The organism is Halomonas sp. ALS9 (assembly GCF_001651035.1).
GTDB lineage: Bacteria > Pseudomonadota > Gammaproteobacteria > Pseudomonadales > Halomonadaceae > Vreelandella.
The window spans coordinates 114382-171259 of the sequence record NZ_LXRG01000054.1 but is presented as its reverse complement, the minus strand read 5'-3'; the positions used below and the strand labels follow the sequence as shown (position 1 = coordinate 171259).

The following is a 56878-nucleotide window of genomic DNA, read 5'->3' as shown; positions in this document are numbered from 1 at the left end:
GCCGGTTATACCAACGTTCACGAGCTGATTCCCTGGCGCACCGTGAGTGGGCGTCAGCAGTTCTATCAGGATCACGCCTGGATGCGCGCGTTTGGTGAAAGCCTGCTGGTCTATCGCCCACCCATCGATACCAAGGCGGCCAAGGGCTTTACGCTGCCCGCCGACAACGGTTTCAAGAGCAAGGCGCTGAACTTCCTCACACCGCACCAGAAGTGGGGTATCCACTCCACCTACTCGGACAACCTGCTGATGTTGACGCTTAACCGCGGCGGCCCGGTGGTGTGGCTCTCCGAGGCGGATGCAGCGGAGATCGATATCGAGGACAACGACTGGATCGAGGTCTACAACGCCAACGGCTCGATTGCCGCGCGGGCTGTGGTCAGCCAGCGAGTCAAGGCGGGCATGGTGATGATGTACCACGCTCAGGAGCGCAACGTGAACGTGCCTGGCTCTGAGGTCACCGGCACCCGAGGCGGGATTCACAACTCGGTCACCCGTGTCTGCCCCAAGCCCACCCATATGATCGGCGGCTACGCGCAGCTCTCTTACAGTTTTAATTACTACGGCACTGTCGGCTCAAACCGCGATGAGTTCGTGTTGGTGCGCAAGATGAAACACGTTGACTGGCTGGATGGTGAAGGCAATGACAGTGTTCAGAAGAACAGTGCTCAGGAGGCCGTGAAATGAAGATTCGTTCCCAGGTAGGCATGGTTCTCAACCTTGACAAGTGTATCGGTTGCCACACCTGTTCGGTGACCTGCAAAAATGTCTGGACTAGTCGGGAAGGCATGGAGTACGCCTGGTTCAACAACGTCGAGACCAAGCCCGGCATCGGCTATCCCAAAGAGTGGGAGAACCAAGCCAAGTGGAAGGGCGGCTGGATGCGCCGTAACGACGGCCGGATTGAACCGCGCATTGGTGGCAAATGGCGGGTGTTGGCGAATATCTTCGCCAACCCCGACCTGCCCGAAATGGACGACTACTACGAGCCGTTCACGTTCGACTACCAGCACCTGCATACCGCCAAGATTGGTGAGCACCAGCCGGTGGCGCGTCCCCGCTCGCTGATCTCCGGCCAGCGCATGAAAAAGATCGAATGGGGCCCCAACTGGGAAGAGATCCTCGGTACTGAATTCGCCAAGCGGCGCAAAGATGCCAACTTCGACAAGGTGCAGGCGGATATTTACGGCCAGTTCGAAAACACCTTCATGATGTATCTGCCGCGCCTCTGCGAGCATTGCTTGAACCCCACCTGCGTGGCGTCCTGCCCCAGCGGTGCGATCTACAAGCGGGAAGAGGATGGCATCGTTCTCATCGACCAGGACAAGTGCCGCGGCTGGCGGATGTGCATCTCCGGCTGCCCCTACAAGAAGATTTACTACAACTGGAAAAGCGGTAAATCCGAGAAGTGCATTTTCTGCTACCCACGTATCGAGGCCGGTCAGCCGACCATCTGCTCCGAGACTTGCGTGGGCCGTATTCGTTATCTCGGTGTCCTGCTTTATGACGCTGACCGCATCGAGGAAGTGGCAAGTTCGCCGGACGAGCGCGACCTCTACCATCGCCAGCGCGAGATCTTCCTTGATCCCAATGATCCGGAAGTGATTGCCCAGGCTAAACGGGATGGTGTCCAGGATAACGTCATCAAAGCTGCCCAGGCCTCTCCGGTCTACAAGATGGCGATCGACTGGGGGCTGGCGCTGCCGCTGCACCCGGAATACCGCACGCTGCCAATGGTGTGGTATGTGCCGCCACTGTCGCCGATTCAGTCCGCCGCCGAGGCCGGGCATGTGGAGTTCGACGGCATCCTGCCCAAGATTGAGTCGCTGCGTATCCCGGTGAAGTACTTGGCCAACCTGCTGACTGCTGGCGAGGAAGAGCCGGTGGTGTTGGCACTCAAGCGCTTAATGGCAATGCGGGTCTACATGCGCGGTAAGCACGTGGAGGGCGCCGCCAACGCCGAAGTGCTCGATACCGTGGGGTTGAGTGTCGCTCAGGTGGAAGAGATGTACCGCTACCTGGCGATTGCCAACTATGAGGATCGCTTCGTGATCCCTACCAGCCACCGTGAAATGGCCACCGAAGCCTTCCCCGAACGGGGTGGATGCGGTTTTACCTTTGGTGATGGGTGCCACGGTGAGAGCCAGCCCAACCTGTTTAATGGCCGTAAGCAGACCAGCGTTTTGGTAAAACCGGTAGAGGTCTACGACCCGCAGCCACAACTTGAGGAGTCGCGTCATGACTGAAGCCGCTATCCAATCGCCGGCCCCGGTAGAGCCGTTGTTCGAGCCGCTGCAGGGCATGCGAAGCCTACGCGTACTGGCCCGTTTGCTCGATTACCCGACCCAGGAACTGCAGGACGCCTGCGGCGAACTCATCGAAATTCTCAATGCCGAGCGCCGCCTGGGGGCGGCTCTCAAATCGTCGCTAATGGCGTGGTGTCAGCGTCTTCAAGAGGGCGACCTGCTTGAGCTGCAGGCCGAGTATGTGGCTCTGTTCGATAAGGGACGAGCTACCTCGCTGCTACTGTTCGAGCACGTTCACGGTGAATCCCGTGACCGTGGCCAGGCCATGGTGGATTTAATGGCCGAGTACAGCGCGGCCGGTTTCGAGCTGGATGCCCGGGAACTGCCCGATCATCTACCGGTGTTTCTTGAGTACCTTTCGCTGTGCGATGAAGCCGAGATCGGCCGTTGGCTGGGCGAAATACGCCATATTCTGGCGTTGCTGACGGCACGACTGGAGGAGCGGGGAGCGGATCACGCGCTGGTACCGCTGTCACTATTGGCGTTAATCGGCGCCGAGGGCGATGTCGAGGAGCATCGGCCCCAGGTCAAGAAAGAAGTGCCTGATAACACCCCCGAAGCCTTGGACGCTGTATGGGAAGAAGAAGCGGTGCGCTTCTCGGCAACCTCTGATGAGGATTGCGCGCTGCAGTCTGCTGAAGGCCGTCGTCTTGCTGAGCGTAAAAATTCCGTTAAGAGCGAGGCTGTTCGCATTATGACGGCCACCTCGCCGTCCCCTTCTGCCAATCGTCAATAGGAGAACCGCTATGAATGACGCGATTGCGCATTACTTAACCCATCTGATCTACGGTTACTACCCCTATCTCGCTGGCACGGTGTTTCTGCTGGGTAGTCTGCTGCGTTTTGATCATGGTCAGTACACCTGGAAGACCGGTTCCAGCCAGATGCTGTCCTCCAAGCACATGCGCCTGGGCAGCAACCTGTTCCATATCGGTATCATTGTGATTTTCTTTGGCCACCTTGTGGGCATGCTCACACCGCACTGGGTTTATGAACCGTTCCTGCACGCCGGTACTAAACAGCTAGTGGCCATCGTGGTGGGCGGTATTGCTGGCGCCATGTGCGTAGTGGGCGGTGCCATGTTGCTCTATCGGCGTCTGGCCAACCCACGTATAAAGGCGTCGTCGAGCATGATGGATACCTTGATCCTGGGCTTAATTGTCCTGCAGGCGTGCCTTGGCATGGTGACCATCATCTTCTCGTTGGGCCATATGGACGGTGAGATGATGTTGACCCTCTCCAGCTGGGCGCAGTCCATCGTCTTCTTCAGCGGCGGCGCGGCGGACTATATGCAGGAAGTTTCGTGGATCTACAAACTGCATATCTTTATCGGCCTGACCATCATCCTGCTGTTTCCATTTTCGCGGCTGGTGCATGTGTGGAGCGCGCCGTTTGGTTATGTTACCCGGCGTTATCAGCTTGTCCGCCGTCGTGGCTAAAAACTGGCTTATGCTCGGCCATACGTTGTTGGAGATCGGCTCAAAATGCTCATTTACAAACTCGTAAACTCCGCTTTTTCTCCGATCTCCGCCTAGTCTGGCCTTCGCACGCTCAGTTTTATATAGAGGAGAAATAACATGCAGATGATTGATATCGAACAGCTACCTGGGGGAGTTGCTCCGCCCCCAGTACGTGTCGGCGACGCCAGTATCGATGAGGAAACGATTGCATTAGAGATGCAGTATCACCCCGCCGAAACGGCGGGGGAGGCTCAGCTTCAGGCGGCTCGTGCGTTGGTGGTCAGAGAGCTGCTGCGCCAGCGGGCTAACGCTCTGGGCCTACTGTCGATGCAGGAAGCTACCGAAGCGCAAGAGGATGCGGCGATTGCTGCTTTGCTCGAACAGGAGCTTGAGGTGCCTGAGCCGGGAGAGGCAGACTGCCGCCGCTTTTTTGACACCCACCGTGAGCGTTTCAGCGAACCGACCCAGTTACGCGTTCGGCATATTCTGCTCGCCGCAGCGCCGGATGACTCCTTGGGTCGCGACGAAGCGTACCAGCTTGGCGAAAAGCTACTCGAACAGCTTAATCAAATACCCGAACGGTTTGCCGAATTTGCTCAACACCACTCCGCGTGTCCTTCCAAAGAGCTGGATGGTGATTTGGGCTGGCTGGTGTCGGGGCAGACCGTTGCGGAGCTTGACCGCGCTTTGCAGCACTTGCCGGAAGGTCTATACGAGCGCCCTTTGGCGTCTCGCTATGGCTGGCACGTGGTGAGTATTGACGAGCGCCGTGAAGGCCGGGCGTTACCTTTCGATCAGGTCATCGACCGAGTGCGTCATAGCCTACGGGAACAGGCAACTCGACGGGCGTTGCGCCACTATTTACTGGCGTTAGAGAGCGACATAGGCGTCGAGGGCATTGTGCTGGACGACGATGCTGGCGGCAGTTTGATGCAATAGCTTGAGGCAATAGCTTGATGCAATAGTAAGGCTAAGAGGAGAGGCTTGATGTCCCATGTTCCTGTAGATGCATTTTTCGCTCCGCTTGGCATCGCGGTGCTAACGGTTTCCGATACGCGTGGATTCGATGAAGATGGCAGCGGTGACCTGCTGGTTAATCATCTAAATGAAAGCGGCCATGTTCTGGTGGAGAGGCGCATCGTTGTCGATGATATCTACCAGATTCGCGCCGTGGTCTCGGAATGGATTGCGCGAGCAGATATCCACGCGATTCTGGTTAATGGCGGCACTGGTTTTACTACCCGAGATACCACTCCTGAAGCTTTGATACCTCTTTTCGATAAAGCAATTGAGGGATATGGGGAGCTATTTCGGCACTACTCCCTGAAGGCGATCGGCACTGCGACAATTCAGTCCCGCGCCGTAGCGGGGGTGGCCAATCAAACGATGGTGTTTGCGATGCCTGGCTCGCCTAAGGCGTGTGCCTTAGCGTGGGACAGAATTATCTCTTTGCAATTGGACGCCCGCACTCGTCCCTGCAACTTTGCCGCCATGGTGCTCCCTTCAGTGACCCCGTGCAGAGGACGTCACGAAGCGAGCCTTCCCAGTGATGTGGAACACTTATGAACTGTCAATGCGCTGACTTAGTAACCCCCGGCTTATTAGATCTGTTTGAGGCACGCCAACGGCTTATTGACGCAGCCACGCCAACCAATGCAGTAGAAAATGTCACCCTTGAACAGGCGGCGGGGCGGGTATTGGCAGAAACGGTTGTCGCGCCTCTCGATATGCCGGGGGTGGACAACAGCGCTATGGATGGCTATGCGCTGCGTCTAGCTGACTACCAGGCCGTACCTGATAGGGCTGGTTTGCCGGTTCTTCAGCGCGTACCTGCGGGGGCAGGGGTATTGCTGCTTCCTGAAGGGGGCTGCGCGCGTATTTTTACCGGCGCGCCGGTGCCGGTGGGGGCTGATATCGTGGTACCGCAAGAGCGGGCCATCCTTGATCAGCGCGGGCATATCCATCTTGAAGGTAAGCTGTCCGCAGGCGCTAATATTCGCCGTCAAGGCGAGGAGACCCGCATGGGCACCCCGCTACTTGCTAAAGGTGAGTCTCTTGATGCTGCATCCATTGCACTGCTGGCAAGTCATGGAATTAACACGGTGTCCGTCAAACGGCGCCTGCGGGTGGCGCTGCTCTCAACCGGCGATGAGCTGATTGCCCCAGGAACTGCGCGATCACCAGGGCAGGTGTACGACAGCAATCGCGCCATGCTTAACGTGCTGCTCGCGCAAGCGCAGTGCGATGTGCTGGATCTGGGCGTCATCGCGGATTCACCGCATTCACTGCATCAGGCCTTTGAACACGCACAAGCCGTTGCGGATGTGGTGGTGTGCAGCGGAGGCGTTTCGGTAGGTGAGGAGGATCACGTGCGTCCGGTAATAGAGCAGCGCGGCGGGCTACATTTACATGGGGTCGCCATGAAACCAGGAAAACCCTTTGCGTTCGGCTATCTAGGTGCGGCGCCTTACTCTTCCACTCCGTTAATCGCGCTGCCGGGCAACCCAGTGGCGTCCCTGGTGGGCTGGCAACTGCTGGCGCTGCCGTTTATCCATGCCATGCAAGGTAGAAGTGTCGCTGCGTTGCAGAGTTATCCTGTTAAGGCAGGCTTTTCTCAGTGCGGCCCCAGGGGGCGTTGTGAGCTGTTAAGGGTGGTGCTGGACTGGGCAAGAGAGCTGCCGGTGGCGCAGTTAGCGGGTGGGCAGGGCTCGCATATGCTCAGTGCGGCGAGCCAGGCCCACGGCTATTTAATGGTACATCCTGATACCGACGTGGCGGAAGGGAGTGCCTACCACTACTACCCCATCAATCAGTTCGCCGTTTGAAGCGTTTTTTTAGTTAGTGGCCGCTGATGACGTCTGTTTCTATAGGAGAGGGTATGTCTTCACATCACAAACCTCGCACACTGATTTATGCCTGCTCCGGCTGCTCTGATGTAGCGCAACTTGCCAATAGTGTAGCCCTTCGCCTGGATCATGCAGGAGCAGCAGAAATGTCCTGTATTGCCGGTGTCGGGGGCGGCGTGCCGGGCCTGGTGCGCATTGCCCGTTCCGGGCGTCCTATCGTGGCTATTGATGGCTGTCAGATGCACTGTGCTAGTTTCTGTCTCTCCCAGGCGGGGGTGATTCCCACTGAGCATGTAAAATTGTATGAGAATGGACTCCGCAAGCGGCGAGGCCAATTTTATGATGAGCAAACCATCTCCGACGTCACCGCAGAGGTGAAAGGGCTCATTGCCAGGCTGCCTGTTAATGCCAGTTCCCAGGTAGAGGAGCCCGCAGAATGAGTAAGTTAGTCGATGGCTATGGCCGGACGGTACGTTACCTGCGCATCTCGGTGACTGACCGCTGTGATTTCCGCTGTGTTTATTGCATGGCGGAGGAAATGACCTTTCTGCCGCGTGCCCAACTGCTTACCCTCGAGGAGATAGCTGAGCTGTCGCAAGCATTCGTCGAGCTGGGCGTAGAGAAAATCCGCCTGACCGGTGGTGAGCCGTTAGTACGCCAAGGGGTGCTAACGTTAGTGGAAAAACTCGGCAAATTGGCAGGCTTGGGCGAACTGGCCATGACCACCAACGGCTCTGGGCTGGTCAAACATGCCAGCGTTTTGCGACAGGGCGGGCTTAATCGGCTCAATATCAGCCTCGATTCGCTCAAGCCAGAGCGCTTTAAAGTCTTGACCCGTACGGGCGACCTTAGTCAAGTGATCGCGGGTATTCGCGCAGCTCGCCAAGCGGGTTTTGATTCCATCAAACTCAACGCCGTATTACTCAAGGGGCGTAATGATGACGAAATCCTCGACCTGGTAAACTTTGCCCGGAATGAGGAAGTGGATATCAGTTTTATCGAAGAAATGCCGCTAGGTGCTATCAGCGAGCATAACCGTGGTGAAACCTTTCTTTCCACCGATACGGTGCATGAGACTATAGCGCAGCATTATCAACTCTTACCCACCACCAAGACCACCCTGGGGCCATCCCGTTATTATCGTATGGCAGACAGCCAATCGCGGATTGGCTTCATCTCTCCCCATAGCCACAATTTCTGTGGCGCCTGTAACCGTGTTCGGGTTACGGCGGAAGGGCGGCTACTCCTTTGCCTGGGTAATGAGCACTCGGTAGATTTACGCGCCGTCATGCGCCGTTATCCGGGGGATATCCAGCGGCTTAAGACCCGCATTGTGGCGGCAATGAAGAAAAAGCCAGAGCGGCACCACTTCACCACGGATGGGGATGTTCAAATAGTGAGGTTTATGAATGCAACAGGTGGGTAATACGATTAGGTCAATGCTCTTAACTACCTAGTTCTAAACTACCAGGGGTAGTGGTTAATTGCGCTTTCCGTTAAGCTCCTCAGCAATTTTTATCTGCCTGCTTTGAGGTGATTGTATGTGGAGCCTAAGGCTGTCTGCAATATCACTATCAGTACTGATGATAGCTGGTTGTTCAGATCCCAAAATTGACACTAGCTCCATGCCTGCGTCGGTGGTCTCCGTTGAGGAAGTACGTAACGCGTTGCCCTCTTATAAGCGCGATGAGTTTGATCAAGGGTTGATCATCATCGCCACATCGACGTCGTTTAACGGTATCGATATTCTCAACCCTCACCGCATGAATGCCGCTGAGATCGCCGAAACAGCGAATACGCAGATGCATGGGTTAACGGGGGATCAGGTGATCCAGCGTGCCGATCAGATTCTGCGCGAGCGCCGGTCACGCGAACGCGAGCATGCAATTCGTACCTTAAAACGGCTGGAAGAGAGGCGCGCAAAAGCCGCCAGCGACCAGCAGCAGTTAGCGCGGTTTACCATTGATAGCGCTCGCTATTACATTGGCGCAAGCCCTTATGGCGCCCCGGAGCCTGTGATTGATCTTGAAGTGACCAATAGCACGGATCAGGCCATTTCTGAGCTTTTGTTGAGGGGCGTTGTGACTAGCCCAGATCGCTCAGCGCCGTGGGTGGATGAGTCTTTCTACTACGTCGTGCCTGGTGGCATTGAGCCGGGACAAACGCTGGCGTGGAGCCTAGCGCCTAATCGCTTTGGCCCATGGGGAAATGCTCAAATACCCAGCGATGCAGAATTGACAATCACCTTGAAAGGGCTGAAGGGGCTTGACGAGCAGCCATTGTGGGACTCCCCTGAGCTCACGGAGCACGAGCTGGCCAGGCTTGAGCGTCTGCGGGAGGAGTATGGTGGCGTTGCCCTTTCAGGTGTGAAATAAGTCTAGTGTGGTGTGAGTGCTGCACAAGCTAAAACGCCCTATCGGTTATCCGATAGGGCGTACGCATCGTTAAGATAGCTTCATTTATTAGGTTGCGTTAAATCAGCGAGGCTACTTACTCTTTGGCTTCATGGTCGGCGAGGGCGGCAACAATTGCCTCTTCCCACTGTCCTTCGGTTATACCCCAATGCTCCATTTCTGCCTGGTCAGCGCCGCCTTCCGACGCCTCGCGCAGCTTATCGACGCTGCTGCTTTCATAACAGTGCTTGGCGAAATCTTTGGTTTTTACATCTCTTAGCTGGTTAATCATCGACATGTTGAGTTCCTTTCAAGGTCAATTGTGAGGTAATGCCCACTCAGTGTAGCTATTCTGGCCACTTTTACCTGACTTGGTTCCCAACATTGTTTAGCTGAAGTGATAGAAAGACGTGAGAAAAAGAGTAGAGAAGGCTTTCCGTGGGGCTAGCTGGCTATCAGTGTATCGATAAAAATCTTACCGGCGATGCTCGCTAGCAGCAGCATAACCAAATTATCGAACCAGCGATGGGGCAGCCGATTGCCCAGGCGAGCGCCTAGTGGCATGGCGGCGAGTATCACCACAAGGGCAAGGATACTAAACAGAAAGCGTTCTAGGGTTAAAATACCTGTGTTTAAAAGCGCCGGTATTTGAACGATGGTAATGGCGACGAAGAAAACCGAGATTGAACCAATAAATACGTCACGCTTTAACTGCATCGCATTGAGAAACGTAACTGAAGCGGGCGCTGACATGCCTGCCGCACCTTGAAGCACGCCAGCGAGTAGCCCAATGGGAATCACTAGTCGCGCAGCGATAGTAAAAGGCAGGGCGATGCGACGTTTCATTACTTTGATGATCAGGTAAACCACTATCACTCCTGCAACACCCAGTGACAGTACATCGGGAGATAAAACCACTAATCCCCAAGTGCCCAGCACAATGCCTAGCCCACCAGCAATGGAGAACGCTGCCAAGAAGCGTAAGGGTAATAAGTGGCGTCGATATTGCCATACCTGTAAGGCATTGCTAAATAGGTTAGGCGCGACTAGTAAGGCGATAGCGAGTTGAACGTCGTACAGCATGGTGAGAATGGGCACGACAATAACCGGTACGCCTGAGCCGATGGCCCCTTTGACGATACCTGCGACTAGCAGTGCTATAAACGCAATTAATAGCATAAGGCTACTCGATCCCTTTAACGCACAGCCGTCACTCAATCGGCAACTGTGCGTATTGTTCGTTCAGGATTTAGCGCTGTTATTTCAGTACAGTTATTTCAGTACAGTTATTTCAGTACATAGCAGGGCACATAATGTTGGCCATCGAGCTTCATGCGACCTTGGGCCACGAAAGAAGTGAGGAGCTCATCTAGACGCTGCATCAGTTCGGGCTCTGCAGTCAGCACAAACGGGCCATGAGCTTCAATGGCACGGATACCGGGTTCTTTGACATTGCCTGCTACGATCCCTGAGAAAGCGCGGCGTAGGTTAGCGGCGAGCTCATGGGTGGGTTGCTGGCGGTGTAGTGCTAAGGCACGCATGGCGTCATGAGTTGGCTCAAAGGTAGCCTGAAAATCACGCGCAATGGTCAATCGCCAGTTGTAGTAGAAAGCATCCTGATGGGTGCGGCGGAACTCAGCGATTTCATCGATACCGTGACGCATGGTGCGTGCCACCGCGACGGGATCGCCAGTAATAATGGTGTAGTAGCGGCGAATTTCTTCACCCAGGGTATACACCAGGAACTCGTCAATCTTTTGAAAGTAGGCGGCAGAGTTGGCGGGGCCGGTGAAAATTAACGGGAAGGGAATATCCTTGTTGCTGGGGTGCAGCAGAATACCCAGTAAATAGAGAATTTCTTCCGCAGTGCCGACTCCTCCGGGGAACACGATAATGCCATGGCCTAGGCGCACAAAGGCTTCTAAGCGTTTTTCAATGTCTGGCATGACCACCAGCTCATTGACGATGGGATTAGGCGCTTCGGCAGCGATAATGCCGGGCTCTGAAATACCTAAGTAGCGACCTTCCTTGCGGCGCTGCTTAGCATGGGCTACGTTTGCGCCCTTCATGGGGCCTTTCATTGCGCCAGGGCCACAGCCCGTACAAATATCTAAATCGCGCAGACCCAAGTGGTAACCCACATCTTTGGTATATTCGTACTCTTCCCGGGAGATAGAGTGACCGCCCCAGCACACCACCATGCTAGGGTCGCGGCCGGGTTTTAGCGTGCCCGCTTTGCGCAGAATATGGAAAACTGCGTTGGTGGTGCCTTCTCCGGTGCTAAGGTCGAAACGATTGTGGTGTTGAATCTCGTTGTAGACGTAAACAATATCGCGAATGACCGAGGATAAATGTTCGCGGATACCGCGGATCATTCGGCCATCAACAAAGGCTTCGGCGGGCGCGTTAGTTAGCTTTAAGCGAATGCCACGGTCTTGCTGCAACACTTCAATATCAAAATCTTTATAGGCTTCTAAAATAGCCAAGCTATCGTCGCTGGGATTGCCGCAATTGAGTACTGCCAACGCACAGCGCCGAAGCAGGTCATGTAGACCGCTTTGAGACGTTTTGTGCAGCCGATTAACTTCATGCTGAGAGAGTACTTCGAGGCTTCCCTCGGGGGAAATGATACTGGAAAGGGTGGCGCGAGGTTGAAAGTTTTCGGTCATTAGCGGGGCTGTCCCTAATCGTTTGATGTCTTTTGGCATACTACCACGCCCAAGCGGTCGGTACAGCGCAGCGGCTGGCTCGCCTGGCTGTGCTATTATTAGGCATATTTTATAGAACGGCGGCAATAGCGCTTTTTGTAATTTTTGTTAGTTACTAAATTTTAGTTACTAAACTGTTGCCTAAAGCGTGTTCTCACAGAGGGCTGCTAAAGACCGTTATCAAAGACCATGGCGCTTCACTATGTTCAATGCCCACTATTTTCGTACTTTTATTACGCTTGTTGAAACAGGCAGCTTTACCCGTACGGCGCAACGCTTAGAAATGACCCAGCCGGGCGTAAGCCAGCATGTACGCAAGTTAGAAGACTATTTAAATAAAGAGCTGCTAGAGCGCAAAGGGCGCAGCTTTACACTAACTGAGTCGGGGCGGCGTGCTTACGATTACGCTTTAAAGCTATTTGCTGAGCATGAGCAGTTCCGTCACGGGTTAGACGATGACTCCTTGGATAGCGGCGACTGTCGCATTGCTTCGCCGGGCAGCGTTGGCCTGATGTTTTATCCGTACATATTGGGGCAGCAGCAAATGCACCCTAATTTAACGGTCAACTATAGCTTTGCGTTTAACCACGAGATCGTTAATGACCTGCTCGAAGGGCGTTATGACATCGGAATAGTCACCGAGGCAATGCGCCACCCTGAACTTAATTGCTCTATTTGGCATGAAGAGCCGCTCTGCTTGGTGGTACCTGCAGATTTTGCAGGCAGCACGCTGTCAGATTTAATGGGCATCGGCTTTCTCAATTATTACGACGGGATTAACCACGCCAATGCGTTGCTGCGCGCGAATTACCCCGACGAGTTTCGCTCCATGACCCATTTTCGTCATCAAGGCTTTACCAACGAAGTCAGCATGGTGCTGGATGCCGTGGCCAGGGGGTTAGGCTTTACCGTGGTGTCGCGACTGGTGTTGGAAACCTCACCCTGGCAGCGCCAGGTAAAAGCGCTGAACTTGCCCAATGCGGTCAATGAGGTGCTCTATTTGCTGCGTCGCCGTGACTCGGTGCTGCCCAAGCGCTACGAGAAGCTGTTAGACGGTTTTCACGCTCAGCGTCTACAAGAAAAAACGCCCCTGGTGCCGTCTAATTGAGAAGGCACCAAGGGTGTTCTTGTTACTTCCAGCGCTATTTAAAGCGCTATCGCTTCATATCTTGCCAGCTATGCCGTTAGTCACGATATTCATCGATGCTGGGGCAGGAGCAGATTAACTGACGGTCGCCAAACACGTTATCAACACGGTTAACGGCTGGCCAGTATTTAGACGCTTGGACAGCTGCGGTCGGGAAAGCGGCCAACTGGCGGTCATAAGGCCGCTGCCAGTCGCTATCCATTAGATCCGCTTGGGTATGCGGCGCATTGACCAGCGGATTGTTATCCAACGGCCATTTGCCGCTCTCTACCCGGCCAATCTCTTCTCGTATGGCAATCATCGCATCGCAGAAGCGGTCAATTTCATACAGTGACTCAGATTCGGTCGGTTCGATCATCAGAGTGCCCGGCACCGGGAACGACATGGTCGGAGCGTGGAAACCGTAATCCATTAAGCGTTTGGCGATATCCTCCTCGCTAATCCCTGAGGCCGCTTTGAGCGGACGAATATCGATAATGCATTCATGGGCAACCGTGCCGTTCTGACCGCGGTAGAGAATCGGGAATGACGCTTCCAAACGCTTGGCAATATAGTTGGCGTTTAGGATGGCAAGCTCGGTGGCTTCACGCAGACCGCGGGCGCCCATCATCTTAATGTAGGCCCAGGAGATCGGCAGAATAGAGGCGCTGCCGAAAGCCGCTGCCGAGACCGCACCGCTATCAGTGTTGACGCCATTGATCGGTGTTACCACATGGTTGGAAACGTAGGGCGCAAGGTGGGCTTTAACGCCGATAGGCCCCATGCCCGGGCCGCCGCCACCGTGGGGAATACAGAACGTTTTATGCAGGTTAAGGTGAGACACATCGCCGCCAAAATCGCCGGGGCGGGTTAAGCCGACCTGGGCGTTCATATTGGCGCCATCGATATACACCTGACCACCGTTGTCGTGAACAACCTTGCACGCTTCGCGCACGCTGGTTTCAAACACACCATGGGTGGAAGGATACGTCAGCATGATGGCTGAGAGCTGATCGCGATGGTGCTCGGCTTTAGCGCGTAAATCAGCCATGTCGATATTGCCGTTTTGATCACACTCGACCACCACTACTTTCATCTGCACCATGGCTGCCGAGGCTGGGTTGGTGCCGTGGGCGGAGCTGGGAATCAAGCAGACATCACGATGACCCTCACCCTGGGCCGCCTGGTAGCGGCGAATTGCCACTAAGCCTGCGTATTCACCCTGAGCGCCGGAGTTGGGCTGCATCGAGAGATGATCGTAACCGGTGACTTCGACCAGGAAGGCCGAGAGCTCGTCGATCATTTGGTGATAGCCAGCTACCTGATCGCGGGGTGCGAAGGGGTGCAGATGCGCAAACGATGGCCAGGAAACGGGGATCATCTCGCTGGTGGCGTTGAGCTTCATGGTACAGGAGCCGAGCGGAATCATTGCATGGGCAAGCGACAGATCCTTATTCTCCAGACGCTTCAAGTAGCGCAGCATTTCGGTCTCGCTGCGGTAGCGGCTAAAGGTGGGATGACTCAAGAAGCCGCTTTCGCGCTTACAGGCAGCGGGAATGCCTGTAGCGCCGTTAGCCACTACCTGCTCGTCCAGAACAGCAACGGCCAGACCGTGCTCGTCACCCAGCAGTACGTCAAACAGCGTTGCTACGTCGCGGGCGGTGGTGGTTTCATCCAGACTGATGCCCACATCGCCATTGTCGAAGTAGTGCAAATTAATATCATGGGTCATGGCGCGGCCATGGATCTTGCCAGCGTCAATGCCGGTCAAGCGCAGTGTATCAAACCAGCTATCATGGGCGAGCGTTATACCTGCCTGCTTGAGGCCTTCGGCAAGCAGGGTCGCCAAGCGGTGAACGCGGCCAGCAATTTTGCGCAGGCCTTCAGCGCCATGATAAGTGGCGTAAAAGCCGGCAATGTTGGCCAGGAGCGCCTGGGCAGTGCAGATGTTAGAGGTCGCTTTCTCGCGGCGGATATGCTGCTCGCGGGTCTGCATCGCCATGCGCAGCGCCGTGTTGCCACGGCTATCTTTGGAGACGCCGATGATACGCCCAGGGATCGAGCGCTTGAGCTTGTCGGATGTAGCAAAGAACGCCGCATGGGGGCCGCCAAAGCCCATGGGTACGCCAAAGCGCTGGGAGTTACCCACCACAATATCCGCACCGAGCTGACCGGGTTCTTTAAGCAGCACCAGACTCAAAAGATCGCTGGCGACACAGGTCATGATATTGCGCTTAGCCGCGGCGCTTAATAGCGGTGCCAGATCGCGCACTTCACCACTGGCGGAGGGGTACTGTACAAGCGCCCCAAAGACATCGTGGTTGGCCAGCTCTTCCGCAGGCCCGGTGATTAACTCAAAGCCAAAGAACTCAGCGCGGGTTTTGACCACGTCCAGCGTTTGCGGGAAAACGTCGTCGGCGACGAAAAAAGCGTTGGATTTGCTTTTCTTATTGCCACGCTTACACAGCGCCATGGCTTCGGCGGCGGCGGTGGCTTCGTCGAGCAGCGATGCATTCGCCAGCTCCATGCCGGTTAAATCCATGACCACTTGCTGGAAGTTAAGCAAGCCTTCCAGGCGGCCTTGAGAAATCTCAGGTTGGTAGGGGGTGTAGGCCGTGTACCAGCCTGGGTTTTCCAATACGTTGCGCTGAATCACCGCGGGCATATGGGTGCCGTAATAGCCCTGGCCAATATAGCTCTTAGCCACGCGGTTCTGCCGCGCTAGCTGGGCTAGGTACTCTAGTGCTTCTGCTTCGCTGCGCGGTTCATCAAGCGCTAGCTCGCGGCCAAGACGAATATCGCTCGGCACGGTCTGTTCAATCAGATCTTCCATGTGCTGCATGTTGAGCGCTTTTAACATGGTGGCCACGTCATCTTGACTGGGACCATTATGGCGTTTGATAAAAGCATCGTGATCGGCCAGCTCGGCCAGACGGCGTGTTTCAAGAGACATGAAGAAGATTCCGGACGTTAAGAGAGAACCGTGCAGGGCGTTAGGCTAAGAGCCCACCATAAAGGGCAGGCTCTTAAATATGATTTAGTTACCGCCTTTAGTCGTCAGCGCTTAGCGTTGCTTGATAGGCATCTGCATCTAGCAGGCCATCAAGGGAGTCACTGTCTAAGCGCACTTTCATAATCCAGCCACCTTCATAAGGCGCTTCGTTGACCGTTTCGGGGGCGTCTTCAAGGGCGTCATTGACTTCGATGACTTCGCCAACAACCGGCGAGTAAAGATCAGAAGCGGCTTTGACCGATTCGATAACGCCAAACTCTTGACCTTTGCTTAGCGCTGTACCTACTTCAGGCAGTTCAACAAACACGACATCACCTAGCGCTTGCTGGGCGTGATCAGTAATGCCTACGGTAACTGTGCCGTCTTGATTATCCAGCACCCATTCGTGGCTTTCAGCGTAACGGAGATTGGCAGGAAGATTGCTCATGATGTTTTCCTATATGAAACAGTTTTCTGGGCCCGAGCATACTAACGGTTGTCGCTCGCCTTGGCGAATAGTGGCTAGGGCAGGACGAGCCAATAAACAAGCATGTTAACGTGTTTCCAATCGGAAACAAATTTCTTCGTTGCTCCATGGTTAACCCTTAGCAGCAAGCTATTCAGGCGATGTAGCGCAGGGTTTGCGCAGGGTAGAGAGTTGTGAAAAAAGCGGTATCCTCTATGCGCAAGCGACATCACCCTAGATGCTTGCTAAGTTTATGGTGTAAAACATTCACATCCTATGCTAATCAGCAATAGCGACGTCAGATATAACCAAGATGTGGTAACCGACCAACACTACACACCACCATTGCATACCAATAATTGCATACCAACAAAGCGAGGAAATGAACATGGAAGCATTAACTAGCCTTTTAGGGGCAATCAACGGCGTGGTCTGGGGGCCCGTCATGTTGATTCTGCTACTCGGTGTGGGGATTTACCTGCAGCTTGGCTTGAAACTGATGCCGATAAGAAAGCTCGGCATGGGTTTCAAGCTAATGTGGGCGGGCCGTGATGCAAAACCTGGGGTGGGTAAAGCAGTGCCAGCCAAAGAGGTTGACGAAGGTGAAATATCGCCTTTTGACGCCTTGATGACCGCGCTCTCTGCGACCATCGGCACCGGTAATATTGCCGGTGTTGCCACGGCCATTGCATTAGGTGGCCCCGGCGCTGTGTTTTGGATGTGGATTACCGCACTGGTAGGGATGGCTACTAAGTTTGCCGAAGCAGTGCTGGCCGTGCGTTATCGTGAAACTGACAGTACGGGTTTCCATGTGGGTGGGCCGATGTTCTACATCAAAAATGGCCTGGGTAAAAAGTGGCTATGGTTGGGCGGCCTATTTTCATTCTTTGGCGCCGTCGCTGCCTTTGGCATCGGCAATACCGTTCAGTCCAACTCTGTTGCTGATGCTATGGACGCCACCTTCGGTGTGCCGCACTGGCTCACGGGTGTGGTCATTATGGTGTTGGCGGGCGCGGTGATTCTGGGCGGTATCAAGCGCATTGCTAAAGTAGCGGGCAAGCTGGTGCCCATTATGGGCATTGCCTACGTAGTGGCTGGCCTGCTGGTATTGATCATCAATGCCGGGCAGATCGGTGAGGCCTTTGGTTTGATCTTCTACTACGCTTTCAACCCCATGGCGGCGGCCGGTGGTTTTGCCGGAGCGGCGGTTATGGCGGCGATTCGTTTTGGTGTGGCGCGCGGTATTTTCTCTAATGAAGCGGGTTTGGGTAGTGCGCCTATCGCGCACGCGGCGGCAAAAACCAAAAATCCGGTGCGCCAGGGCCTAATCGCGATGCTGGGTACCTTTATCGATACCATTATTGTATGCACGATTACCGCGCTGGTGATTTTGACCTCAACGGTATGGATTGACGGCGAAGCCGGTGCGTCGCTAACAGCGCTCTCGTTTGACGCTGCACTGCCTGGCTTTGGTAATCAGATCGTGGCAATTGCGTTGGCCATTTTTGCCTTTACCACCATCCTAGGCTGGTCATTTTACGGCGAGAAGTGCTGCCAGTTCCTGTTTGGCACGCGCTCAATTATGATCTACCGAGTGCTGTTCGTACTGGCCATCCCGCTGGGCGCTATCGCGCAACTAGGCTTTATCTGGCTCATGGCGGATACCTTCAACGCCATGATGGCGATCCCGAACCTAATTGCCTTGGCACTGCTTTCACCGGTAGTCTTTAAGCTAACCAAGGACTATTTCGACGGCAAAGACGTACTGCCGGGTGAAGAGCTGGATCACGATCAATAATACCCGCAGCGTGTTAATAAGCGCTGTAGGTGAAGACAAGACGTGAATAACAGTAGAGTCGGGAAGACACTTAACCAGTGGCTTCCCGTTCTCTTTTTTAAGCTAAGCATTTTTAAGTTAACAATTTTTAAGTGAGGAATCCCCCCATGTCCGAATTAAAGCAAACGCCGCTGCACGCGTTGCACCTTATGCTGGGTGCCAAGATGGTGCCTTTTGCAGGCTACGATATGCCGGTGCAGTATCCGCTGGGGGTCAAAAAAGAGCATGAGCACACCCGTCAAAAGTGCGGCCTGTTTGATGTCTCCCATATGGGGCAGATTAGTGTTTCTGGCGATAATGTGGCCGAGGCCCTAGAAACCCTAATCCCCGCTGATTTGGTGGGGCTCGAAAAGGGCGCGCAGCGTTACGGGCTCTTTACCAACAACGAAGGCGGCATTCTTGACGACCTAATGGTGGTCAACGCAGGCGATCACTTCTATTTAGTAGTCAACGCGGCCTGTAAGGATCAAGACCTGGCGCACCTACGCCTAAATTTGGCATCAACCCATACAATCGAGCCGTTAGATCGTGGCTTGCTGGCGCTGCAGGGGCCCCAGGCGCGGGATGTCATGCAGCGGCTTTGCCCTGAAGCCTGTGAGCTGGTGTTTATGCAGCATGGACGTTTCGCCATTGCTGGGCAGGAGGTATGGGTAAGCCGCAGTGGCTATACCGGTGAAGATGGTTTTGAGATTTCTGTCGCAGCCGATGCCTGTGAAGCCATAGCTGAGCAGCTTCTCGCAGAGCCCGAAGTCGAAGCGATTGGCCTGGGAGCGCGTGACTCGCTGCGTTTGGAAGCGGGTTTATGCCTTTACGGACATGATATGAATGAGCAAACCACGCCGGTGGAAGCGGGTCTGATCTGGGCAATCGGCAAGCCGCGTCGCCGTGATGGTGATCGGCCTGGCGGTTTTCCAGGGGCTGATGTGATTCTTCATCAGGTCGATGCCAAAGACCATACCCGCAAGCGTGTTGGGTTATTAGCTGAAGGCCGCGCGCCAGTGCGTGAGGGGGCGCCGTTGGTTGACGAGGCGGGCAATGAGGTCGGGATAGTGACCTCCGGCAGTTTTGGCCCAAGCGTCGGTAAACCGGTGGCGATGGGCTATGTCAGTCGCGAACTGGAAGCGCCGCAAAGTGCCGTGTTCGCGGTAGTTCGCGGTAAGCAGTTACCTATGGTGGTAACCCCTATGCCATTTGTGAAACCTGGCTACTATCGCGGTTAGAAACGCGCTCTCCTACCCGCGGCCCCTACATAAACAGGGGCCGCTTTTTGATAGAGTGCTGTATTACTAAGGAAGGCATTATCAAACGAGTGTTTTAGCGCAACACCTGCTTGGGATCGATGGGTTTGCCGCCTTGGCGCAGGTCAAAGAGTAAATCATAGCGCTGAGTAGCACTACTTTGACCTACTTCGCACAGTGGGTCTCCCGCGCTTACCTGCTTACCCACTTCAACCAAAATGCGCTCGCAAAGGGCGTATACGGTCTGCAAATTATCAGCATGATGCACAATCACCACTTCACCTAGCTGGCGCATGCCATCGGCAAAGCGCACCTCGCCGGGGGCGACGGACTTAGCTTGGGCGCCAGCCTGAGTAGCCAGCAGCATGGGCTGTAGGGTGCCCCGGCTGTCCGGCCCGAAGCGGCGAACCACACGATAATCATCCAATGGCCAGGGCCAGCGCCTGGCGGAAGAGGGCAATGCCTGGCTGGGCGGACTACTGGTGGGCGCAACGGCAGGCTTGTTAGCGTTGGAAGAACCACTGCTACTCGGCGGACGTTGCGATGAGCTGCGTGGCGCAGAACCGCCAAGCGGCAGGCTGATTACTTGGCCGATTCTCAAGCTAGTGGGAGAGGCACTAGGGTTGGCACCCTGGATGCGGCCACTGGTCGTGCCAAAATGCCGGGCGATGCTTGAAAACGTATCGCCAGGACGGATTTGGTAGCGGTAGGGGCCGCCGGAAGGTGCTCGCTCTTGCTGGGTGGGAATTAGCAGGCGTTGGCCAACTTCCAGGCGCCGTGCATCGACGCCAGGGTTAAAGCGCTGCAAGCGTTCTAGTGGCACGTTAGCTCGGGTCGCCAGTTTACCCAGCGTATCACCACGCTGTACTTGCACCCAGTCGCCGCTAATCTGGCTGGCGCTAGGCGCGGCCGCTCGCTGGGATGATGATGGAGGAGCGCTGGAGCAGCCGGTCAGTAGTCCCGCTAACAGGCAGACAGTGAGCCAACCCGTTAGTCGTGATCGGTTCGGCTGTCCAGCATGCCATCTTTTTCCAACCAGAGTGCATTGATCCATGTGTGGAAGCGTTCCTTATGCTGCTTTTCTTCGTGGTTATCTGATGCGTACATCCACTCAGGAATGCTGAGTTGCCGTGCCTGTAATGTGACGGGGGCTTCCTTGCCGCATAAAAAGCCCCAAAACGTCGGTGAAGGATTGGCGTAGCTGATCGTCACATCTAGGATACCATCCAATTGGTTGCCTAGCAGACTAAGTACCTGGGCAATGCCGCCCGCCTTGGGGCGTAATAAATGGCGGTAGGGGCTCTGCTGGGCATCGCGTTTGATAACCGAGAAGCGGGTGCCCTCGACAAAATTAAAAATCGCAATGGGTGAGAGCCGCGCCTGCTGACACATCCGCTCGGTAGCAGCACGATCAATGGTGGCCAGTTTTGGATTTTTTGCGACTTGTTCACGGCTAAAACGCCGCATAAAGGGGAACTCTAACGCCCAAAAAGCCAGCCCTACAATGGGGATCCAGATTAATTGACGCTTTAGAAAAAAGCGTGGCATGGGAATTCGTCGATGCAACGCCATCAACAGCATAAAAATATCAGTCCAGCTGCGATGATTGGAGATCACCAGCCACCACTGATGGGGGCTCAAGTTATCGGGTACGCTGGCGTGTAGCACTGGCTTAAGCCAGTGTCGCATCCACCAAAGGTTTACACCTATCCAATTTAGCGCGACGCCATTCAGTCCCTGCAGTACTACCTGTTGTAGCCGTTGCCCTGGGGCAATAACTTTCAGTAGCGTCAGCAAAATGAGAGGTACGCCCCAAAACAGCGTGTTGAGCGTTAGCAGCAGTGCGCTAACCAGCCCCTTTAAAATAGGCATACCGCGTTTCCTTACCGTCAGACCAATAGCGTAATACTGAATGCTAAATGATCCTAGCCACGCTGCCCAGCAGAAACCCTGTGCATCTCATCAACCTAGTGTGGCGTTAGTTGAGAGGGAGTGAGGGCGCTTGGACGGTCTTAAGCAACACAGTGCGCAGTGCATGAGCGGCAACGGAAAGCTCTTGGTGGGTCAAAATGCCGACCCGGCAAGAAATAGCGGGCGCTGTCAGTGGTATACAGCGGGCACCTAGCTCGTGCATTTGACGAATGCACATGGAAGGCACCGCGCTGACGCCCAGACCATCGGCTACCATTCTTCCCACAGTGGACAGTTGGTGGCTTTCAAAGGCCACCGCTAGCTCCATATGCTGTTTACCCAGTTCCTGCTCTAGTAAACGACGCACCATGGAGGGGCGTTGAAGAGTAATGAAATCGTGGTTGAGCAGGGTCGTCCAGTTGAGCTGAGTGGCCTGGATTAACGCAGAGTCAGGCGGCACAACGGCCACAAAATGATCTTCAAATAGCGGCGTAAACAGTAGGCTGCCAGTACCTTCAGGTGAAAAAGCGATCCCCATTTCGACCTGACGTGAGCGCACCATGGCGGTGACTTCCTCATTGATCACATCGTGCACGGTAATGTTGATTTTGGGGTACTGCTGGCGAAATTTAACCAACGCTGCAGGGAGCAGGTTGCAGGCAAACGCAGGCATCGCCGCGACGCTGAGTCGCCCCAATTGAAGTGTGAAGCGTTGGCGAAGACGCTCCTCGGTATTGTCCCACTGAGCCAGTAGATGTTTGGCTAGCGGTAGCAGTGACTCGCCTTCTGGGGTTAATCTGACGCTACGGGTGCTGCGAATCAGCAGTTTGCCGCCCAGGGACTCCTCCAAGCCTTTAATCGCCAGGCTTAGCGCCGGTTGAGATAGGTGCAGCCGTTCACAGGCTTGGGTAAAACTAAGGGTTTGGGCGACCGCCAGAAAGGCGCGTAGCTGTTTGACGGTCATAAAAGGCCTTTTATAAGTTTTAAAAATAAATTGATAAGAAAAACAAACTTAACAAATATATCATCTCGCACAACACTGGCACTATCGTAAGATTCGGTTCACGTACCACCTAAAACACGTACCACCTACAACAATGTGAGGCACAACAATGGCAGGATTCGATAAGCGTGTAGCTTCCTACGAAGAGGCAATGGAAGGTATCGAGAGCGGTATGACCGTCATCGCCGGTGGCTTCGGTCTTTGCGGTATTCCCGAAAACCTGATTGCCGAAATCAAGCGCCGCGGTGTCAATGATCTCACCGTGGTATCCAATAACTGCGGTGTCGATGGTTTTGGCTTGGGGATACTGCTTGAAGATCGTCAAATCAGTAAGATTCTGGCTTCTTACGTAGGTGAAAACGCCTTGTTTGAGAAGCAAATGCTCAACGATGAGATTGAGGTAGTGCTAACGCCCCAAGGCACGTTGGCGGAAAAAATGCGCGCAGGCGGTGCGGGCATTCCCGCTTTCTATACGGCGACTGGCTACGGCACGCCGATTGGCGAAGGTAAAGAAGTTCGCGAGTTTAATGGGCGACACTGTATTTTAGAAGAAGCCATTGTAGGTGATTTCGCCATAGTGAAAGGTTGGAAAGCGGATCGCTATGGCAATGTGATGTATCGCCATACCGCGCAAAATTTTAACCCTATGGCCGCCACCGCTGGGAAAATTACCGTGGTGGAAGTTGAAGAAATCGTTGAGCCGGGTGAACTTGAACCTAGCCAGATCCATACCCCGGGTATCTATGTGGATCGGATTATTCAAGGCACGTTTGAAAAGCGAATAGAAAAACGCACGGTGCGCAGTTAACGCAGCACTGCTTCAAACATCTCACTCGCTTATCACTTAACGATTCAGCAAGAGGAAATCACCATGGCTTTAACACGAGAACAGATGGCTCAACGTGTTGCCCGCGAACTGCAAGATGGTTTTTACGTTAATTTGGGCATTGGTATCCCCACCTTGGTTGCCAACTACATCCCTGATGGCATAGATGTCATGCTGCAATCCGAAAACGGACTGTTGGGGATGGGCCGTTACCCCACCGAAGACGAACTTGATGCCGATATGATCAATGCGGGCAAAGAGACGGTAACGGTTCGCCCCGGCGCGGCGATTTTTTCTTCCGCAGAATCTTTTGCGATGATTCGTGGCGGCCACGTGGATCTAACGGTACTGGGTGCTTTTGAAGTGGATCAGCAGGGCAACATCGCTTCATGGATGATTCCTGGCAAACTGATCAAAGGCATGGGCGGTGCCATGGATCTCGTTGCCGGTGCTGAAAACATTATTTGCACCATGACGCATGCCTCGAAGCACGGTGAGTCCAAACTGTTGGAAAAATGCGAACTGCCGCTAACTGGCGCAGGCTGCATTAACCGTGTCTTGACGGATCTCGCCTATCTTGAAATCAAAGACGGTGCCTTTATTCTCAAGGAGCGCGCCCCGGGCGTAAGCGTTGAGGAGATCATCGAGAAAACGGCGGGCAAACTAATTGTGCCTGACCATGTTCCTGAAATGACGTTTGATGCCGAATAAGCTCCGTTCCTATTAGCAGCTCGAAGGTTATAGGGAACGCAGTAAGACGCTAGCGCTTTTGCCGCTAGCGTCTTACGCCATCTCACAGCGCGTATGGTGGGGAAGCAGGACATCCGCAATACGCTCGTGGTTATCTTCAACGTGCTTTTGGACTAACGCCAAGCCGCCTAAGCAAAGGCGATGCTCATCGCCATCGGCGAAGACTGTTTTTTGCGATGTGGTGGGGTAGAAGCGGTGATCCAGCAGCGACGACACCGTAAAAACACCGTTTTGCTGCTCATGTAGACTGGGCATACCGACCTCAGCGAGGCGTTGATCCAAGACTGCCAAAGGCTCGCCAAGCTGACTGCAATCAAAGCCAGCGTGATGCAAGCGGGGCCCCATAACCGCTATCCAGGCCGCCAAAGGGTGTGCTTGCTGAAGCTGTTGATAAAGTGCCCAGCTTGGCATTGGCCAAGGGCGGCCGCGGCAGAGTAAATTATGTCCTTTGCAATCCTGAGGATGAGATTGCTGCACCAACCCTTCTATGGCTTCCCGTGGTGCCTTGGACAGTGTGCCTATTTGCAGCTCTGCGAGCACCAGCCAACTACTGCCGTCGCTTGGTGCAAGCAGCTGTACTAATAGACCTTTGTCAGCCATGGCGTAGTGGCCCATACGGCGATAGCCCATATGGGCTAAATTGCCGGTAAGCGCAGCAGCGGTAAAAGGGCCGTAATTGAGTGTGACGAGTGTTAAATATTCGGCGGCAGTTGATAGCGGCCACAGCCTAAGCGCGCCTATGTCGGGGTGGGTATGTACATAGTCAAGCCAAAGCTGCTGAACAAACTCCTGACGCTGCATGGTGAACTCCTTGCCTAAAGTGGCACACACCTAGCGTGAGCCATTAAATAACTGCTCAGTATAGGCAAGCGAGGTAAGCAAGGGTTCAACGCGTATTAACGAGTGGTTAAACGGCTAGCAACTGCTGGTCGCGAACAAACTGATCAAATTCAGTAAAGCCGCCCACATGGGTTTGATCGACAAATACCTGCGGCACGGTGTGAATGGGTTTACCTGCTGTTTTGGCGATATCTTCTTTAGTGACGCCCTCTGAAGGCATATCCACATAGCGATAACCTTCAATTTTACCGATTTTTTCCAAGTGCTCGGCAAGCTGTTTTGCGCGCACACAGAAAGGGCATGACATTCGACCAAAAATAACCACAAACATAGCTTGTGCTCCTTTAGGATAGGTAGAGTTGAGAAACCAAGTGGGCAGCCACTGAAGGGTAAATAGCCGTTGGCTCAGCGATAAATTCGCGTCCATTGTGGCTGAGCAGAGCACGTTTCGCCAATAGCAGCTCGCTACACGAACCATTAATGCCCATTATCATCTGGGAAAACGAATAAGCCTATGCAGACGCTCACCGCCGACAAATATGCTTTTCTTGCCGAACTGGCGAAGGCATACCGAGATGTGCACTTGCCATCCATTAAACAAAAAAGTGACTGGAACCCGCATTTAGGGGTTGATGCGCTATGCTTTCAGCATCATGGCGCTGAATACATGGTGGGTGCGTTGATTACGCCCTGTGAGCTGTGGTTGGTCGTAGTGCCTGACCCATCTCTGCTTGCTGTGCCCTTGGCGGATACCCTTACGCTTTCATTGCCCTCAGGCGCCTACCAGTTATCTCTTGAACAATTACCAGGCGGCTGCGAACTCTATAAACGCGCCATTTTGCATGATTTAAGCGAGCTGGAGAGCATGCAGGAGGCAGCAAGGCTAGCACAGCAAATGATGGCGCGTTTAATGCAACCCGCCGAAGCGCTCAATGCCTAGGCACACATAGCTATACTGACAATAACTCAACAAACAGAACGTCCATCCACGTAGTGAAAAGGAAATTGCCTATGACTTCCCAAGCCGTTACAACGCCGCGAGTTGCGCTGGTCACCGGTACCAGCAGCGGGATCGGTGCCGCTGTGGTTAAGCACTTTTGCGAACTAGGCCATCAAGTGCTGGCCGTTGATTTTAATCCGGCAGGTAAGGCAGTCGCTGAACAAGCTGGCGCGGCTTTCTTTGAAGCGGATTTAACCGACCCTGATGCCTGCCGAGCGGCGGTGGCCGATGCTGTTAAGCGCTTTGGTGGAGTTGATATATTGGTCAATAACGCTGGGATTCAGCACGTTGCCTCGATTGAGACCTTCCCCGAGGAGAAGTGGCGCCAGATTATCGATCTGATGCTGACGGCGCCTTTCTTGCTGACCCAGGCGGCGTGGCCGCACATGCGCGAAAAGGGCTGGGGGCGCATCGTTAATATTGCCTCGATACACGCTCAGGTGGCTTCACCTGGGAAAGCGGCTTATATCAGTGCCAAACACGGCATGATCGGCTTGACCAAAACGGCGGCGCTAGAGGGCGGCGAACAAGGCATTACTGCAAATGCGGTATGTCCTGCCTATGTCAAAACCCCGCTGGTGGACAATCAAATCGCTGATCAGGCTAAATTGCACGGCATGGATGAACAGGAAGTGATCGAAAAAGTCATGCTTAAACAAGCGGCGATCAAGCGCTTGATCGAGCCTGAAGAGGTGGCGCAATTAGTCGCTTACCTGGCATCTGACGCTGCTGGTGCCGTGACCGGGTCGAGCTTTAATATCGATTTAGGCTGGACGGCGCATTAAGTTCTCGTTTCTTAAGTGCACGGATTCAAGGCTAATGAATGGTTGAGAGGACAAGTTGGAGCGAGGGTCTCACGCCATGGCCGGAAAATGTTCCTTACATTTCCGGCATTTCCGCCATCCATGGCGGTCAGATGGCGTAAGTAGCGCCCAGGGAGGGGTTCATAGCGCCCTTGCGGAAACCTGTCCTCCCACCCGCCCAGGCTTGCCGTCTCGCCTGCTGAGATTAGTCACTTTAACGCCGTACCGGGCGTTTTTGTAATTTCCGCTGCAGGGTGCGGCGATGCATGCCCAGCGCCCGAGCGGTGGCGGATATATTGCCATCGTGCTCCTGCAGCACTTTCTGAATATGCTCCCAGGTGATGCGGTTAATCGAAGGCGGATTGTCAGCCAGTTCAATATCCGGGTCGCCAGCTTGGCGCTCAAAAGCGACTAAAACATCATCAGCATCCACCGGTTTACACAGGTAATTAACCGCGCCAAGTTTCATTGCCTCAACGGCTGTGGCAATGCTTGAGTAGCCTGTCAGCACCACAATACGACACTGGGGGATAGTGGCAAGTAGCTCGGGAAGCAGTTTTAAGCCTGAGCTGTTTTCCAGTTTTAAATCAAGGGTCGCCATGGTAGGTGAATGCTGCGCGGCCAGGGTCAGGGCTTGTTCTGCATCGTGGGCAACGATGACGTCGTAACCGCGGCGGGTTAGGGCACGATTCAGCACATGACAAAACATTTCATCGTCATCAATGATCAGCAGGCGTTGCTCTCGCGTTTGCATGTTGTCCTCAATCCATTACTGGCGGTGCTTGGGGTGGGCGCGATTAGTTTGGCGCCGCGCAGCGAGGTAGCGTAACTTCCGTTAGCGTACCTCCTTCGGGGTGATTATACAGGCTTACACCTCCACCAAAGCGGTTGATGGTCGCATGGGTTAAAAACAAGCCGATGCCCATGCCCTTGCTTTTAGTAGAAATAAACGTCTCTCCCAGCTGATCGGCAATCGACATGGCGACACCTGGACCATGGTCACGAATGTCGATCACCACGCTCTCACTCTGCCAGTCTAAGCGTATGGCAATGTGTTCAGGGTTGGCGTCAGCGGCGTTATTCAGTAAATTCGTTAACGCTTGGTCGAGGGTGGCATCAACGGCCAGCCAGGGCCTTCCGCGTTTCTCTGCCACATCGAATTGATGGCTTACATCCGGGCGCAGCACCAGCCAGCGCTGTACAACACCTGCCAGCCACACTTCAGCATCAAGCACTTCGGGTTCGGCCATGCGTCGCCGATCAGCGTTAGAGACCAAATTTTGCAGGCGTGATTTGCATACGTCTACCTGCTGGCGAAGTAAATTAATGTCTTGGTTAAGCGTAGAGTCAGCGGGAGCATCGGCCTGCATCTCCTTGAGGAGGACTGCCATGGTAGATAGGGGGGTGCCTAGCTCATGGGCAGTACCCGCAGCTTGGGTGGCGACCGCCAATACCTGCTCATTACGCAAAGCGGCTTCCCGAGTACGTGAAAGCGCCTGATCACGGCTACGTAGCGCGTGGGCCATTTTATAAATAAAGAATGTCACCAAGCCCGCAGAGAGACCAAAGTTGAGCCACATACCTAATATATGCAGGCTCAGGGGGCTGTCACTATTGATGTGGCCTAACTGAGGTATGGGGTAGTAGGAAAACATTAAGAAGGTATAACCCGCCATTGAGCAGGCCGCAATGATCCAGGCGTGGCGCCAGGGCAGGGTGGCGGCTGCAATGGTAACTGGCACCAAGTAGTAGGTAATAAAGGGGTTGGTAGAACCACCAGAAAAGTAGAACAGCAGCGTCAAGCCGGTAATGTCAGCAAGTAAATGCAGCAAGTACTCTAGATGAGTCACCGCGCGTGGCCGCCCTAGCCGCCACCAGGTGGCGATGTTGAGAATGCCCATGGAGATGACCACGCCCACCACGGCACTCACCGGTAAGTCAAAGGCGAGCAGCTCAACACCGACAACAATCGCTAATAAAAAGCCGGTCCAGGTGATACCGCGCACGATAGTCAGCCGCACTAGGTTGCGGTTGGGCGTAGAAAGCGGAAGAGGTAGGGCAGTTTGCATGTTGGTCTTACTTAGTCTTGGCTTTAAAGCCATGAATGACAAATTTAATCAATAGGGTCATGACGTAGGTTGTCCAGCCTGCAGATGCCAATATATTGAACAGCAGTATTTTAGGCGGAAGCCATGCGCTGCCCACTAAAGCTTCCAGCATAATATGGAAGAACATTGCCAACAGTAGCGGCAGCGCCAAGGTATGGATCCACATATCGGTGCGTCGTTTGCGGATATGGTAGCGGCGCAACAAATAACGTAAGGGCCGATGAGCCCAGCAGAAAACCACCACAGCGCCAATGACTAATAAGCTGGCGAGAGTGGGTTCTGTGCTGCCGATGTGAACAGAGAGTGAAATCGACCAAGCGAGGCTTAGCCACATCAACCCTTCCAGGCTGGCAATAATATCCGCATAGCGCCGCACGTTCTGCATAAACAACCGAATCCTTAGCGTTAAAAATAACTGTTATAAACGACTGTAAAAAACTGACTCTTAGAGCTGGATCTTAAAAAAGCAGCGCCATGATACGACACTTGGACGAGGGTGTGGGCGCTTGAGGTGCGGATTTATACCATCGCGCAATTGCGTATACTGTACACACTGCATTATATCCGTCTTAACACCACTACAGGACTTGCCGTGGATACTGTGACACTGACCCGCCCCGACGATTGGCACCTTCACTTGCGCGACGATGAGGCGCTAAAAGCAGTAGTAGGCCATACCGCAGCGCAAATGGGACGGGCGATCATTATGCCTAATCTCACCCCGCCGGTTACCACCACGGCCCAGGCGCTTGAATACCGTCAGCGTATTTTTGATGCCTTGCCTGAGGGCAGCGCTTTTGAACCTTTAATGGTGTTGTATCTCACCGATACAACGCCGCCTGAAGAGATCGAGCGCGCGGCGCAAAGTGGCATTGTCAAAGCGGTGAAGCTTTATCCTGCGGGCGCCACGACTAACTCCGACTCAGGGGTGACTGACTTGGCCCGCTGTGATGCAACGATTGAGATGATGGCCAAAGTGGGCATGCCCCTTCTGGTGCACGGTGAAGTCACCCATGCAGATATCGATATTTTTGATCGCGAAGCGGTGTTTATTGACACCGTGATGAAGCCACTGCTGGAACGCCACCCAACGCTGAAAGTAGTGTGTGAGCATATCACTACCCAGCAGGCCGCTGAATTTGTTGCTCAAGCGCCGGATAATGTGGTGGCTACCATTACCGTTCATCACCTGCTGTTTAACCGCAATAAAATGCTGGTGGGGGGGATTCGTCCTCACTACTACTGCCTGCCGATCCTGAAGCGTGAACAGCATCGCCAGGCGCTGCTGAAAGCAGCCACCAGTGGCAGCCATAAGTTCTTTTTGGGCACCGATAGTGCACCTCACTCCCAGGGGGCTAAAGAATCAAGCTGCGGTTGTGCCGGTGCCTATACTGCCCCTGCGGCCATTGAGCTTTACGCCACCGCCTTCGATGAAATGGATGCATTGGACAAGTTGGAAGCCTTCGCCAGCCTTAATGGGCCGCGTTTTTATGGGCTCTCACCTAACTCTGACACCATTACGCTTGAGCGACGGAATTGGACGTTGCCGGAGAGTTATCCTTACGCCCAAGGGGAGCAAATCATCCCGCTGCTGGCGGGGGAGACGCTTAGCTGGGCGATTAGATCTTAGCGGGTAACGAGTGCCGTCGACGGCTTTACCGCCGACGGCTTCAAGTATCTAGCAAGCCCCGTTAGGCATTGCCAAGCTGCTTAAGCATTTGATCAACCATGCGCGATGAGTGGTCGGCGGCCACTTCCAGAAACTCATCGAAGGAGAGGTGGTTGTCGCCACTGCCGGGAATATCCGAAAGAGCGCGGATCACCACAAAAGGGCAATTATAGAGATGGCACGTTTGGGCAATGGCGGCGCCCTCCATCTCTACGGCAAGCATGCTGGGGAACTGAGCGCGGGTTGCGTCTACCCGGGCTGGATCGGCCATAAAGGCGTCACCAGTGGCGATCAAGCCTTCGCGGACTTGGACTTCACCTAACGAGGCGATGGCCTTACGCGCGACTTCTCGCAGTCCTGTGTCGGCTAAGTAGGCGGCTGGCATCCCTGGCACTTGGCCTATTTCATAACCAAACACCACGGCGTCAACGTCGTGGTGACGCACTTCGTCTGAAATAATCACATCGCCAATGTTTAAATCAGCGGCAAAGCCTCCGGCAGAACCGGTGTTGATAATGGCGTCGGGCTGATGGCGCTCTAAAAGAATAGCTGTGCCCACTGCGGCATTGACTTTACCAATCCCTGACTGCAGCACAATGACCTCAAGGCCGTAGCGCGTGCCAGTATGGAATACAAAACCCGCATGTTCATAGCGCTGCGGGTTATCCAGCTGGTCCACCAAGGTGCTCACTTCCTGCGCCATTGCGCCAATAATACCAATACGCTTCACTGCGCCATGCTCCTAAATAAAAAGGGTGATGATTAACTCAGGCGTGATTGGGTGCTAAGTCGTGTTGCTCTGCGGCTTCCAACGTATTTTCCAGCAGTGTTGCGACGGTCATCGGCCCAACGCCGCCGGGTACGGGGGTAATAAAGCTAGCGCGTTCGGCCGCAGCAGCAAAATCAAGATCGCCTTTTAACGTGCCATCTTCTTGGCGGTTAATCCCCACGTCGATAACAATGGCGCCCGGCTTAACCCACTCACTTTTAACGATGCCCGGCTTACCGACAGCCACGATCAAGATATCGGCACGGCTAACGTGATCTTCAAGATTTCGGGTAAAACGGTGGCATACGGTAGTGGTACAGCCCGCTAACATCAGTTCCAGCGCCATGGGGCGGCCAACAATGTTAGAAGCGCCCACGACGGTGGCATCTAAGCCGCGTAGTGCAATATCGCTTTGCGCGAAGAGGGTCATGATGCCTTTTGGCGTGCAAGGGCGCAGAGCGGGCATTCGCTGCGCTAAGCGACCAATGTTGTAGGGGTGAAAGCCATCGACATCTTTATCTGGACGAATACGCTCTAAAATAGGCTCAGCATCCAGATGCTTAGGCAGCGGCAGTTGAACCAAAATGCCATCAACTGCGGGGTCGTTGTTGAGCTGGTCAACCAGGGCTTCCAGCTCATGCTGAGAGGTCGTGGCAGGCAGAGCGTGCTGGAAGGAAAGAATCCCTGCTTGTTCACAGGCGCGGTGCTTATTACTGACATACACTTGAGAGGCGGGATCGTCTCCGACCACAACCACGGCTAGTCCCGGTGCTCGTCCGCCTGCTTGACGGCGTGTCGCAATTTTTTCGGCAACCTTTTGGCGGACAGTAGCAGCGATGGCTTTGCCATCGATTAGTTGGGCGGTCATGTAATGGAATCCCTGTGGATGTTAAAAATGGCCTAGACGTTGAAGCGCTCACGCAGCAGCGTTTAACGGCAGTAATTTTCGCACGCTGGGGCATCCAGGCAAAGCGCCTTCACTAACAATCACTTTAATGGTTGACTTTAAAATTAAAAATAGTAATATATGCCTCGCTTGAGACGGGCAGCACGGTAGCGTCTAAGGTGATGAAAATCGGGATGTAGCGCAGTCTGGTAGCGCGCCTGCTTTGGGAGCAGGATGTCGGGGGTTCGAATCCCTCCATCCCGACCATTCACTTAGCATGAAAGGTAGTAGTTTGCTTTTCCAAGCTGCAGTTGTGGTCTAGTGCTCATCGGTATTCGTTTTATGAATGCTAAATGTGCGCCCATAGCTCAACCGGATAGAGCAACGGCCTTCTAAGCCGTAGGTTGCGGGTTCGATTCCTGCTGGGCGTGCCACCTACTTCAGTGGTACCAACCTGTCAGAATCCTATCTTAAAGCAAGCACTGTTTGTTTCTACGTATGATTGTCTTTGGTGGGTGTAGCTCAGGGGTAGAGCCCCGGATTGTGACTCCGGTGGTCGTGGGTTCAAATCCCATCATCCACCCCAGTGACAATGTTTGCGTAAGTGACAATAGCTGCGTTTCCAGTTTTAGGTTGTGGTGGGTGTAGCTCAGTGGTAGAGCCCCGGATTGTGACTCCGGTGGTCGTGGGTTCAAGTCCCATCATCCACCCCATTACCCCAGCATATCTCCTCAATACTTCCCTTAGCGATTGTAGTGACTAGGCCTTTGTTAGAGGCACTATATCTGTTAGACATTCTATATTTGTTAGAAATTATGCCCATGTTGGGTTTTTTGCTTTTCTGGCATTTAGATTTCCCTCAGATTCCCTTGCCGCTAGCGTGGCATCACCTTAATGCGGTGGTTCGCCATCTGGGTGAGTGGCTCAGGTCTGCCCAGTAAATCCCCCTGTGCGTAGTCAATACCCATTTGGCGCAGCGTGCACAGCGTTGCTTGAGTCTCCACAAATTCAGCGATTGTTTTAATTGCCAGTGCCTTGCCGACGGCATGGATCGCCTCTACCATCGCCCGGTCAATCGGATCCTGATGCACATTGCGGATAAAGCTCCCGTCAATTTTTAGATAATCGACGGGCAACTGCTTTAGGTAGCTAAATGAGGAGAGGCCGGTGCCAAAGTCATCCAGTGCAAAGCGGCAGCCGTACTCTTTCAAGGTAACGATTAATTCGCTAACACTTGAGAGTTGGGCAATGGCAGTGCTTTCGGTAATTTCAAAACATAGCGTGCCATGGGGTAGCCCTGCCTTGGCGACTTGGGTAATAAGATCCTGGCAAAAATCAGCATCGGATAGCGAATCGCCGGAAAGATTGATCCCCCATAGGCTATGTGACGGTAGGGTAGCATGGCGGTTTTGATCCCCTAGCCAGGCCAGGGTGTTACGAATGACCCAGCGGTCAATGCGTACCATAAAGTGATAACGCTCAGCGGCGGGTAGAAAGCTACCCGGTGCGATGATCTCTCCCTGCTCTTAAAGGCGGAGCAGAATTTCGCGGTAGCCAGGCTTGTCGGCACAAACGGCGGTAATGGGTTGGGCGAAAAGGCGGAAGGTGTCGTTGTCCAAGCCATTTTGCAGGCGCTGTGCCCACTGCAGCTCGCCGTGCTTTTCCAATAACGAATGATCGTCAGGCTGGTAGCAGTGGATGCGATTGCGGCCGGCCTCTTTTGCGACGTAGCACGCCGCATCGGAGGCGTGAAGTGCCTGGCTCAACTGCATGGGCTGAGCCGCGTTTAATTCAACCAAGCCAATGCTCACACCGATACCAAAGGTGTGCCCTTGCCAGGCAAAACGGTACTGTTCGATATCGCAACGTAGCGCTTCGGCAATCGCCAATGCATGTTCGATGGCGCAATCAGGTAGCAACAAAGCGAATTCATCGCCACCCAGCCGGGCGGCGATATCACTGCTGCGCACATGGCTTTTCAGTTTTAATGCTACTTGGCGCAACAACTCGTCTCCTGCGAGATGGCCGCAGGTGTCATTGACGATTTTGAATTGATCGAGATCCAGGTAGCACAGCACGTGGTGGCCATCGTCGCGATTGAGTAGCGCGGTGAGCGCGGATTCGAAGGCGCGACGATTGAGTAGGTCAGTTAGGTTATCGTGGCTGACCTGATAGCTAAGCTGTTCAGTGAGCTGGCGAGTAAGGCTGACATCCTGAAAAACCACCACTGCGCCGAGGGTAATGCCGCTGCGCGAGCGTATCGGTGAGGCGCTGTGCTGGATGGGCGTGTGCGAGTGATCACGATTCACTAGCAGGCAGTGTTCGGTGGAGTGTACCGGGGTTAGCTGGGTGAGCACTTGCCTAGCGGGATTGCCGAGCGGCTCACCGCTGGCTTCCTCAATTAACTGGTAAACCCTGTAAATGGGTTTGTCGATAGCATTGTCGGGTGTCCATCCGGTTAAGCGCGACGCTTCTGTATTTATAAATGTCACGTTGCCACTGGCGTCGCAGGTAATCACGCCATCACCAATGGATGCCAGCGTGGTGCGGGCCAGGTCGCGTTCGCGGTTTAACTGCTCTTGGAGCTGCTTACGTTCGGTAATGTCGCGCACCATTCCTGAGCGCTCTGACGCGGAGCCGCTGGCTCCCTCGCTCACCTGGATTTCCAAATAGCGCACCTGCATATCAGAGGTGCGTCGTTTAATTTCATGGCGCGCCCCAGGGGTAAGAGAGCGGTCCGGTAATAGCCGCGTAACAGGTTGGCCAATAAGCTCCAGGGCCTCTACCTCAAAGAGTTGTTCCGCGCCAGGGTTAAGGCTTGTCAGGGTACCGTCTGCCTGCCAGGTAATCACGCCGTCGCGCAGATTACGCAGCATCACACGGGTATGCCCAACGGCGCGTTCAAGGGCGGCGGTGACGCGATTATAGCTCGCCGCTATTTCGCCTACCTCGGTAAACGGGTCGGCGTCAATTCGCTGGCGCATATCGCCCTGCTGTTCATGTTGGCGCATATGCTCAAGCAGTTGGTTCAGCTCATTATTGGCGCCATGCTCGGCGAGATTGAGGCCCATCTTTTCCGCCTCGGGTGAGACACGAATGGGTAAGAAGCGCCGGGTGATACGAAACAGCAGCCAGGCGCTGCCAAAGCTCCAGATGCCGCATACCACAACGCCCATTAATTGAACGCCAAACTGTGCGGATCGAGACAAACCGCTATTCAGCAGCGTTAAATCAGCCACCCAGGGCAGTGCGAGCGTCCCCCATATGCCTGCGACGAGGTGCGCAGGTATAGCACTGACGGCATCATCAATATGCTTGCTTAGCAGCCATTCGCTGGTCAGTACCATCAGGACGCCGCTGACTGCACCCAGCCCAAATGCCGCCGGTAAAGAGATTACGTGAGCGCTGGCGGTTACAGCGACCAAGCCCGCAATGGCGCCATTAATCGCGTACATCACATCGGCGTAGCGCCGCGTTCTTAGCCCCATCAGCATGCCTGAAAGAATGCCGCCAACGGCGCCCAGAACAGTATTGGCAATTATGCCGGGTATTTGCTCGGTAACCGCCAGAGTGCTGCCGCCGTTAAAACCAAACCAGCCTAAAATCATAAACAGCGCGCCCAGCATGGCGAGGGGAAGGTTGCCAGAGGGAAAGGCGGTGGGTGGTTTGCCCTGGGTGAAGCGCCCAGTGCGTGGGCCAATGCAGAGTACCGCTGCCAGCGCTACCCAGCCGCCAACGCTATGCACTACCGTAGAGCCCGCAAAGTCGACAAACCCAAGCGTCCCTAGCCAACCCTTCGCGCCGCTCAAAAGTCCGCCCCATGCCCAGTGGCCAAATACTGGGTAGATAAGTAAGGCTATCCATAGGGCCGTCCAGGTGTAGGCTAAAAAGGGCATGCGTTCTGCCACCGCGCCCGACACAATGGTAGCTGAGGTAGCACAAAACATTGCCTGGAAAATAAAAACGGTAATTACCCAGCTACCAGAAGCGTTTAACTGCCAGCCCAATAGCGTCGTGCCGATTAAGCCATGGTGGGAGTCGCCAAACATAATGCCAAAACCGACTAACCAAAAAACACTGACGGCAATGGCAAAGTCCGCTACGTTTTTCATAGCGACGTTGATGGCGTTCTTGGTGCGCGTAGTGCCCGCTTCCAGGCAGAGAAAACCAGCTTGCATCACAAATACTAGGGCAGCGGCCCAAAGTACCCAGAGCGTATCGAGCAGCGAACTATGCAAATCAAGCGTGGCAGGCATGGTGTTTTCCTTAGCAACTTTTGGTGCACGTGCGCTTCTTTTTGGTGCTTTGTTGGTTTTGCGCGGTAGGAAGAAAAACCGTTACATCGGCGCTAACTGAATGCCATCAAGGTTTCCTAATAGAAACTAAGCAATTGTTATGCCGCTAATAGTGAAGTCATTGCTTTAAATGTTTATGGCAGTATTAATTGCTGTTTATTGGCATAAAAATAGCGTTTACGACTATATTAATACGCCTGAATTGGTGATATTTTTCAAATAGTTATTGATCTTCAACTGTGGTTCTAAATCCGTAAAAGGGAGTGCATCAAAATGGCGCGTCAAACGGTAGTTTTGGGAGCAGGCATGGTGGGTGTCAGCATTGCCTGGCATCTGCGCCAGCGAGGGCATGAAGTCACTATTGTGGATCGCCTTCAGCCTGGTCGTGAAACCTCGTTTGGCAATGCGGGAATAATTCAGCGTGAAGCGGTTAGGCCTTACCCTTTTCCTCGCGATGTCAAAACGCTACTTAGCGTTTTACCTAACCGTCGGGTAGATATTCGTTACCGTCCGGCAGGCATGGTCAACGCCGCCTCACCGCTATTGCGTTACTGGATGAACTCAGCGCCAAAGGCTTACCAGAAAATTGTTCCGGAATACGCCTCACTTATTCAGCTTTCGCTAAAAACCCACGGCCCGATGATTGATGCTGCAGGCGCTGAGCACTTGGTGCGTAAGCAAGGGTGGCTGGAGCTTTACCGCACCCCTGAAAAACTGGCTGCGCGAATAAAAGAGGCTGAAGAGGCGCGGCGCCTTTATGGCGTGCAGTTTGAGCAGCTAGATAGGGCGGCACTTGAGGAGAAAGAACCTTCTTTGAGTGACACCATTATCGGTGCGATTCACTGGCTTGACCCATGGACTGTTGCTGATCCTGGTGCGCTGGTTGCGGCTTACGCGGAGGCGTTTAGTAACCACGGTGGACGCATTTTGCAGGCGGACATTCGATCAGTTAAGCAAATAGGTGAGCGCTGGCAGGTTAATACCGCCTCTGAAAGCTTAGAAGTAGATGATGTCGTGGTGGCGCTAGGGCCCTGGGCGGGAAGTTGGCTAAAAGAGCTGGGCTATCACTTCCCTACTTTTGTAAAGCGCGGCTACCACATGCACTACGCACCCCAAGCGCCTGCAAAGCTGAATTTCTGGGTCATGGATGCCGAGGTGGGTTACCTGCTTGCGCCGATGAACGCCGGCATTCGCTTGACCACCGGCGCCGAGTTGGATCGCCTGGATGCACCTGCTGACGTTAATCAATTGGGCGCAGCAGAGAAAGTCGCGCGCAGTGTTTTCCCGCTAGGCGAGCGCCGTGATGAGGCTCCTTGGAAAGGCGCGCGGCCCTGCTTGCCCGATATGAAGCCGGTGATTGGGCCTGCACCAAGACATCCCGGGCTATGGCTTGCCTTTGGTCATGGCCACCAGGGGTTTACCTTAGGGCCAGCAACCGGTCATCTGTTGGCGGATATGATGGAAGGACAGCCTACCGCCATTGATATGGCACCATTTCGTGCTGATAGGTTCTAACGAGTGCTATATTCATTAATGATCAGGCGAGTTAAGCCGATAGTGTTAGATACTGGCACTAGTAATTGGAACGATATCTTTGCGCGTGATCTAATGCTTTGCTAGTTTATAAGTACATTTGCACACCATGAGGTGGATATATGGATGTAGGCATCAGCAGTTCAGTAAGCGCGTCGCTTTATATGAACCAAGCGCAAACCCCCGAGCAAGCACAGATGCAGGTGTTTAAAGAAGCGCTGGATACTCAGGCACAGCAAGTGACCGAGATTATGGCTTCTGCGGACACTGGGGCTCAACCAGACCTTGCCAAAGAGGGTAGTGTAGGCACTCAGGTAAACACCTACGCTTAATGCTATTTGGCGGCCCCACGCTTGCCGCTAATGTTTAAAACGCTGACTTGGTCAGCGTTTTTTTTGTCTTTTTCAAGGGCGCCACCTTTGACGCCACCCGCGACAACAGCTGCCTCCAGGCGTTACAATTGCCCCAATGAACATTCTTATTGCACGGTGGTTAGTTAGCGAGAGCTGCTGATTGAGTGCTGCGCTGAGACTCTATATTTGAAGAGGCACAATGAAAGAGACACAACTAGCCCATGAGGCAGGGCTTAGGCGCACTTTTGCGATCATTTCGCACCCCGACGCCGGTAAAACCACGATCACCGAAAAAATGCTGTTGTTTGGCAATGCCATTCAGATGGCGGGTTCGGTAAAAAGCAAGCGTAACGATCGCCATGCTACTTCGGACTGGATGAAAATGGAGCAGGAGCGGGGTATCTCGGTGACGACCTCGGTGATGCAGTTCCCCTACGGCGGACGCATTGTTAACCTGCTAGATACGCCCGGTCACGAAGACTTCTCTGAAGATACCTACCGTACACTTACGGCCGTTGACTCAGCCTTGATGGTCATCGACGGCGCCAAAGGCGTTGAAGATCGCACCATTAAGTTGATGGAGGTCTGTCGTCTGCGCACCACGCCGATCCTCACCTTTATCAACAAAATGGATCGCGATATCCGCGACCCCATTGAAGTGATGGATGAAGTCGAAACGGTATTGAATATCCAGTGTGCACCGATGACCTGGCCGATCGGCATGGGGCGTCATTTTAAGGGTGTTTATCACCTCTATAACGACGTAATTCATCTTTATACTCAGGGCCAGGGCAGCCGAATTCCCGATGATAAGCGCATTGAAGGCTTGGATAATCCTGAAGTGGATGCTGTGCTGGGGGAAGACCAAGCTGAAGAGCTGCGCATGGAAGTAGAGCTAGTGCGTGGGGCGTCCCATGAGTTTGATTTAGACGCTTATCGCCGGGGTGAGCTTTCGCCGGTGTATTTCGGTACCGCCATGGGCAACTTTGGTGTGCGCGAGATGATGGATGGCTTCGTCGAGTACGCGCCACCGCCCCAGGCCCACGAAACCGATACGCGGGTAGTCACGTCTGACGATGAGCGCTTTACCGGCTTCGTGTTTAAGATCCAGGCTAACATGGATCCCAATCACCGTGACCGCATCGCCTTTTTACGAGTCTGTTCAGGCAAATACGAAAAGAACATGAAAATGCGTCATGTGCGTATCGGCAAGGACGTTAAAATTGCCGATGCATTGACCTTTATGGCCTCTGACCGCTCCCAGGTGGAAGAGGCCTGGCCCGGTGACATTATCGGCCTGCACAATCACGGGACGATTCAGATTGGCGATACCTTTACCGTGGGTGAGGATATGCGCTTTACTGGCATACCGCACTTTGCGCCTGAACTCTTTAAGCGCGTGCGGCTGAAAGACCCGCTGAAAATGAAGGCGCTGCAAAAAGGCTTACAGCAGCTTTCTGAAGAGGGCGCTACCCAGGTCTTTATGCCGATGGACAACAACGACCTGATTCTCGGTGCCGTGGGTACTCTGCAGTTCGATGTGGTCGCCCACCGCTTGAAAGAGGAGTACAAGGTCGACTGCTTGTACGAAGGCGTCAACGTACAGACGGCCCGCTGGGTCTACTGTGAAGACGCTAAAAAGCTTGAAGAGTTTAAGCGCAAAGCCAGCACTAACTTGGCAATTGATGGCGGTGGTTACCTCACCTATATCGCGCCTACCCGGGTTAACCTGCAAATGACCCAGGAACGCTGGCCAGACATCCGCTTCCAGCCGACCCGCGAACATTAACTTTTCTGCGAGCATAAACTTTTACCGGTAGCCCCCCATGCTGGTTGACGCCCACTGCCACCTCGATTTTACCCAGTTCGATGATGATCGAACTTACGTGTTTGAGGCCGCTAAGGTAGTGGGCGTAGTGCGTTTTGTGGTGCCGGGCACTACCCGTTCGCGCTGGCAGCAGGTGCTGGCGCTGGGCGCACGGGCGGATACCTCGGTATGCCTGGGCATGCACCCTTACTTTGTGGATCAGCATCAAGAGGCAGATATTGCTGCGCTGGATAACCTGCTCAGCGAGCACCCAGAGGTGGTCGCCGTAGGCGAGTGCGGTATCGATGGCCGCTTTAGCGACACGCTTGATGCCCAGTGGCACTATTTTGACGCCCAGTTAAAGCTAGCGAAACAGCATTCGATGCCAGTGGTGGTGCACTGCGTCCACGCCAACGATAAGGTCGCTAAGCGCCTTCGCCAGTTGGCGTTGCCAAAGGCAGGGCTGATTCACGCCTTCTCAGGCTCCATTGAGCAAGCGACCAAGTTTCTCGATCTAGGCTTCAAGCTGGGGTTGGGTGGTGCGATCACCTATGAGCGCGCCAAACGCTTGCGGCGAACCGTTGCGGCGCTGCCTGACGATGCGTTTGTGCTGGAAACCGATAGCCCCGACATGCCGCTTAGCGGCTATCAGGGCAAACGTAATGAGCCGTGCCGAGTTGCCGAGGTGTGTAACGTTGTGGCCACACTGCGCGGGCAAACAGTGGAGCAGGTCGCGGCTCTGAGCAGTCAGACTGCCGCGACATTGTTTGGCTTGTCTTTAACCTAGAAACGCCAAGCCTAGAGAAAGCTTAGCCGTTAAGGGTAACCGCCAGCTGCTCTGGATCAACGCGCTCGATTGCATAGGGTAACGGGAGAAGAGTCGCTGGCGCGCCTGCCAAAAAGAGAGGCGTCTGTTCTTCGGCTACTTTGGTGTTCATGACCGCCAGCAACTCGACGCCGCCTTGTGGTGTCGTCGCGCTGACGACCACTTCGCCGACTGCTTTATCGTCACTATTAACCACGCTAGCGCCCACCTCGGGCAGCGTGCCTGACGCTAGACTGACACGCATTAGGCGCTTTTTTACTTGGCCACGAAAGTGGGCCCGGGCGACGACTTCCTGACCGGTGTAACAACCCTTTTTAAAGCTAATCCCACCCAACGCCTCCCAGTTTAGCATCTGGGGTAGGAAATGATCCTGCTGGGCATCGGTCAGCCACGCCAAGCCGCTACGAATATCCTCAAGCTGCCAAGCGTTGCGGCTCGCTGGGTCATCTTGAACCGACGCTACATCGACGTTGTGGTCTTTGTCGAAACACAGTAGCCAACGCGATGTCTCACCTGGGTAGAGGAGTGTGCTGGCATGGTCGTTGTGGGTATGGGTGCCGACTTGGTCGGGTAGCTCCAGATTCAACTGATTAGCCAGCGCTTGGGCATCATCGCTGGCGCCAATCACGATAAGGTCGGGTAGCGAGACCAACTCAGCCTTATAAAAAGCGGCAAATTTTTTAAGATGGTTGGCTAAACTCTCTAAAAGGGTAACGCTCAGTAGCAAACGGAAATGCTCTTCGCCCAAGCGCATCAGTTGGGCGTTGGCTAACATTCGTCCCTTGGGCGTACAAAAACAGGTCAGCGGCGCAAAGTGCCCATTGGCCAAGCTGACCTGAGCGCTGGTCTGACCCTGAAGGAATTTTTCTGCATCCGCCCCCTTCACATCCAGCGCGGCTAAGTGGTTAAGGCGGACGCTGCCAAGGGCGGGGGTGCTAGCGGTAACGGTCGCCATAAAAACTCCTGCAAAAGTGGGGAAGCGTTCGAGAGTGATGCATTCAGTACGGAAAAGTAAAAATGCCTTTAGGGCTATTAGGTGTGGGCAGTCGGCACTGATTGCAAGGCACCATTAGCGTGCTAGACTCTTTCTCTTGTATCAGTTTTGCACAGGTCAACAGGTAGGAAAACGCTATGGCGCAGCAGTCGTTAACATTTCAGGGTGTTAAATCGGTCGATCAGGTGAACAAAATCACCACGGCGCTCATGATGCTTGATGGCGTTGATAGTGCCGAGGTGGGGCGCCATGGCGCCGATGTGGACGGTCGGGCAAAACGCGAGACGCTGATTAATGCCATTGAAAAACTCAAGCTAGGCGTAAAGGTATCCTAATGCATCCTCCCATTACCGTGATCAGCGAACGCAACCATGTCTTTAGGCAGCGAGTTGAAGTCAATGGCTTGGAAGATCTCTACGGCGATGTGCCACAGATTGTAGGCGGCGAGGGCAGCGCCCCGGATCCCCACGACTATTTCGATATCGCCCTGGGTACCTGCAAAGCGATTACTATGCAGATGTACGCTAAGCGAAAAGAGTGGCCGCTTGAAGGCATTACCGTCACCGTGCAGCGGGACGATAGTCAGGAAAAAAAGGGCATCTACAAGCTAGACGTAGCATTAACGCTACACGGTATTGATGACCCGGAGCAGCGCGCCAGACTTGAAGATATCAGCCACCGTTGCCCCATTCAGCGTCTGATGACTCAGTCAACGGTCGAGATCGCCACGCGGTTAGTTTAAATTCTCTTTTTTAGGAGCACCGATGAGCAAAGCCTTTCGATTGCAGTCAAAATTTCAGCCTGCTGGCGACCAGCCTGCCGCCATCAAGGGGCTGATTAGTGGCCTGGAATCAGGGCTTGCCCATCAAACGCTACTGGGGGTCACCGGGTCGGGCAAAACCTTCACCATGGCCAATGTGGTGGAACAGCAGCAGCGCCCGACCATCGTGATGGCGCCGAACAAGACGCTTGCTGCTCAGTTATATGGTGAGTTTAAAGCTTTTTTTCCCGATAACGCGGTCGAGTATTTTGTCTCCTACTACGACTACTATCAGCCCGAGGCCTATGTGCCTTCATCAGACACCTTTATCGAGAAAGACGCCTCGATTAACGACCATATCGAACAGATGCGGCTTTCGGCCACCAAGGCGCTACTTGAGCGCCGCGATGCGCTTATCGTGGTGTCCGTTTCGGCCATTTACGGCCTGGGTGACCCCGACCAATACCTGAAGATGCGGCTGCATTTTACCCGCGGTGAACTGATTGACCAGCGTGCCTTCTTGCGCCGCTTGGCCGAGCTGCAATATACCCGCAACGATATGGATTTCCGTCGTGGCACCTACCGGGTGCGTGGGGATGTGATCGATATTTTCCCCGCCGACTCTGATGAAGAGGCGGTGCGGGTAGAGTTGTTTGACAGCGAAATCGACACCATTCGCCTGTTTGATCCGCTCACAGGTGCTGTGCGCGGGGAAGTGCCGCGGATGACCATCTACCCCAAGTCTCACTACGTCACCCCGCGGGAAACGATTCTGGGCGCCATCGACGCCATTAAACAGGAACTCAAGGAGCGCCTTGAGTGGATGCGCAAGCACGAACGGCTGGTAGAGGCGCAGCGTCTAGAGCAGCGCACTCTTTATGACATTGAAATGATGCTGGAGCTGGGCTACTGCAACGGTATTGAAAACTACTCCCGCTACCTCTCTGGCCGGGCGCCGGGAGAGCCACCGCCGACCTTCTTCGACTACCTGCCCGACGATGCGTTACTTTTTATCGACGAATCTCACGTCAGTGTGCCCCAGGTGGGCGGTATGTATAAAGGCGACCGCTCGCGCAAAGAGACCCTGGTCGAGTATGGCTTCCGGCTGCCCTCGGCGTTGGATAACCGCCCCATGAAGTTTGAAGAGTGGGAATCAATCTCTCCGCAAACGATCTTTGTCTCCGCTACGCCAGGCCGTTATGAGGGCGAGCACGCCAGCCAAACGGTAGAGCAAGTGGTGCGGCCCACCGGGCTGCTGGATCCTGAAATTGAGGTGCGCCCGGCCAGCACTCAGGTAGATGATCTGCTTTCGGAAATTGGATTGCGCACTGCGGTAGGCGAGCGGGTGCTGGTGACCACGCTAACCAAGCGCATGGCGGAAGATTTGACCGAGTATTTTGACGAGCACGGCATTCGGGTGCGCTACCTACACTCGGATATCGACACCGTCGAGCGGGTTGAGATTATTCGTGATTTACGCCTGGGCAAGTTTGATGTGCTGGTAGGCATCAACCTGCTGCGCGAAGGCCTGGATATTCCCGAAGTGTCGCTGGTGGCGATTCTCGACGCCGATAAAGAGGGCTTTCTGCGTGCCGAACGATCGTTAATCCAGACCATTGGCCGCGCGGCGCGTAACGCCCATGGTAAAGCGATTCTCTACGGTGACCGGATTACCGACTCGATGCGCAAAGCGATTGATGAAACGGAGCGGCGGCGGGCGAAGCAAACCGAGCACAACCTTGAGCATGGCATTACGCCGACCACCGTGACGCGCTCGGTGGCCGATATACTTGAAGCCGCCCAGGCGCCAGGCAAGAAGAGCAGTCGTCGCCGTGGCAACGAGCGTAAGGTGGCGGAAAGCGCCGCCGAGTATGATGTCACCACTATGAGCAAGCAAGATCTGCTGGGTGCCATCAGTAAGCTTGAGGATGCCATGTTTGAAGCGGCACAAAATCTCGAATTTGAAGAGGCCGCGCGGCTGCGCGACCAGCTCCATCAGATGAAAGAAAAACAGCTGGCGCTGGGTTAACGGTATGCCGGAAGGCCCAGAAATTCGCCGCGCGGCGGATCGTATAGAACAGCAAATAGGCGGTAGGGCAATTGACGATGCCTGGTTCGCCTTTCCTGAGCTTGCCGAGCAGGCCGCGTCACTGATCGGTATTCGGGTTTCCCGGGTGGATACCTGGGGTAAAGCAATGCTCATTCGGTTTGCCGACCAGCGCGTGCTTTACTCCCACAATCAGCTCTATGGGGTTTGGAAGCTGCATGATGAGGTTAAGCCGCCTAACACCAAACGCACTCTGCGTGTTCGACTGACGGCAGAAGGGCGTTGCGCCAGTCTCTACAGCGCATCGGATATTTCCCTCTGGCATGCCGACAATCTCACCGAGCATCCATTCTTAGCCCGCCTAGGCCCTGATCTATTGAGCCAGGATGTGGCTCAATCTGATGTGCAGCAGCGCCTGAATTTGAAGCAATTTCATAAACGTAGCCTGGGCGCGTTGCTGCTAGATCAGCGTTTGGTGGCGGGCTTGGGCAATTATTTGCGCTCTGAAATCCTGTTCTTCTCTCAACTGCCGCCAAATGCTCGCCCGGTGGATTTAACCCCAGAGCAGCAACAAACGCTGGCTGCCTGCATCATTGACGTTACCCGCCAAGCCTATCAAACCGCAGGCGTTACTAACCAAGAGGCCTGGATAGCGCAAGCCAAAGCAGCGGGGGAGTCGCGCAGGCAGTGGCGTTTCACGGTTTTTGACCGAGCAGGCCTTGAGTGCCACCGCTGTGGAACGGTGATCGAGCGCAAAATGGTCGGTTCGCGGAGGCTCTATTTATGCCCTCAATGCCAGTCAGGATAAGCAGCGCTAACGCTTGTCGAAGCGACAGGTTGACTGCTTTATACCGTTATCTTGTTGCGAAAAACACACCTGCATCAAGATATGCTTAAGTAAGCAGTTCTACGCAGCAGAGTGCTGCTGCGTCTGAGTCAATACGGTATACTGGGTTCACGCTAAGACGGCACCTCCGCAGGCGCGGATGAAAGCCGCTGACTAGACGTTAACCTAGGAGCTACTAGTCCATGACCGTGATTCGCCAGGACGACGTTATTCAAAGCGTTGCCGATGCTCTCCAGTACATCTCTTATTATCATCCCAAAGATTTTATCGACGCCATGGCGGCCGCCTACGAGCGTGAAGAGAATCCCGCTGCCAAAGATGCCATCGCGCAAATTCTGATTAACTCGCGCATGTGCGCCACCGGGCACCGCCCGATTTGCCAGGATACCGGCATCGTCACCGTGTTTGTTCACGTGGGCATGAACGTTACCTGGGAAGCGGACATGAGCCTGGACGACATGATTAATGAGGGTGTTCGTCGTGCTTACCTGCTGCCGGATAATATCCTACGCGCCTCAGTGCTGGCGGATCCTGACGGCAAACGTGCCAACACCAAAGACAACACTCCAGCCATTATTCACCACTCGATTGTGCCCGGCGACAGCGTCGATATTCACGTGGCGGCAAAGGGCGGTGGTAGTGAGGCAAAATCCAAGTTTGCCATGCTCAACCCCTCCGACAGCGTCGTTGACTGGGTGATGGAGCAGCTGCCGAAGATGGGCGCTGGCTGGTGTCCGCCCGGTATGCTGGGAATTGGTATCGGCGGCACCGCGGAAAAGGCCATGCTGATTGCCAAAGAGGCGCTACTCGATCCTATCGATATTCAGGATTTGCAGGCGCGTGGCCCCAGCAACCGTGCCGAAGAGCTTCGTCTAGAACTGTTTGATAAGGTCAACAAGAGCGGTATCGGTGCCCAGGGGTTAGGCGGCTTAACCACCGTGCTGGATATTAAAGTCAAAGACTATCCTACCCATGCGGCCAACAAGCCTGTCGCGATTATTCCCAACTGCGCAGCGACTCGTCATGCCCACTTTACCCTGGATGGTTCTGGCCCCGCAGCGCTAAAAGCGCCGAAGCTTGAGGACTGGCCGGAAATTACCCGCGAAGCGGGCGAAAACGTCAAACGCGTCAATCTTGATACAGTAACTCCAGCTGAAGTCAAAACCTGGCAGCCTGGTGATACGCTACTGTTGAACGGTAAGCTGCTAACCGGCCGTGATGCTGCCCATAAGCGCATGGTCGATATGCTGGCCAAAGGCGAGCCGTTACCTGTCGATATGCGCGGCCGATTTATTTACTACGTCGGCCCGGTTGATCCGATTGGCGATGAAGTAGTGGGGCCCGCAGGCCCAACCACCGCCACTCGTATGGATAAATTTACCCGCACCATGCTGGAAGAGACTGGCCTGTTGGGTATGGTCGGTAAGGCCGAGCGTGGTCAAGCCGCCATTGATGCCATTCGTGATAATGAAGCGGTTTATTTGATGGCGGTCGGTGGGTCAGCTTACCTGGTTGCCCAAGCGATTAAGAAATCGCGGATTGTAGGCTTTGAAGACCTTGGCATGGAAGCCATCTACGAATTTGAGGTCGAAGATATGCCGGTGACCGTAGCCGTAGATAGCCTGGGTACATCGGTGCATCAAACCGGGCCGGCGAAGTGGAAAGAGATCATTGCCCAGTCGGCTTAATGAAATGATAAGGTTGATTCGGTTTTAAACGCTTAAGGGCCTCGCTGACGGCGAGGCCTTGTTCTTTGTGCGGGCTTTATGAGGACGTGCTATGGCCTCCTGGTTGCTAGGGACCGGCATCTTATTGATACACCTGATGGGCATCGTTTCAGCCATTATGGCACTCATGTCCAGCCGTACCTCCCAAGGTGCCGTGGCATGGATCATTTCGCTGCTTACTTTCCCCTATATCGCGCTTCCCGCTTACTGGTTTTTCGGGCGGCCGCGATTTTATGGCTATGTGTCTGCCCGAGGCCAGCGGGACACCGTTCTACGCCGGGTTTTATTGCGCTACCGAGCCAATGTAAAACCTTATGTTGCGCCCTCTAGCAGCGCCGATATTCAGGCGGTTGAGCAGCTTGCCATGATGCCACTCACCCATGGTAATAAAGCGACACTGCTCATTGATGGGCCAGCAACGTTTGAAAGCCTATTTGATGGGATTGATCGCGCTGAGCAGTATGTCTTGCTACAGTTTTTTATTGTTCGCAACGATGCGCTCGGGCAGCGTTTGAAACATCATTTACAGCGCGCTGCCCAACGCGGCGTGCGTGTCTACTTTCTTTATGATGAGGTGGGTAGTCGTAAATTAGCTGATAGCTACCTGAATGATTTAATAAACGATGGGGTGGCCGTGAGCGCCTTTCGCTCATCGCGGGGTTTTAAACACCGTTTTCAGCTTAACTTCCGCAACCATCGCAAAGTAACGGTGGTAGATGGCAAGGAAGGCTGGGTAGGGGGCTTTAATGTCGGAGTCGAATACCTCGGTGAAAACCCTCGACATGGGGCTTGGCGGGACACTCATCTCAAGTTGGAAGGGCCCAGTGTGTTGGGCTTGCAGGAGGCATTCTGGGAGGATTGGCACTGGGCGACCGATGAAGTGATTAGCCTGAATTGGATGGCAGATACTTCGTCCATCACCGATCATCACGTCGTTATCGTGCCTTCTGGGCCCGCTGATCGTCAGGATACCGCCAGCCTGCTAGTGCAGCAGGTTATTCATAGTGCGAAACAACGGCTGTGGGTAACTAGCCCCTATTTCGTTCCTGACCAGGGGGTTCAGGACGCGTTACGCCTTGCGGCGATGCGCGGCGTCGACGTTCGAGTAATGATTCCGGAGCGTCCCGACCACTTGCTAGTTTTCCTTTCTGCGTTCTCATTCCTACCTGATATGTTAAGAGCTGGCGTTAAAATATACCGTTATCTCCCTGGTTTCTTACATCAAAAAGTCATGCTTGTAGATAGTGAGTCGGCCACGGTTGGTACCGTTAATTTGGATAATCGCTCGTTTCGGTTAAATTTTGAGATTACCGCTTTTATCCCGAGCCGCGATTTTGCTAGCAACGTCGAAGCGATGCTAGAAAAAGACTTTACACATTGCCGTCGTGTGACCATCGATGAAATTAACCAACGTCCAATGTGGATGAAGGTCGTATCGCGTGCCGCCTATTTAATGGCCCCGGTTCAGTAGATAAGTCAGCCTAAAAGGAAAACCAATATGCGTGGAAGCAGCGTGAGACAAGGAGTCATGGGGTGAATCTCGAAACAAAATGGCTGGAAGATTTTGTAGCGCTGGCCAATACGCGCAGCTTTTCCGCGTCAGCACGCCAGCGACACGTGACTCAACCGGCTTTTAGTCGCCGTATCAGAGCGTTGGAGCAGGCCGTTGATGTCACGCTAGTGGATCGTTCGACCACTCCCGTGGGATTAACGCCAGAGGGGCAGCTTTTTTTAGTTACTGCACGCAACCTGGTCGAACAGTTAAACGAATCGCTGAGCCATTTGCGCGGCCTTTCGATCGCCAACGAGGCGCTGGATATTGTCGCGGCGCACTCATTGGCACTGAGCTTTTATCCGCCTTGGATTTCGCGGCTGCAGCAGGGGTTGGGCGAGTTGCCGACTCGCTTGGTCGCCATGAATGTGGGCGAAGCGATCCATGTACTGCGGGAGGGCAATTGCGATTTGATGCTCGCTTATTACGATCCCTTTGCCACGATGCAGTTGGATGCCGAGGTGTTTCCTTCATTCTCGATTGGTAAGGTTAATATGCTTCCCGTTTCGTTGCCAGACGAGCATGGTAACGCAAAGTTTTCACTCCAACACGACACTTCCATTCCTTATCTCTCTTACACCCAGGGGGCTTTCTTAGGACGTAGCGTGCGCATGTTGCTCAAGAATGATCCACTGCGTATGAAGCTGCGCACGGTTTATGAAACGGCCATGGCCGAAGGCCTAAAAGGGATGGTGCTACAAGGCGTTGGGGTGGCGTGGATACCCGATTTTTGTATCCGTGAGGAGTTAAAAAGCGGCCGTTTGGTGAGGGCGGGCGCCCCAAGTTGGGATATCCCCTTGGAAATTCGTTTATATCGCTGTTCTATGGTGCATAAACCTGGGGTGGAGCGTTTGTGGCGGCAGATGATGAAGCTGCCGCGGGACTTTCTTCAGGCCTAATTGGTAAATGGTGAATGGTGAATGGTGAATGGTGAATGGATGGAGTTTAGCCACTGCCGAAATCAGCAGGCAGCCCCAGAAAGTTCTGAATAATGAAAAAGTGATCTTCGAACAGGCTGTCGGGTTCAAGATCGGCCAGCGCTACCCAGCGTGCATGATCGCCGCCTTTGACTGGTTTTAGGCGCGGTAACTGCTGGTCAGGGCGTAGCGCGAAGTAGAAAGCTTCTGCCAAGGTGCGCCCGCGCCAACTCCGATGGGGTTCATCAAACAGGCGCTGGCCCCGCAGCGAGCCTTTAAGTACTGGCTCGGGAACCTTTAAGCGTATGCGCTCGCGCAGTTCGCGCAGACAGGCGTCCAGCAGCCGCTCGTGGGGATTAATAAATCCTCCAGGCAGCGTATAAAGCCCCTTACCTGGCGCCGCCGTGCGCCGCACCAGCAGCACATGGCCCGACTGTACGACCACCGCATTGACCGTGACAAAAATAGGCGGGTAGGGCGCGTGAACCCAGGCCTGGCGATACTGATCGAGTAATTGCTGCTCTTCCAGCAGCCTTTGGTAGGCGCGTTCATTACAAAAGTGTTTGACGCTCTCCACTACGCCCGGCGGTAAATCGTGATAGGCGCCGGTACTTAGATAATCATCCGTTGAGCTAGGGGATCGAAATAGGCGCTCGCGTATTTGACTGGCTGAAATGCCCTCCACCGACGGTACGCTGACCGATTCCCACTGAGGAAAAAGAGAAAGGTAGTAACTTGACTGACCACGGCTGGCCCCAATCAAGCCAATACGGGGTAGGCGGGCATTGGCAGGCGCTGCTAAATCGCGCACTTTGCGCTGAACGTCACGCACCCAAACGTCGTCGTTATAAAGGGCATCAAGAAGCGGGGTGATTTCCAAGCGTTGATTATCGGCATGGTCAAAGCCCGCACGCAGCATGGCTTGACGCTCATCGAATCGCCAGGGGTTACGTAACGAGCGAGCTTGCCAAGAAGAACCTACCAACACAATCACTTGCCGTGCGCGTTTAAGCGCTTCACGAATAATCGCCAAATGCCCCAAGTGTGGCGGCTGAAAACGACCAATAAACACCAAACAGTCGAAGTCGTAGGCGGTCGCGGAGCGAGAAGTTTCAGTGGCCATCCAAGCTTCCTTTTCGTTTGGTGATGTCGGTGATGCAACGTACCAGAAAACTGCGCTAAACGCTGTGGTTAGGTATGCTATCAAAATAGGATGTTGATAACGCTTATAAAACGCCTAGATACTCAGCATCGTTACCCAGTGCACAGGGAGTGAATATGATTAAACGCACCGCTATCTTTTGGTGGAAAGTCGTCCAGGATGCCACGTCACTATGGTTGGAACGCAATGCCTTTAGCTACGCAGGCTCGCTAGCGTTCTATACGCTTTTCTCGCTCGCACCTACGATCATCATTGCCGTCACCGTGATTGGCGTTGTTATGGGTGAAGAGGCGGCTCAGGGGCAAATTGTTGCTCAACTGCAAGGGACTTTAGGGGTCGACGCAGCGGTTGCTATTCAAGAAGCTGTCGCTCAGTCCAGAATTGAAGAGTCCGGTATTTTGCCAACGCTGTTAGGTATAGGAGCACTGGTGATTGGTGCGACGACGGTCTTCGCCCAGATGCAGTTCTCGTTGAATACCATCTGGGGCGTGACAGCAAAGCCAACCTCCAACAGTGCATTGCTGTTTATTAAAAATCGCTTGTTGTCGCTAACGGTGGTGCTATCCATTGGGTTTATATTACTGGTCTCATTAGTGATGGGTGTCGTGCTGCGAGGAATGCTGCAAGCTGCTGATAACCTGGTGCCCTATGCCAGCTTGTTAACAACATCGGTAGAGTCGCTGATCTCACTGGGTGTTGTGACCTTGCTATTTGCCACTATTTTTAAAGTACTTCCTGACGTTGTGTTGCGTTGGCAAGATGTGTTGATTGGTGCGGTCGTAACCGCCGTGTTGTTTACCATTGGTCGTAGTGTGATAGCGATTTATCTGGCGTATACGGCAACAGCGTCCACCTATGGCGCCGCCGGGTCGGTGGTAATGATTTTGTTGTGGGTCTACTACAGTTCACTAATTCTGCTGTTTGGGGCGGCGTTTACCCGCTCATTGCTGCTGCGCCGTGGTCGCCCGCTGATACCACGCAACAGTGCAGTCATTGTCAAACGCGAGTTTATTTAACATTCCGGTAAGAGCAGCAATGTAAGGAGGTAAGTATGAGCGATTGCTGTGTGCGTGCCCTGGTGACTGGCAGGGTGCAAGGTGTCTGGTATCGCCGTGCTACTCAAGAAAAAGCTCTTCAGCACAGCATCACCGGCTACGCCAAAAACTTGCCCGATGGTCGCGTGGAGGTGTTGATGTGTGGCCACTCAGACGCAGTCAAATTGTTAAGCGAATGGCTATGGAAGGGCTCGGAGGGTGCGAAGGTTACCCATGTGGAACTCGAGGTGCTGGATAGCTGCCGCCCCCCGAGCCACTTTGCCACCCAATAATGCCTGTTAAAGCTCTGTTTCAGGCCTTAGAGGGCTAGTCAGCAGACTTCGGCTAATGTCTATTGGGCACTTTTCCAATCAAGAATATTGTTAGCCGTTAGGCTGACAATATTCTGGCGTGCTTCCGGTGTAATCCAGGCATTATGTGGGGTGACGATTAGGTTTAGCGGTTCGCTGAGCGCATCCAGCAGTGGATGACCCTCTCTGGGCGGCTCGGCGGGTAACACATCAACGCCTAATCCGCCCAGCTTGCCACTGCGCAGTGCCTCCAGCGCGGCCACTTCATCAATCACCCCGCCGCGAGCACAGTTAACCAGTATCAGCGAAGGCTTGACACACGCTAGGCGCTCACGATTGATCAAGTGCTTGGTAGCCTCACCTAGCGGGCAGTGCAAACTGATCAGATCAGCATCGGGCAGCAGGTCGTCCAGGGCAGGGCGTTTGTCATTCGCTTCATTGCCGGGACGAGCGGCAAAGGTGACTTGTATACCAAAGGCCTCGGCAAGGCGTGCTACTTCCGTGCCAAGCTCGCCTTGCCCGACCATCACCAGTTGTTTGCCAGAGAGCTGTAGCGTTGGGTAATCTTGCAAACAGAAGAAGGCGCTACGCTGCCACTCGCCTGCGGCGACATCGCGCTGATAGAGAGGCAGGCGATTGGCTAACGCGAGCATTAACATCAAGGTGTGTTGGGAAACGCTAGCGGTGCCATAAGCCGCAACGTTTTTGACCTCGATGTTGTGTTTTTTTGCGCTCTCAAGATCGATATTATTGAGGCCTGTCGCCAAAACGCATATCAGCCGCAGTTTCGGCAACTGTTGCAGTGTCTCAGCGTCCAGCACTACCTTATTGACGATCGCAATATCCGCGTTGGCAAGGCGTTCCCGTGCTTGTTGGGTCGTACTCTGCTCGAACACTTCAAGATGTGAAACCGTCTCTTTAATGGCGTTCAAATTGATCTCGGGGCCGAGGCTTTGCGCATCCAGTATTACCGCATGGGGCATTTTCTTCTCTCCATTAACTGCAGGGGGCTGTATAACCTTGCTCGTTAGGGGGCACAAAAGGGTATAATGGCGGCGCTTTATCAACCGCAGCCTTGGAATTTACCCCGACTGGCCACATATTGCAGCCTGGCAGCGTTTGTGTCCGCTAATGTTCTTTAAAAGAACCGATCTTTAAAAGAACGATCTTTAAAAGAACCGAGCTTGTCAGGGTTGAGCTTATTAGGAGTCATTAAGATGCCCATCTACGAATATGAGTGCAAGGCCTGCGGCCATCGCATGGAGAAACTGCAGAAAATTAGCGCCGATCCTCTTAAGGATTGCCCTGCATGCCAAAGCGATGGTTTAGAACGGCTTGTCTCGGCGGCGGGTTTCCGGCTAGCCGGCGGCGGTTGGTACGAAACAGATTTCAAAACGGGTAGCAAAAAGAACCTCGTCGCTGATGGCAAAACTGCTTCTGCAGATGCCGGTAAGTCAAGCGATTCAAGTGCTACCGCTAAAAGCGTTACTCCCAAAGACAAGGGCGCTGCGGCATAGCCGCGGTAGTCAACGTCGGGACACCCGCGACCACTCATTGCCACGTAACAGAACAGGATTTGACATGCGCAGCCATTATTGCGGCCAGCTAAACGAAACTTTGGTGGATCAAACGGTTACGGTATGCGGATGGGTTCATCGCCGCCGTGACCATGGTGGGGTAATTTTCCTCGATATGCGCGATCGTGACGGCATCGCTCAGTTCGTGGTTGACCCAGATACCGCCGAGGCGTTCGCTAATGCCGACCGTGCCCGCAGTGAGTTTGTCCTGCGCATCACTGGTCGCGTTCGGCTGCGCCCAGAAGGTACTCAAAACCCGAACATGCCAACGGGTATGATTGAGGTGTTGGCAAAAGACGTTGAAGTGCTCAATACCGCCGTTACTCCGCCATTCCAGCTGGATGAGCATGGCAAAGTCGGTGAAGAAGTGCGCTTAAAGCACCGCTATATCGACCTACGTCGCCCGGACATGATCGAGAAGCTGCGTCTGCGCTCGCGTATTTCTCACAATGTGCGCGCGTACCTTGAAAACCAGGGCTTCCTGGATATCGAAACGCCGGTACTCACCCGCGCGACGCCAGAAGGCGCCCGCGACTACCTGGTACCTAGCCGCACCCACGCGGGTAGTTTCTTTGCGTTGCCTCAATCGCCGCAGCTGTTTAAGCAGCTGTTGATGGTGGCGGGTTTTGACCGCTACTACCAAATTGCTAAGTGCTTCCGCGATGAAGACCTACGCGCCGACCGTCAGCCTGAGTTCACTCAGATTGATATCGAGGCGTCGTTTGTCGAAGAGAACGACATCATGGGCATTACTGAAGCCATGATCCGTCAGCTGTTCCAAGACGTGCTAAAAGCCGAACTGCCCGAGTTTCCGCGCATGACCTGGCAGGAAGCGATGGATCGTTTCGGTTCCGACAAGCCAGACCTGCGCATCCCGCTGGAACTGACCGATGTCGACGATCTGATGCAGCAGGTCGACTTCAAAGTCTTCTCTGGCCCCGCCAGCGCAGACGATGGCCGTGTGGCAGCGCTGAAAGTACCCGGCGGCGCCAAACTGTCGCGTAAAGAAATTGACGAGTACACCAAGTTTGTCGGCATCTACGGCGCCAAAGGCTTGGCGTGGATCAAGGTCAACGAGCGCGCCAAAGGACTTGAAGGTCTGCAGTCGCCGATCGTCAAGTTTATGGAAAACATCGTTGAAGAGCTGCTTGATCGTGTGGGCGCTGAAGATGGTGACATCATCTTCTTTGGTGCCGATAAAGCCCGTATCGTTAACGAAGCCATTGGCGCGCTGCGCGTCAAGCTGGGCGCTGACCTTGAGCTCTACACCCAAGAGTGGGCGCCACTATGGGTGGTCGACTTCCCAATGTTTGAAGCTGACGACAATGGTCGTTTGAGCCCGCTGCACCACCCCTTCACTGCGCCCTCCTGCACGCCCGAAGAGCTCAAGGCTGATCCTGCCAAGGCGCTTTCTCGCGCTTACGATATGGTGCTCAACGGCACCGAATTGGGCGGTGGCTCGATCCGTATTCACGACCAAGCCATGCAGAGCACGGTGTTTGAGATTCTTGGTATTGGTGAAGAAGAAGCTCAAGAAAAATTCGGCTTCCTGCTGGATGCGCTGCAGTACGGTGCGCCACCCCATGGTGGCTTAGCCTTTGGCCTGGATCGCCTGGTCATGCTAATGGTCGGTGCCAAGACTATTCGTGAAGTCATCGCTTTCCCGAAAACCCAAAGCGCTGCCTGTTTGATGACCAACGCACCGGGCGAAGTCAGTCCAGAGCAGTTGAAAGATTTGAACATCCGTTTGCGCCAGAAAGTCAAAGCGGAAACCGCTGCCGAATAAATCGGTGGGTTAACTGCCTAGCACCGGCGCCACGGCGTCGGTGTTTTTGTATGTTCTAGCCACACGAGTATCGACGCCATGGAAGAGCAAAAGCCCGTCGTACCCATCCGCATCTTGGGCATAGACCCTGGCTCCCGGGTAACCGGTTACGGGGTGATCGATATTATTGGCGTTAAACCCAGCTATGTGGCGAGTGGCTGTATTCGCACGGCGGAAGGAGCGTTAGAGCAGCGTTTGGCGCAGATTTACGCTGGTCTCAGTGAAGTCGTTGGCCTACATCGACCCTCTCAGGTGGCCATTGAGCGAGTATTTATGGCCAAAAATCCCGATTCTGCGCTGAAACTGGGCCAAGCGAGGGGAGCCGCAATGGTGTGTATGGCTAACCATGGCTTGAGCCTCGCCGAGTACGCTGCGCGACAGATCAAACAAGCGGTGACCGGCCAGGGCGGCGCAGATAAAGAGCAGGTTCAGCATATGGTCACCGCTATTCTGCAACTATCCGCTACCCCTCAAGCTGACGCTGCCGATGCGTTAGCCATTGCTTTAACGCATGCTTATAACGGCCATGCGTTTAGCAGCCTTGGTCTCCCTGTCGCAACATCTCGGAGCCGTCGTCGTTCAACTGGGCGCTGGCGGCTTTAATTCTAACTATGTTGGTGGCTGAACTACTGGTCACCTGTACAGAGTCGCTTTATAGTAACCCTCTGTTTTTCTCTCTATTGTTTTTCACTGTTTTTTTCTTCCAGGTGCGAGCGAATTTATGATTGGACGTCTGAGTGGCCAGCTAGTGGCAAAGCAACCTCCCTGGATTGTGATCGATGTTCACGGTGTAGGTTACGAGCTGGAAACTTCCATGAATACGCTGGTCGCGCTTCCTGAGGTCAACGAGAACGTTTCGTTATTCACTCATCTGACCATTCGTGATGACGCCCACCTGCTCTATGGGTTCGGCCGAGAGCACGAGCGTGCTCTGTTCCGTGCCCTAATCAAGGTCAACGGCGTAGGGCCTAAGCTGGCACTTGCCATCCTGTCGGGTATGGACGAAGACGCCTTTATGCGCTGCGTCCGTGATGACGACAGCAAAGCGTTGACAACACTGCCAGGGGTGGGGAAGAAAACCGCTGAGCGGCTGATTATCGAAATGCGCGACCGCTTTCCGGAATGGAAAGATAAGTGGGAAGACGGCAGCAACGCGCTGCTCCCCCTTGAGGCAACCAATGGTCGTGCCTCTGCCCGCAATAATCTTGCCGATGCGGAAGCTGCATTGGTCAGCTTGGGGTATAAACTGACTGAGGCGTCGAAAATGCTCGCCGATATCGATCCCAATCAGTCCACTGAGGCACTTATCAAAGCTGCCCTTACCCAGCGCATGAGTGGCTAGCCAGACAGCGATATAAGTCCGAAATTGCGGGT

Annotated in this window: 55 protein-coding genes and 4 tRNA genes (1 of these 59 cut by a window edge); 39 read left to right on the top strand and 20 right to left on the bottom strand. The window is 54.2% G+C overall.

Going from position 1 to position 56878, the window contains the following annotated elements; all coding sequences use genetic code 11:
• The 10 genes from A6R74_RS02400 to A6R74_RS02355 form a co-directional block, all read left to right on the top strand.
• Positions 1-687, top strand: partial view of a nitrate reductase subunit alpha gene (locus A6R74_RS02400; RefSeq protein ID WP_064232871.1) — the end only. 3111 nt of this gene lie to the left of the window's left edge; the window shows 687 of its 3798 coding nt (coding positions 3112-3798); its start codon lies off the left edge, out of view; the stop codon is at positions 685-687.
• A complete protein-coding gene (narH, locus tag A6R74_RS02395) occupies positions 684-2246 on the top strand; it encodes a nitrate reductase subunit beta (RefSeq protein ID WP_064232870.1) in 1563 nt (520 codons plus the stop codon). The genes A6R74_RS02400 and narH overlap by 4 nt, the downstream gene beginning before the upstream one ends.
• Complete coding sequence (gene narJ, locus A6R74_RS02390) at positions 2239-3042, top strand: nitrate reductase molybdenum cofactor assembly chaperone (protein WP_064232869.1); 804 nt, start codon at positions 2239-2241, stop codon at positions 3040-3042. The genes narH and narJ overlap by 8 nt, the downstream gene beginning before the upstream one ends.
• Positions 3043-3052: 10 nt before the next feature.
• On the top strand, positions 3053-3745 hold the full coding sequence (gene narI / locus A6R74_RS02385; protein ID WP_064232868.1) for a respiratory nitrate reductase subunit gamma: 693 nt from the start codon (positions 3053-3055) through the stop codon (positions 3743-3745).
• 138 nt (positions 3746-3883) lie between these two features.
• Entirely contained in the window at positions 3884-4705 is an 822-nt protein-coding gene (locus tag A6R74_RS02380; protein WP_064232867.1) for a peptidylprolyl isomerase, read from the top strand.
• Positions 4706-4753: 48 nt separating this feature from the next.
• Complete coding sequence (gene moaB / locus A6R74_RS02375; protein ID WP_064232866.1) at positions 4754-5332, top strand: molybdenum cofactor biosynthesis protein B; 579 nt, start codon at positions 4754-4756, stop codon at positions 5330-5332.
• Complete coding sequence (locus tag A6R74_RS02370) at positions 5329-6591, top strand: molybdopterin molybdotransferase MoeA (RefSeq protein ID WP_064232865.1); 1263 nt, start codon at positions 5329-5331, stop codon at positions 6589-6591. Before moaB ends, A6R74_RS02370 begins: the two co-directional genes overlap by 4 nt.
• A gap of 53 nt (positions 6592-6644) precedes the next feature.
• The gene (locus A6R74_RS02365) at positions 6645-7052 is read left to right on the top strand and encodes a putative zinc-binding protein (protein WP_064232864.1); all 408 of its coding nucleotides are present in this window, start codon (positions 6645-6647) and stop codon (positions 7050-7052) included.
• Positions 7049-8038, top strand: coding sequence for a GTP 3',8-cyclase MoaA (moaA, locus tag A6R74_RS02360; protein ID WP_064232863.1), 990 nt, complete (start codon positions 7049-7051; stop codon positions 8036-8038). The genes A6R74_RS02365 and moaA overlap by 4 nt, the downstream gene beginning before the upstream one ends.
• A gap of 115 nt (positions 8039-8153) precedes the next feature.
• Positions 8154-8987 (top strand): DUF6694 family lipoprotein, encoded by an 834-nt coding sequence (locus tag A6R74_RS02355; RefSeq protein WP_306460301.1) that lies wholly within the window; start codon positions 8154-8156, stop codon positions 8985-8987.
• Between the two features lie 115 nt (positions 8988-9102).
• Here A6R74_RS02355 and A6R74_RS02350 read toward each other — a convergent pair whose 3' ends face one another.
• From A6R74_RS02350 to ppnN, 3 genes are all read right to left on the bottom strand, one after another.
• The gene (locus A6R74_RS02350; protein ID WP_064232862.1) at positions 9103-9303 is read right to left on the bottom strand and encodes a hypothetical protein; all 201 of its coding nucleotides are present in this window, start codon (positions 9301-9303) and stop codon (positions 9103-9105) included.
• Between the two features lie 146 nt (positions 9304-9449).
• Positions 9450-10184, bottom strand: coding sequence for a sulfite exporter TauE/SafE family protein (locus A6R74_RS02345; protein ID WP_064232861.1), 735 nt, complete (start codon positions 10182-10184; stop codon positions 9450-9452).
• Between the two features lie 107 nt (positions 10185-10291).
• Positions 10292-11674: a nucleotide 5'-monophosphate nucleosidase PpnN gene (ppnN, locus tag A6R74_RS02340; protein ID WP_064232860.1), complete on the bottom strand. Its 1383-nt coding sequence runs from the start codon at positions 11672-11674 to the stop codon at positions 10292-10294.
• 241 nt (positions 11675-11915) lie between these two features.
• Between ppnN and A6R74_RS02335 the strand changes: the two genes are divergently transcribed.
• Positions 11916-12821 (top strand): LysR family transcriptional regulator, encoded by a 906-nt coding sequence (locus tag A6R74_RS02335; RefSeq protein ID WP_064232859.1) that lies wholly within the window; start codon positions 11916-11918, stop codon positions 12819-12821.
• Between the two features lie 76 nt (positions 12822-12897).
• On the opposite strand, the gene gcvP is transcribed toward A6R74_RS02335, so the two are convergent.
• Positions 12898-15792, bottom strand: a complete 2895-nt coding sequence (gene gcvP, locus A6R74_RS02330; RefSeq protein ID WP_064232858.1) for an aminomethyl-transferring glycine dehydrogenase — start codon at positions 15790-15792, stop codon at positions 12898-12900.
• A gap of 97 nt (positions 15793-15889) precedes the next feature.
• Positions 15890-16279, bottom strand: coding sequence for a glycine cleavage system protein GcvH (gene gcvH / locus A6R74_RS02325; RefSeq protein WP_064232857.1), 390 nt, complete (start codon positions 16277-16279; stop codon positions 15890-15892).
• A 406-nt stretch (positions 16280-16685) separates the two neighbouring features.
• Here gcvH and A6R74_RS02320 point away from each other — a divergent pair, with 406 nt between their 5' ends.
• Together A6R74_RS02320 and gcvT are read left to right on the top strand one after the other, a co-directional pair.
• On the top strand, positions 16686-18095 hold the full coding sequence (locus tag A6R74_RS02320; RefSeq protein WP_064232856.1) for an alanine/glycine:cation symporter family protein: 1410 nt from the start codon (positions 16686-16688) through the stop codon (positions 18093-18095).
• A 146-nt stretch (positions 18096-18241) separates the two neighbouring features.
• Positions 18242-19354: a glycine cleavage system aminomethyltransferase GcvT gene (gcvT, locus tag A6R74_RS02315; protein WP_064232855.1), complete on the top strand. Its 1113-nt coding sequence runs from the start codon at positions 18242-18244 to the stop codon at positions 19352-19354.
• A 94-nt stretch (positions 19355-19448) separates the two neighbouring features.
• On the opposite strand, the gene A6R74_RS02310 is transcribed toward gcvT, so the two are convergent.
• The 3 genes from A6R74_RS02310 to A6R74_RS02300 all read right to left on the bottom strand — a co-directional run bounded on the left by A6R74_RS02310 (position 19449) and on the right by A6R74_RS02300 (position 22247).
• Positions 19449-20246, bottom strand: coding sequence for a LysM peptidoglycan-binding domain-containing protein (locus A6R74_RS02310; protein ID WP_064232854.1), 798 nt, complete (start codon positions 20244-20246; stop codon positions 19449-19451).
• 116 nt (positions 20247-20362) lie between these two features.
• Positions 20363-21244, bottom strand: a complete 882-nt coding sequence (locus A6R74_RS02305) for an acyltransferase (RefSeq protein WP_064232853.1) — start codon at positions 21242-21244, stop codon at positions 20363-20365.
• A gap of 106 nt (positions 21245-21350) precedes the next feature.
• Positions 21351-22247 carry a LysR family transcriptional regulator gene (locus tag A6R74_RS02300; RefSeq protein WP_064232852.1) on the bottom strand — a complete coding sequence of 299 codons (897 nt, stop codon included), beginning with the start codon at positions 22245-22247 and terminating at the stop codon, positions 21351-21353.
• 148 nt (positions 22248-22395) lie between these two features.
• Here A6R74_RS02300 and A6R74_RS02295 point away from each other — a divergent pair, with 148 nt between their 5' ends.
• Both A6R74_RS02295 and A6R74_RS02290 read left to right on the top strand, forming a co-directional pair.
• Positions 22396-23094, top strand: coding sequence for a CoA transferase subunit A (locus A6R74_RS02295; RefSeq protein ID WP_064232851.1), 699 nt, complete (start codon positions 22396-22398; stop codon positions 23092-23094).
• A gap of 63 nt (positions 23095-23157) precedes the next feature.
• Entirely contained in the window at positions 23158-23823 is a 666-nt protein-coding gene (locus A6R74_RS02290) for a CoA transferase subunit B (RefSeq protein WP_064232850.1), read from the top strand.
• Positions 23824-23895: 72 nt separating this feature from the next.
• Here the strand turns inward: A6R74_RS02290 and A6R74_RS02285 are convergent, their stop codons facing one another.
• Together A6R74_RS02285 and A6R74_RS02280 are read right to left on the bottom strand one after the other, a co-directional pair.
• Positions 23896-24663 carry a DUF1338 family protein gene (locus A6R74_RS02285; protein WP_064232849.1) on the bottom strand — a complete coding sequence of 256 codons (768 nt, stop codon included), beginning with the start codon at positions 24661-24663 and terminating at the stop codon, positions 23896-23898.
• A 106-nt stretch (positions 24664-24769) separates the two neighbouring features.
• On the bottom strand, positions 24770-25033 hold the full coding sequence (locus A6R74_RS02280; RefSeq protein WP_064232848.1) for a GrxA family glutaredoxin: 264 nt from the start codon (positions 25031-25033) through the stop codon (positions 24770-24772).
• 183 nt (positions 25034-25216) lie between these two features.
• Between A6R74_RS02280 and hybE the strand changes: the two genes are divergently transcribed.
• Both hybE and A6R74_RS02270 read left to right on the top strand, forming a co-directional pair.
• The gene (gene hybE / locus A6R74_RS02275) at positions 25217-25642 is read left to right on the top strand and encodes a [NiFe]-hydrogenase assembly chaperone HybE (protein WP_064232847.1); all 426 of its coding nucleotides are present in this window, start codon (positions 25217-25219) and stop codon (positions 25640-25642) included.
• A 71-nt stretch (positions 25643-25713) separates the two neighbouring features.
• Complete coding sequence (locus tag A6R74_RS02270) at positions 25714-26487, top strand: 3-hydroxybutyrate dehydrogenase (RefSeq protein ID WP_064232846.1); 774 nt, start codon at positions 25714-25716, stop codon at positions 26485-26487.
• A 232-nt stretch (positions 26488-26719) separates the two neighbouring features.
• On the opposite strand, the gene A6R74_RS02265 is transcribed toward A6R74_RS02270, so the two are convergent.
• The 3 genes from A6R74_RS02265 to A6R74_RS02255 are packed head-to-tail and all read right to left on the bottom strand — an operon-like array spanning position 26720 to position 28998.
• Positions 26720-27259, bottom strand: a complete 540-nt coding sequence (locus A6R74_RS02265; RefSeq protein WP_064232845.1) for a response regulator transcription factor — start codon at positions 27257-27259, stop codon at positions 26720-26722.
• Between the two features lie 43 nt (positions 27260-27302).
• On the bottom strand, positions 27303-28574 hold the full coding sequence (locus A6R74_RS02260; RefSeq protein WP_064232844.1) for an ATP-binding protein: 1272 nt from the start codon (positions 28572-28574) through the stop codon (positions 27303-27305).
• 7 nt (positions 28575-28581) lie between these two features.
• On the bottom strand, positions 28582-28998 hold the full coding sequence (locus tag A6R74_RS02255) for a hypothetical protein (RefSeq protein WP_064232843.1): 417 nt from the start codon (positions 28996-28998) through the stop codon (positions 28582-28584).
• Positions 28999-29205: 207 nt separating this feature from the next.
• Here A6R74_RS02255 and pyrC point away from each other — a divergent pair, with 207 nt between their 5' ends.
• Positions 29206-30243, top strand: a complete 1038-nt coding sequence (pyrC, locus tag A6R74_RS02250) for a dihydroorotase (RefSeq protein ID WP_064232842.1) — start codon at positions 29206-29208, stop codon at positions 30241-30243.
• 61 nt (positions 30244-30304) lie between these two features.
• Here the strand turns inward: pyrC and mtnN are convergent, their stop codons facing one another.
• Positions 30305-31012: a 5'-methylthioadenosine/S-adenosylhomocysteine nucleosidase gene (mtnN, locus tag A6R74_RS02245; RefSeq protein WP_064232841.1), complete on the bottom strand. Its 708-nt coding sequence runs from the start codon at positions 31010-31012 to the stop codon at positions 30305-30307.
• A 37-nt stretch (positions 31013-31049) separates the two neighbouring features.
• On the bottom strand, positions 31050-31919 hold the full coding sequence (gene folD / locus A6R74_RS02240) for a bifunctional methylenetetrahydrofolate dehydrogenase/methenyltetrahydrofolate cyclohydrolase FolD (protein ID WP_064232840.1): 870 nt from the start codon (positions 31917-31919) through the stop codon (positions 31050-31052).
• 208 nt (positions 31920-32127) lie between these two features.
• Here folD and A6R74_RS02235 point away from each other — a divergent pair.
• The 4 genes from A6R74_RS02235 (at position 32128) to A6R74_RS02220 (ending at position 32650) form a co-directional block, all read left to right on the top strand.
• Positions 32128-32204, top strand: a tRNA-Pro gene (locus A6R74_RS02235).
• Between the two features lie 90 nt (positions 32205-32294).
• Positions 32295-32371 (top strand) — tRNA-Arg (locus tag A6R74_RS02230).
• A gap of 77 nt (positions 32372-32448) precedes the next feature.
• Positions 32449-32523 (top strand) — tRNA-His (locus A6R74_RS02225).
• 52 nt (positions 32524-32575) lie between these two features.
• Positions 32576-32650: transfer RNA gene (locus A6R74_RS02220), tRNA-His, on the top strand.
• 162 nt (positions 32651-32812) lie between these two features.
• Here A6R74_RS02220 and A6R74_RS22985 read toward each other — a convergent pair.
• Together A6R74_RS22985 and amt are read right to left on the bottom strand one after the other, a co-directional pair.
• On the bottom strand, positions 32813-33448 hold the full coding sequence (locus tag A6R74_RS22985) for an EAL domain-containing protein (protein ID WP_276204769.1): 636 nt from the start codon (positions 33446-33448) through the stop codon (positions 32813-32815).
• Positions 33449-33463: 15 nt separating this feature from the next.
• Positions 33464-36193 carry an ammonium transporter gene (gene amt, locus A6R74_RS02215; RefSeq protein ID WP_240488142.1) on the bottom strand — a complete coding sequence of 910 codons (2730 nt, stop codon included), beginning with the start codon at positions 36191-36193 and terminating at the stop codon, positions 33464-33466.
• A 312-nt stretch (positions 36194-36505) separates the two neighbouring features.
• Between amt and A6R74_RS02210 the strand changes: the two genes are divergently transcribed.
• From A6R74_RS02210 to A6R74_RS02195, 4 genes are all read left to right on the top strand, one after another.
• Positions 36506-37747 carry an NAD(P)/FAD-dependent oxidoreductase gene (locus A6R74_RS02210; RefSeq protein WP_064232839.1) on the top strand — a complete coding sequence of 414 codons (1242 nt, stop codon included), beginning with the start codon at positions 36506-36508 and terminating at the stop codon, positions 37745-37747.
• A gap of 140 nt (positions 37748-37887) precedes the next feature.
• The gene (locus A6R74_RS02205; protein WP_007114201.1) at positions 37888-38097 is read left to right on the top strand and encodes a putative motility protein; all 210 of its coding nucleotides are present in this window, start codon (positions 37888-37890) and stop codon (positions 38095-38097) included.
• A gap of 220 nt (positions 38098-38317) precedes the next feature.
• Positions 38318-39907: a peptide chain release factor 3 gene (locus tag A6R74_RS02200; RefSeq protein ID WP_064232838.1), complete on the top strand. Its 1590-nt coding sequence runs from the start codon at positions 38318-38320 to the stop codon at positions 39905-39907.
• Between the two features lie 37 nt (positions 39908-39944).
• Positions 39945-40712 carry a TatD family hydrolase gene (locus A6R74_RS02195; protein ID WP_064232837.1) on the top strand — a complete coding sequence of 256 codons (768 nt, stop codon included), beginning with the start codon at positions 39945-39947 and terminating at the stop codon, positions 40710-40712.
• A 22-nt stretch (positions 40713-40734) separates the two neighbouring features.
• Here A6R74_RS02195 and ygfZ read toward each other — a convergent pair whose 3' ends face one another.
• A complete protein-coding gene (ygfZ, locus tag A6R74_RS02190; RefSeq protein WP_064232836.1) occupies positions 40735-41706 on the bottom strand; it encodes a CAF17-like 4Fe-4S cluster assembly/insertion protein YgfZ in 972 nt (323 codons plus the stop codon).
• A 176-nt stretch (positions 41707-41882) separates the two neighbouring features.
• Here ygfZ and A6R74_RS02185 point away from each other — a divergent pair, with 176 nt between their 5' ends.
• From A6R74_RS02185 to A6R74_RS02155, 7 genes are all read left to right on the top strand, one after another.
• Positions 41883-42080, top strand: a complete 198-nt coding sequence (locus A6R74_RS02185; RefSeq protein ID WP_007114205.1) for a hypothetical protein — start codon at positions 41883-41885, stop codon at positions 42078-42080.
• Complete coding sequence (locus tag A6R74_RS02180; protein WP_064232835.1) at positions 42080-42487, top strand: OsmC family protein; 408 nt, start codon at positions 42080-42082, stop codon at positions 42485-42487. The genes A6R74_RS02185 and A6R74_RS02180 overlap by 1 nt, the downstream gene beginning before the upstream one ends.
• Positions 42488-42509: 22 nt before the next feature.
• Positions 42510-44534, top strand: coding sequence for an excinuclease ABC subunit UvrB (gene uvrB, locus A6R74_RS02175; protein ID WP_064232834.1), 2025 nt, complete (start codon positions 42510-42512; stop codon positions 44532-44534).
• Positions 44535-44538: 4 nt separating this feature from the next.
• A complete protein-coding gene (nei, locus tag A6R74_RS02170; RefSeq protein ID WP_064232833.1) occupies positions 44539-45360 on the top strand; it encodes an endonuclease VIII in 822 nt (273 codons plus the stop codon).
• Between the two features lie 221 nt (positions 45361-45581).
• Positions 45582-47087: a fumarate hydratase gene (locus tag A6R74_RS02165; protein ID WP_064232832.1), complete on the top strand. Its 1506-nt coding sequence runs from the start codon at positions 45582-45584 to the stop codon at positions 47085-47087.
• A gap of 91 nt (positions 47088-47178) precedes the next feature.
• Positions 47179-48597: a cardiolipin synthase gene (gene cls / locus A6R74_RS02160; protein WP_064232831.1), complete on the top strand. Its 1419-nt coding sequence runs from the start codon at positions 47179-47181 to the stop codon at positions 48595-48597.
• Between the two features lie 62 nt (positions 48598-48659).
• Positions 48660-49577, top strand: a complete 918-nt coding sequence (locus tag A6R74_RS02155; protein ID WP_064232830.1) for a LysR substrate-binding domain-containing protein — start codon at positions 48660-48662, stop codon at positions 49575-49577.
• A 46-nt stretch (positions 49578-49623) separates the two neighbouring features.
• Here the strand turns inward: A6R74_RS02155 and A6R74_RS02150 are convergent, their stop codons facing one another.
• Positions 49624-50718 (bottom strand): bifunctional nicotinamide-nucleotide adenylyltransferase/Nudix hydroxylase, encoded by a 1095-nt coding sequence (locus A6R74_RS02150; protein ID WP_064232829.1) that lies wholly within the window; start codon positions 50716-50718, stop codon positions 49624-49626.
• Between the two features lie 155 nt (positions 50719-50873).
• Between A6R74_RS02150 and A6R74_RS02145 the strand changes: the two genes are divergently transcribed.
• Positions 50874-51773, top strand: coding sequence for a YihY/virulence factor BrkB family protein (locus A6R74_RS02145; RefSeq protein WP_064232828.1), 900 nt, complete (start codon positions 50874-50876; stop codon positions 51771-51773).
• 35 nt (positions 51774-51808) lie between these two features.
• The gene (locus A6R74_RS02140; RefSeq protein ID WP_064232827.1) at positions 51809-52084 is read left to right on the top strand and encodes an acylphosphatase; all 276 of its coding nucleotides are present in this window, start codon (positions 51809-51811) and stop codon (positions 52082-52084) included.
• A gap of 59 nt (positions 52085-52143) precedes the next feature.
• Here A6R74_RS02140 and A6R74_RS02135 read toward each other — a convergent pair whose 3' ends face one another.
• Positions 52144-53085: a D-2-hydroxyacid dehydrogenase gene (locus A6R74_RS02135; RefSeq protein WP_064232826.1), complete on the bottom strand. Its 942-nt coding sequence runs from the start codon at positions 53083-53085 to the stop codon at positions 52144-52146.
• 234 nt (positions 53086-53319) lie between these two features.
• Between A6R74_RS02135 and A6R74_RS02130 the strand changes: the two genes are divergently transcribed.
• From A6R74_RS02130 to ruvA, 4 genes are all read left to right on the top strand, one after another.
• Positions 53320-53619, top strand: coding sequence for an FmdB family zinc ribbon protein (locus A6R74_RS02130; protein ID WP_064232825.1), 300 nt, complete (start codon positions 53320-53322; stop codon positions 53617-53619).
• Between the two features lie 64 nt (positions 53620-53683).
• Complete coding sequence (gene aspS / locus A6R74_RS02125) at positions 53684-55465, top strand: aspartate--tRNA ligase (protein ID WP_064232824.1); 1782 nt, start codon at positions 53684-53686, stop codon at positions 55463-55465.
• Between the two features lie 78 nt (positions 55466-55543).
• On the top strand, positions 55544-56107 hold the full coding sequence (gene ruvC / locus A6R74_RS02120) for a crossover junction endodeoxyribonuclease RuvC (protein ID WP_064232823.1): 564 nt from the start codon (positions 55544-55546) through the stop codon (positions 56105-56107).
• Positions 56108-56225: 118 nt separating this feature from the next.
• Positions 56226-56846: a Holliday junction branch migration protein RuvA gene (gene ruvA / locus A6R74_RS02115; RefSeq protein ID WP_064232822.1), complete on the top strand. Its 621-nt coding sequence runs from the start codon at positions 56226-56228 to the stop codon at positions 56844-56846.
• Positions 56847-56878 lie beyond the last annotated feature (32 nt).

Coding starts and splice junctions, on each gene's coding strand:
- narH (WP_064232870.1), top strand. CDS start 684: ATGAAGATTCGTTCCCAGGTAGGCATGGTTCTCAACCTTGACAAGTGT.
- narJ (WP_064232869.1), top strand. CDS start 2,239: ATGACTGAAGCCGCTATCCAATCGCCGGCCCCGGTAGAGCCGTTGTTC.
- narI (WP_064232868.1), top strand. CDS start 3,053: ATGAATGACGCGATTGCGCATTACTTAACCCATCTGATCTACGGTTAC.
- A6R74_RS02380 (WP_064232867.1), top strand. CDS start 3,884: ATGCAGATGATTGATATCGAACAGCTACCTGGGGGAGTTGCTCCGCCC.
- moaB (WP_064232866.1), top strand. CDS start 4,754: ATGTCCCATGTTCCTGTAGATGCATTTTTCGCTCCGCTTGGCATCGCG.
- A6R74_RS02370 (WP_064232865.1), top strand. CDS start 5,329: ATGAACTGTCAATGCGCTGACTTAGTAACCCCCGGCTTATTAGATCTG.
- A6R74_RS02365 (WP_064232864.1), top strand. CDS start 6,645: ATGTCTTCACATCACAAACCTCGCACACTGATTTATGCCTGCTCCGGC.
- moaA (WP_064232863.1), top strand. CDS start 7,049: ATGAGTAAGTTAGTCGATGGCTATGGCCGGACGGTACGTTACCTGCGC.
- A6R74_RS02355 (WP_306460301.1), top strand. CDS start 8,154: ATGTGGAGCCTAAGGCTGTCTGCAATATCACTATCAGTACTGATGATA.
- A6R74_RS02350 (WP_064232862.1), bottom strand. CDS start 9,303: ATGTCGATGATTAACCAGCTAAGAGATGTAAAAACCAAAGATTTCGCC.
- A6R74_RS02345 (WP_064232861.1), bottom strand. CDS start 10,184: ATGCTATTAATTGCGTTTATAGCACTGCTAGTCGCAGGTATCGTCAAA.
- ppnN (WP_064232860.1), bottom strand. CDS start 11,674: ATGACCGAAAACTTTCAACCTCGCGCCACCCTTTCCAGTATCATTTCC.
- A6R74_RS02335 (WP_064232859.1), top strand. CDS start 11,916: ATGTTCAATGCCCACTATTTTCGTACTTTTATTACGCTTGTTGAAACA.
- gcvP (WP_064232858.1), bottom strand. CDS start 15,792: ATGTCTCTTGAAACACGCCGTCTGGCCGAGCTGGCCGATCACGATGCT.
- gcvH (WP_064232857.1), bottom strand. CDS start 16,279: ATGAGCAATCTTCCTGCCAATCTCCGTTACGCTGAAAGCCACGAATGG.
- A6R74_RS02320 (WP_064232856.1), top strand. CDS start 16,686: ATGGAAGCATTAACTAGCCTTTTAGGGGCAATCAACGGCGTGGTCTGG.
- gcvT (WP_064232855.1), top strand. CDS start 18,242: ATGTCCGAATTAAAGCAAACGCCGCTGCACGCGTTGCACCTTATGCTG.
- A6R74_RS02305 (WP_064232853.1), bottom strand. CDS start 21,244: ATGCCTATTTTAAAGGGGCTGGTTAGCGCACTGCTGCTAACGCTCAAC.
- A6R74_RS02300 (WP_064232852.1), bottom strand. CDS start 22,247: ATGACCGTCAAACAGCTACGCGCCTTTCTGGCGGTCGCCCAAACCCTT.
- A6R74_RS02295 (WP_064232851.1), top strand. CDS start 22,396: ATGGCAGGATTCGATAAGCGTGTAGCTTCCTACGAAGAGGCAATGGAA.
- A6R74_RS02290 (WP_064232850.1), top strand. CDS start 23,158: ATGGCTTTAACACGAGAACAGATGGCTCAACGTGTTGCCCGCGAACTG.
- A6R74_RS02285 (WP_064232849.1), bottom strand. CDS start 24,663: ATGCAGCGTCAGGAGTTTGTTCAGCAGCTTTGGCTTGACTATGTACAT.
- A6R74_RS02280 (WP_064232848.1), bottom strand. CDS start 25,033: ATGTTTGTGGTTATTTTTGGTCGAATGTCATGCCCTTTCTGTGTGCGC.
- hybE (WP_064232847.1), top strand. CDS start 25,217: ATGCAGACGCTCACCGCCGACAAATATGCTTTTCTTGCCGAACTGGCG.
- A6R74_RS02270 (WP_064232846.1), top strand. CDS start 25,714: ATGACTTCCCAAGCCGTTACAACGCCGCGAGTTGCGCTGGTCACCGGT.
- A6R74_RS02265 (WP_064232845.1), bottom strand. CDS start 27,259: ATGCAAACGCGAGAGCAACGCCTGCTGATCATTGATGACGATGAAATG.
- A6R74_RS02260 (WP_064232844.1), bottom strand. CDS start 28,574: ATGCAAACTGCCCTACCTCTTCCGCTTTCTACGCCCAACCGCAACCTA.
- A6R74_RS02255 (WP_064232843.1), bottom strand. CDS start 28,998: ATGCAGAACGTGCGGCGCTATGCGGATATTATTGCCAGCCTGGAAGGG.
- folD (WP_064232840.1), bottom strand. CDS start 31,919: ATGACCGCCCAACTAATCGATGGCAAAGCCATCGCTGCTACTGTCCGC.
- amt (WP_240488142.1), bottom strand. CDS start 36,193: ATGCCTGCCACGCTTGATTTGCATAGTTCGCTGCTCGATACGCTCTGG.
- A6R74_RS02210 (WP_064232839.1), top strand. CDS start 36,506: ATGGCGCGTCAAACGGTAGTTTTGGGAGCAGGCATGGTGGGTGTCAGC.
- A6R74_RS02205 (WP_007114201.1), top strand. CDS start 37,888: ATGGATGTAGGCATCAGCAGTTCAGTAAGCGCGTCGCTTTATATGAAC.
- A6R74_RS02200 (WP_064232838.1), top strand. CDS start 38,318: ATGAAAGAGACACAACTAGCCCATGAGGCAGGGCTTAGGCGCACTTTT.
- A6R74_RS02195 (WP_064232837.1), top strand. CDS start 39,945: ATGCTGGTTGACGCCCACTGCCACCTCGATTTTACCCAGTTCGATGAT.
- ygfZ (WP_064232836.1), bottom strand. CDS start 41,706: ATGGCGACCGTTACCGCTAGCACCCCCGCCCTTGGCAGCGTCCGCCTT.
- A6R74_RS02185 (WP_007114205.1), top strand. CDS start 41,883: ATGGCGCAGCAGTCGTTAACATTTCAGGGTGTTAAATCGGTCGATCAG.
- A6R74_RS02180 (WP_064232835.1), top strand. CDS start 42,080: ATGCATCCTCCCATTACCGTGATCAGCGAACGCAACCATGTCTTTAGG.
- uvrB (WP_064232834.1), top strand. CDS start 42,510: ATGAGCAAAGCCTTTCGATTGCAGTCAAAATTTCAGCCTGCTGGCGAC.
- nei (WP_064232833.1), top strand. CDS start 44,539: ATGCCGGAAGGCCCAGAAATTCGCCGCGCGGCGGATCGTATAGAACAG.
- A6R74_RS02165 (WP_064232832.1), top strand. CDS start 45,582: ATGACCGTGATTCGCCAGGACGACGTTATTCAAAGCGTTGCCGATGCT.
- cls (WP_064232831.1), top strand. CDS start 47,179: ATGGCCTCCTGGTTGCTAGGGACCGGCATCTTATTGATACACCTGATG.
- A6R74_RS02150 (WP_064232829.1), bottom strand. CDS start 50,718: ATGGCCACTGAAACTTCTCGCTCCGCGACCGCCTACGACTTCGACTGT.
- A6R74_RS02145 (WP_064232828.1), top strand. CDS start 50,874: ATGATTAAACGCACCGCTATCTTTTGGTGGAAAGTCGTCCAGGATGCC.
- A6R74_RS02140 (WP_064232827.1), top strand. CDS start 51,809: ATGAGCGATTGCTGTGTGCGTGCCCTGGTGACTGGCAGGGTGCAAGGT.
- A6R74_RS02135 (WP_064232826.1), bottom strand. CDS start 53,085: ATGCCCCATGCGGTAATACTGGATGCGCAAAGCCTCGGCCCCGAGATC.
- A6R74_RS02130 (WP_064232825.1), top strand. CDS start 53,320: ATGCCCATCTACGAATATGAGTGCAAGGCCTGCGGCCATCGCATGGAG.
- aspS (WP_064232824.1), top strand. CDS start 53,684: ATGCGCAGCCATTATTGCGGCCAGCTAAACGAAACTTTGGTGGATCAA.
- ruvC (WP_064232823.1), top strand. CDS start 55,544: ATGGAAGAGCAAAAGCCCGTCGTACCCATCCGCATCTTGGGCATAGAC.
- ruvA (WP_064232822.1), top strand. CDS start 56,226: ATGATTGGACGTCTGAGTGGCCAGCTAGTGGCAAAGCAACCTCCCTGG.